The organism is Metabacillus sp. YM-086 (assembly GCF_048059995.1).
Taxonomy (GTDB): domain Bacteria; phylum Bacillota; class Bacilli; order Bacillales; family Bacillaceae; genus Metabacillus; species Metabacillus litoralis_B.
This window is the reverse complement of the sequence record NZ_JBLUOI010000035.1, coordinates 1-52,670: the sequence shown is the minus strand read 5'-3', so window position 1 is coordinate 52,670 and position 52,670 is coordinate 1. Positions and strand designations below refer to the sequence as shown.

The window sequence follows — 52,670 nt, the reverse complement described above, 5'->3', positions numbered from 1 at the left end:
TCAGCAAGCAATCAATATTACTGAGGTAATCGCAAGCTCTTTAAAAACTCTCTCAACTATGACAGGGGAAGAATTAATTCAGCATCGTTATGAAAAATATAAAAGAATAGGTCAAGTATCGTTTGCAAACGATCTACTTGGGGTAAAATAGAAAAACGTGTGGCCGACTGGTCCACGTTTTCTTTTGCGGATGTGAAAGAAAAGACAATTCATTCTATTTTATTTACAGATTATACTTTTTGGCAAAGTAGGACAATAATTTTGCAAAATTACATAATTCATTAAACACAGCAGATAATTTATTGTATAATGAAAAAGGCTCATAAAAAGGTTATTCGACAAAAGTTGACTCTTTGTTGTATTGACATTATAATCATGTTATTTTGGAAGTAATTTAGTATTGCTACTTATCTATAGTGGGGTGAAAGTTTTGAAAAAAATTGGCGTCTTAACCAGTGGTGGAGATTCCCCTGGTATGAATGCTGCTGTTAGAGCAGTTGTACGTAAAGCGATCTATCATGATGTAGAGGTTTATGGAATCTACCATGGATATACAGGTTTAATTGAAGGAAGAATAGAAAAATTAGAACTTGGCTCTGTAGGAGATATTATTCACCGCGGAGGAACGAAATTATATTCTGCTAGATGTCCTGAATTTAAAACAATAGAAGGCCAGAAAAAAGGAATTGAACAGTTAAAGAAACATGGGATTGAAGGCCTAGTTGTTATTGGCGGAGACGGTTCTTACATGGGAGCGAAAAAACTAACTGAACATGGTTTTCCATGTGTAGGTGTTCCTGGAACGATTGATAATGACATTCCTGGTACAGATTTTACTATTGGATTTGATACAGCACTTAATACAGTTATAGATGCAATTGATAAAATTCGTGATACAGCTACATCACACGAACGTACATATGTTATTGAAGTAATGGGAAGACATGCTGGTGATATTGCCCTTTGGTCTGGTTTGGCTGGAGGAGCTGAAACAATCTTAATACCGGAAGCTGACTATGACATGGGCAATGTTGTTGCCCGCTTAAAACGTGGTCATGAGAGAGGGAAGAAACATAGTATTATTGTAGTTGCAGAAGGTGTAGGTAGTGGAGTTGAATTTGCTAAGCAAATTGAAGAAGCTACTTCATTTGAGACTCGTGTTTCTGTACTAGGTCATGTTCAGCGTGGAGGTTCCCCAACTGCATTTGATCGTGTATTAGCAAGCAGACTAGGTGCGTATGCTGTTGAATTATTGTTAGAAGGAAAAGGTGGACGTTGTGTTGGTATTCAAAAAAATGAACTTGTTCACCATGATATTCTTGAAATACTAGATCAACCACATACGATTGATGATAATATGTACCGATTATCTAAAGAATTATCTATATAAATACTAGTTGGTATCGTTACCATATTATTTTACAAAGCTAAAAATAAAACAATAAAACCATACTAAAAATGGGTAAAGGAAGAAACGAATCTAAATAGGATAAGTGAAACCTTTACCCTTCTAAATGGTAGGAGGAAACGAAATGCGCAAAACGAAAATTGTATGTACAATTGGTCCTGCAAGTGAATCAATTGATAAATTATCAGAATTAATGCAGGCTGGAATGAATGTAGCCCGCTTGAATTTTTCACACGGTGATTTTGATGAGCATGGTGCAAGAATTAAAAATATTAGAGAGGCTTCTGCCAATCTAAACAAAACTGTAGCTATTCTTCTAGATACGAAAGGCCCTGAAATCCGCACAAACACAATGGAAAATGGTGCTATTGAGCTTGAGGCAGGAAAAGAAATTATTGTGTCAATGACAGAAGTAGTTGGTACAACAGAAAAGTTCTCTGTTACATATGAAGGACTTATTGATGATGTACATATTGGATCAACAATTTTACTAGATGATGGTCTCATTGAGTTGGAAGTAATCGGCCTTGACCAAACAAAAGGTGAGATCAAAACATTAATTAAAAATACTGGTACATTAAAAAATAAAAAAGGTGTTAACGTACCAGGTGTTAGTGTGAAGCTTCCAGGTATTACAGAAAAAGATGCTAAAGATATTGTTTTTGGTATTGAACAGGATGTTGACTTTATAGCTGCTTCATTCGTTCGTCGTGCTTCAGACGTACTTGAAATTCGCGAGCTGCTTGAAGAGCATAATGCAGGCCATATTCAAATTATCCCTAAAATTGAGAATCAAGAAGGTGTAGATAACATCGATGAGATTCTTGAAGTGTCAGACGGTTTAATGGTTGCTCGTGGAGATTTAGGTGTTGAGATTCCTGCAGAGGAAGTTCCATTAGTTCAAAAAGAATTAATTCGTAAATGTAATGCTCTAGGAAAGCCTGTTATCACAGCTACTCAAATGCTTGATAGTATGCAACGTAATCCAAGACCGACTAGAGCGGAAGCAAGTGACGTAGCCAATGCTATTTTTGACGGTACGGATGCGATTATGCTTTCTGGTGAGACTGCGGCCGGTACTTATCCAGTGGAAGCGGTTAAAACAATGCACAATATTGCTTCAAGAGCAGAGGAAGCTTTAGATTATAAGCAAATTTTATCGAAACGCAGTGCACAGGTTGGCACAACAATCACAGATGCTATTGGCCAATCTACAGCTTATACAGCTTTAAATTTAGGTGTATCAGCAATTGTTACTCCTACTGAAAGTGGACACACTGCAAGAATGATTTCAAAATATCGTCCTAAAGCGCCGATCATTGCTGTAACAGTTTCTGATTCATATTCTCGCAAGTTAGCATTAGTATGGGGTGTTTACCCAAGAAGTGGAAATCATTCCACAACAACGGATGAAATGTTAGATCGTTCTGTATTAGAGGCAATTAATAGCGGACTTGTGACACATGGTGATCTTATTGTGATTACAGCGGGTGTACCTGTTGGTGAAGCAGGCACAACAAACCTTATGAAAGTTCACGTTATTGGAGATGTTATTGCAAAAGGACAAGGCATCGGTCGTAAATCAGCTTTTGGTAAGGTTGTAGTGGCAAGCACTGCAAAGGATGCACAGGAAAAAATGACACAAGGTGCTATTCTTGTTGCACAAGGAACTGACCGTGATATGATGGATGCTCTTGAGAAAGCATCTGCTCTTGTAACAGAAGAAGGTGGCTTAACAAGTCATGCTGCTGTTGTGGGGTTAAGTCTTGGAATTCCTGTTATTGTAGGTGTAGAAAACGCAACAACATTGTTAAAAGATGGTCAAGATATTACAGTAGACGCTGTTCGAGGAGTTATTTACCAAGGACATGCAAGTGTACTATAATTATCATTAAGAGAAGGGGTATTCCCTTCTTTTTTTTGCATTTTTAGAATAGAATAGAGAGGTATAGAGGCTTATCGTTTTATTAGTAGAGTTTAAGAGGTGAATACATGCGATTATTAATGTTTCTTATTATTGTTATACCTGCTCTAGAAATCGGAATTTTAATACTATCAGGCAATGCAATTGGTCCAATTCCAACTGTATTACTTATTATTTTAACGGGTGTTGTAGGAGCTTGGCTTGCTAAGAAACAAGGATTGGAAACGTTAAGAAAAGCTCAGCAAGACATGCAATTTGGACAAATTCCTGGAATGGCCATTATTGACGGGCTTTGTATCTTGATTGGTGGAGTTTTGTTATTAACTCCTGGCTTTATAACAGATACAGTTGGGTTTTTATTGTTATTTCCATTTAGCAGAAATAAGTTTAAACCGATTTTATTAGCAACTATTCGAAAAATGATTGATAAAAATCGGATAACGATCATTAGGTAGAAGTTGACCAAAGAAATTGCGGGGCTGATCTTAGTATCAGCCCCGTTTGTTTTACTATTATCTATTATTCCCTATGATGAATTTCCATAGGTCCTCATATAGACCCGCGCTTTTAAATGTTTTTAATATGACTAATGCAACTGGCCCAGCAATCAGCCCTAAAAAGCCAATTAGTTTATAACCTATAAAAAGTGAAACGAGGGTAGCGAGTGGATCTAGTCCGATATTGGAGGAAAGTACTTTTGGTTCCATTATTTGACGCTGTATTAAGACGATAAGGTATAATACTCCTAGTCCGATAGCAAGCGGTATTCCTCCACTGAACGATAAGTAAATAATCCATGGAATGAACACTAAGCCCGTACCTAAATATGGGAGAATATCAACTAAACCAATTAATAAAGCGATTGTGATCGCGTAATCAACCCGTAAAATCAAAAGTCCTATTAAAACAATGGCGGTGGTAATGGAAATTAAGGTTGCTTGTGCACGAATAAAACCTATCAATGCTTTCTTTAGCTCATCAGTAATTGTCCTGCCACTTGATTTTGCTCTCTGTGGTAGTAAACCTGAAACAGCAGATTTAAATTTATACCAATCTTTACTAATGAAAAAAGTTGCAAGTAAAGAGAAGATGATGACAGTTGCGGCATTTGGGAGCCAACTAATGATGACTGGAATATTTTCTAAAAAGCCTTTGATGAAATTTCCAACACTGGATGCAACTGATTCACCGATATTTTGAATGTTTGAGATAATGGATTGTTGCTGATTTGATTCAAGACTGTTAAAAAGGTATGTTAATTGGTTATATAGTGGCATGATTTTTGTAACAAAGAATGTTTCGATGTAAACAGCTAATAACTCTAAATGTCCAGGGAGAACTCTTGCTAAATAGGTGGTTCCTGTTACAATTTCTGCTACTAAAAGAATGAGAATACCTGCTATTAAACAAATCAGTAAAATAATTGAGATAATCACTGAAAATCCTCTCGGAATCCTGAGAATCCGTTCCAACCCATTTACAAGAGGATTAATAATCATAGCAATTAAGATTGCAATTAAAAATGGATAAGTCAAAGTAGATAGATAATAACATATTGATATTCCTAAAAATGTAACAGCGATAATAAGTAAAAGTCTTAACATGCTATATAAATAATTCATATTCACTTAATGAATTCCTCCCCATTTTTCAATTCCTATGGGCTTTTCCAATCTTTAAATAAGGCTATATAGCATGTTTATTACATATTAAGCTTGTTTATACTATTTGAATTAATCTTTTGAGTTTCGATGTTTTGTCATGGTTTAACCATATTATTACTATTTGGAGGTTTTACTCAGTGTTTAGTCAACCAGTACTCTTTTTATTAATCTTATTAGGAGTTGGATTTTTAGCGAAAAATCAATCATTGTTAATAGCTGTTGGATGCTTGCTAGTCATTAAATTGGTTGGATTAGAATCAAAGTTATTGCCAACTATTGGGGCAAAGGGAATTAACTGGGGAGTTACGGTTATTACAATTGCTGTCTTAGTGCCAATAGCAACAGGAGAAATTGGATTTAAGCAACTAATTGACGCTTTAAAATCTTCTTATGCTTGGATTGCTTTAGGAGCGGGGATAGCTGTCGCGTTAATTGCCAAAAACGGGCTAACGTTGCTAGCTGAAGATCCTCATATTACAACAGCTCTGGTATTTGGCACAATTCTAGCAGTTTCGTTATTCAATGGTGTGGCTGTAGGTCCTTTAATAGGGGCAGGAATAGCTTATCTAGCCATGCAAATTGTAAAACTATTTAGTTCTTAAACATACATTTACTTTAAAAAGCCAATTAATTTAGATGAATTATACACTAATATAACAAATATATGTTATGGTTATATTAGTAAGGCAGTTTTAACGAAAAAATCCCTAAAATAAAATTTTTCTAACAAATTTTTAAGTAATAAAGTGGTTTTCATTCACAAAAGTCTGATAATTGTTTATAATAGGGATATGTTCTAAAATAATGCCTACATGATAAGGCAACCTTATCTCATTTTGATATGAGATAGGTATACGATCTATCATTTAAAAGATTACCTGATAGTGTATATCACGTTCGATTTTAACGGAGTGATGCTTTATCAAAATAATGAAAAATGTAAGCATTTTCTTTTTCTTTGCTTGCATGTGAGCAAGCGCTCAATCATCTAAAAGTTTAAAATAATACTATAAATTCATGATTCGTGATCTACGAAACATAGAGAAATATCTACTTTGACAAAAGCTTCTTTCCTTACATATGGAACAGTTTATGACTGAGTCAAGTAGGATTTCTACTACTTATATTCTTTAAACTTTTAAGATGAAACAAATGGGGAAAAAAGGTAAAGGAGAGGGATTTATATGACAGCAACAAAAGGTCTTGAAGGTATCGTTGCAACTACTTCATCTGTAAGCTCGATTATTGATGATACATTAACATATGCGGGCTATAACATTGATGATTTAGCAGAAAACGCAAGCTTTGAGGAAGTGGTTTATTTATTATGGCACAGAAAACTTCCGAATGCAGAACAATTAAATGAAATTAAAAAACAACTTGCGGAAAATGCAAAAATTCCACAGCAAGTTATTGAACACTTCAAATCATACCCTATCAATAAAGTTCACCCAATGGCTGCTCTACGTACTGCTGTATCTTTACTTGGCTTGTTTGATGAAGAAGCAGATGTGATGGATACAGAGGCTAACTACAGAAAAGCAATCCGTCTACAAGCACAACTTCCGATTGTTGTTACTTCTTTTGCTCGTATTCGTAAAGGTTTAGAGCCAGTTGAGCCTAGAACAGATTTATCAATGGCTGCAAATTTCTTATATACATTATCAGGAAATGAGCCAGATGAAATTGCTGTTGAAGCTTTTAATAAAGCGCTTGTTTTACACGCGGACCATGAATTAAATGCATCTACTTTTACAGCACGTGTATGTGTTGCAACATTATCTGATGTATATTCTGGTGTTACAGCTGCTATTGGTGCTCTAAAAGGTCCTTTACACGGAGGAGCTAATGAAGCAGTAATGAAGATGCTTTCAGAAATTGGTGAAGTAGCAAATGCTGAAAGCTATATTAATGAGAAGTTAGCAAATAAAGAAAAAATAATGGGCTTTGGACATCGTGTGTACCGTCAAGGTGACCCAAGAGCCAAGCACTTAAAGAAAATGTCTGAAAAGCTAACAAAAATTACAGGTGAACCAAAATGGTATGAGATGTCAACAAAAGTTGAAGAATTAGTTACTTCTCAAAAACCACTTCCACCAAATGTTGATTTCTATTCAGCATCTGTTTACCATAGCTTAGGCATTGATCATGATTTATTCACACCAATCTTTGCTGTAAGTCGTGTATCAGGCTGGTTAGCTCATATTCTAGAGCAATATGAAAATAACCGATTAATTCGTCCACGTGCAGAGTATGTTGGACCAGAAAAACAAGCTTATATTCCTTTAGAACAAAGAGGATAATTTTATAGTGATATAGAATAGTGAAGAGACAATTCCACATTGTCCTCCCTCTATGGGAGGATTACTGTGTGGAATCGTTTTCTACGCTTTCAATATTCAGGCTTTTTATAAAACGCCTGAATAATATAAATTTAATTAATTTTATAAAAACAAAAGGAACAACACTTTAAGAGAAGTAAATCTATTGGTAAAATAGATTTGAAAAATCAATTACATAACCCGGGAGGTAATTTTCTTGACACAAGGTGAAAAAATTACAACAACTAATGGAGTATTAAACGTACCAAATAACCCAGTAATCCCATTCATTGAAGGAGATGGAATTGGTCCTGATATCTGGGCGTCTGCATCACGTGTTCTAGAAGCAGCTGTAGAAAAAGCATACAACGGAGAAAAACAAATCGTATGGAAAGAAGTATTAGCTGGTGAAAAGGCTTTTAACCAAACAGGTGAATGGTTACCAGCAGAAACACTTGATGTGATTCGTGAATATCTAATTGCAATCAAAGGACCTCTAACAACACCAATCGGTGGAGGAATTCGTTCTCTAAACGTTGCGCTACGTCAAGAATTAGATTTATTCACTTGCTTACGTCCAGTGCGTTATTTCCAAGGTGTACCTTCTCCTGTTAAACGTCCAGAAGATACAGATATGGTTATCTTCCGTGAAAATACAGAAGATATTTATGCTGGTATTGAATATGCCAATGGATCAGAAGAAGTTAAAAAGCTTATCAGCTTTTTACAAAATGAAATGGGTGTTAATAAAATCCGCTTCCCAGAAACATCTGGTATCGGAATTAAGCCTGTATCACAAGAAGGTACTAGCCGCCTAGTGAGAGCTGCTATTAACTATGCAATTGAACACGGCCGTAAATCAGTAACACTTGTTCACAAAGGTAACATTATGAAATTTACTGAAGGTGCTTTCAAAAACTGGGGTTATGAACTAGCTGAGAAAGAATTCGGTGATAAAGTATTTACATGGGCTGAATACGACCGCATCGTTGAAAACGAAGGTAAAGATGCTGCAAACAAAGCTCAAGCTGATGCTGAAGCAGCAGGAAAAATCATTGTAAAAGATTCTATTGCAGATATCTTCTTACAACAAATTCTAACTCGTCCACGTGAGTTCGATGTTGTTGCGACAATGAACTTAAATGGTGACTATATCTCTGATGCACTTGCTGCACAAGTTGGTGGTATCGGTATTGCTCCAGGAGCAAACATTAACTATGAAACAGGACATGCAATTTTCGAAGCAACTCACGGTACTGCTCCTAAATATGCAGGTCTTGATAAGGTTAATCCATCTTCTGTTCTTCTTTCTGGTGTTCTTATGCTTGAGCACTTAGGATGGACTGAAGCAGCTGAATTAGTAATGAAATCAGTAGAGAAAACAATTGCTTCTAAAGTTGTAACTTATGACTTTGCTCGTTTAATGGAAGGTGCAACTGAAGTTAAATGCTCTGAGTTCGGTGATGAGTTAATCAAAAACATGGGTTAATTTGTAACCTAAAAAGCTCTGTTAAAAAACACAGTAATTAGGGTATCTAGGTACTCTGCAAGAATTGACCATGAAAAGTCGAATATAAATCTAAGAGGGGCTTTGCGCATAAATGTACTTCATTTATGCGCTTTGCCCTCTTTCCTAATTTATACAGAATTTAAGGAGATGTTTACATATGGCTATTAAGCGTAAAAAAGTTTCCGTAATTGGTGGGGGCTTCACTGGAGCCACTACAGCGTTTTTATTAGGGCAAAAAGAACTTGCAGATGTAGTATTAGTTGATATTCCTCAAATGGAAAACCCAACAAAAGGGAAAGCTCTTGATATGCTTGAAGCTAGTCCGGTACAAGGTTTCGACGCAAACATTACCGGAACATCTAATTATGAAGACACAGAAAACTCTGATATTGTCGTTATTACAGCAGGTATTGCTCGGAAGCCAGGTATGAGTCGTGACGATCTTGTTGCAACAAATGCAGGCATTATGAAGGCTGTAACAAAAGAAATTGTTAAGTATTCTCCTGAATGCACGATCATTGTGTTAACCAATCCCGTAGATGCAATGACTTATACAGTTTTTAAAGAGTCAGGTTTTCCTAAGCATCGAGTAATTGGACAATCAGGAGTGTTAGATACAGCTCGTTTCCGTACGTTTGTTGCACAAGAGCTTAACCTTTCTGTGAAGGATGTAACAGGGTTTGTTTTAGGTGGACATGGTGATGATATGGTACCATTAGTACGCTATTCTTATGCGGGTGGTATTCCTCTCGAAACATTAATGTCTAAAGATAAATTAGATGCAATTGTAGAAAGAACACGTAAGGGTGGCGGTGAAATCGTTAATCTGTTAGGGAATGGCAGTGCATACTATGCACCTGCAGCTTCACTGGTGGAAATGGTAGAGGCCATTTTAAAAGATCAACGACGAGTTCTTCCATCTATAGTTTATCTTGAAGGAGAATATGGCTTTGATGGAATTTACCTAGGTGTTCCAACTGTACTAGGTGGAAATGGTCTTGAACAAATTATTGAACTTGAGCTCACCGAAGAAGAAAAAGCAGCACTTGAAAAATCTGCTGATTCTGTTAGAAACGTTATGAAAGTATTATCTTAAGAAAGTGTTTAAAATAAAAAGAAAGTTGAGGATTTCCTCAATTTTCTTTTTTACTAAGAAATAACCTAAATAGTAAAGTTACAGTGTTGTAAATCAGTTTCACTAATTTGGAAAAAGGGGTGCTAAAATGCTTCTTGGCAAAAAGAGAAAGATTGGTAGACATATCGAAGAAATATCGGTTGGAGAAAAATTAACTCTAACAGAAAAAATGGAAGATAAGGATTTACTTCTTTATTTAGGACTAACCAATGATGCCAACCCACTTTATATTCAGCATGATTATGCCTCACAAACTCCATACGAAAAGCCAATTGTACCAACAATCATGCTAACTGGAATCATTACAGCAGCTGTATCGAAATATTTACCAGGTCCAGGAAGCCACATTGTAAACCAAGAAATTTCATTCCTTCAACCGTTATACCATTATGATGTTGTCCAATTTTTGTTTGTAGTTGGAGAAGTCCATACCTCCGAAAACAAAATTGTAGTAGAAATTCATGCTGTGAATAGTGAAGAACAAACAGTTTTAGAAGGAAAAATCACAGTATGCCCTCCTCACAAAATGACTCCAATGGAAGGAAAAGCATTAGAAAACTTCTAACTAAAATGTGCTGATAACTAACTGACTCTACTTAGAGCCAGTTTTTTTGTGAAGAAATATCCTGTTGTGAAGATAAGGTGATTTAAAAACAAAAACATTATTACAAACAATAGTTGCCCTTTTTCCCAACTATTCGCTAGAATAGAACTAACAAACATAGATAAATAACGAATAAAATAGATTGGTTCAATTGAAGGGAAATTTAATCTCTGGAGGCCTATATGAGTAAGAGAGTATTAGTAGTAGATGATGAACAATCAATATCAACCTTGTTAAAGTATAATTTGGAACAAGCAGGCTATACAGTTTCAACAGCTATGGATGGTGAAGAAGGTCTGAATACTTGTTTGAAAGAAGAGCCTGATTTACTTGTGCTTGATTTAATGCTTCCGAAAATGGATGGAATTGAAGTGTGTAAACAGCTTCGACAAAGGAAAATCATGGTGCCAATTCTTATGCTGACCGCAAAAGACGATGAATTCGATAAAGTATTAGGCTTAGAATTAGGTGCAGACGATTATATGACAAAGCCTTTTAGCCCTAGAGAGGTTGTAGCAAGAATAAAGGCTATATTGAGACGCAGTCAGTCACAGCCTGAACCTGAGGTGCAAGAAATTGAGGATGAAAATCAAGTACTGATTGGCGATTTACGAGTGTTACCTGATCACTACGAGGCTTATTATGGAAAAGAACGTTTGGATTTAACTCCTAAAGAATTTGAATTACTAGTGTATTTAGCAAAGCATAAGGGAAGAGTGCTTACAAGAGATCAGTTACTCAGTGCTGTTTGGAATTATGATTTTGCGGGCGATACTAGAATTGTGGATGTTCATATTAGTCACTTACGTGAAAAAATAGAAAGAAATACAAAAAAACCATTATATATTAAAACAATAAGAGGGTTGGGGTATAAGCTTGAGGAGCCAAAGCTGAATGAATAGATTTCGTTCACGCTTTTTGTTTGCCCTTATTACATTAATCATTGCGGTACTGGTTGGCTTAGGGTTACTGCTAGGGCAAATTTTTAATAGCTACTATCTGAACACGTTTAAAGAAGAGTTACAAAGAGAAGCAAATTCAATATTAACGATCATATCACGTGATGATTTATCGAACTCTCAAATCTCAGAATTACTGTCTGATTTAGGGAAAGATTATAAATCACATATTACTATCATAGATGAAGATGACACCATTTTGTTTGATGCAGGTGATTTAACACAAGATCTCGATATGAATTCATTGAAGAATAACGTACTTCCAATCATGAGGGGACAATCTAAGGGCTATTATTATAGTGACCAAGTTAACGGGGTAGCTTATTATGGATTGCCAATAAAGGAAAAAGCTGCTTATGAAGGGATTGTGCTCGTTAGCGCGTCTGTGAGTTCTTTAACTAAGGTAAATCAACAAATGTGGGGTATTCTAGTAGCTAGTCTCGGTATCGCATTTATCATTATATTATTAATTGGAGTAAGAATTACAGCCCAATTTACCAGGCCGATTGAGTCTGCAATTAAAGTATCTATGGAACTTGCAAAGGGAAATTATAAAGCACGTACATATGAAGATCATTTAGACGAAACAGGAATACTAAGTCAGTCAATTAATATACTCGCTCGAAACCTTCAAGATATGACAAGGGCACAGGAAATGCAACAAGATCGTTTGCAAACGTTAATTGAAAATATGGGAAGCGGGCTAATTTTGATTGATGGAAGAGGTTATATTAACTTAGTCAACAGAGCATATAAAGAATTATTTGAGGTTGACTCTGCTAAGTTTCTTTATCAGTTATATTATGACGCTTTCACCCATAAAGAAATTATTGAAATTGTTGAAGAGATTTTTATGACTGAGGTAAAAGTCAGAAAGCAGCTTCATCTTCCCTTGAAGATTGAACGTAAGCATTTTGAAGTGTATGGGGCACCTATTATTGGAACAAATGATGAATGGAAAGGAATTGTCCTTGTATTTCATGACATTACTGAACTTAAAAAACTCGAACAGATGCGTAAGGATTTTGTTGCGAATGTATCACATGAATTAAAAACACCTATCACATCTATTAAAGGATTTAGTGAAACATTACTGGACGGGGCACTTAGTGATAAGCAGACAGCCGAATACTTCCTATCTATTATTCTAAAGGAAAGCGATCGTTTACAATCTTTAATTCAAGATTTGCTTGATTTATCGAAAATTGAACAGCAAGGATTTGAATTATCAATCCAAACATGTGATTTACGGGAGATCTTGGATGATATTACTGTAATGTTAGAAAGTAAATCAAGAGAAAAAGAGGTAGAGCTTTCTGTTTCTTTACCTGAAGGTCTAACTTATATTGAAGGCGACATTTATCGATTAAAGCAAATTTTTATTAATTTAATTAGTAATGCTCTAACATATACTCCACAAGGTGGCTCTGTGCATGTAAAAGTGGATAAATATCCTGATTATGCAATCGTTACTGTTTCAGACACTGGGATCGGTATTAAAACGGAGGAAATTCCACGTATTTTTGAGCGTTTTTATCGTGTTGACAGGGCGAGAAGTAGAAACTCTGGGGGAACAGGCTTAGGATTGGCTATTGTAAAACATTTGGTGGAAGCTCATAAAGGTCAAATTAGTGTGGAAAGTGAAGTTGGAAAAGGTACTACGTTTACAGTTAAGCTGAATAGAAAATTTGATGAAACCTCATAACGGAGTGGCCATAAAACCTTTTGATCTATTAAATTCGACATTATTTACAATTAATTTACACTAGGTTTATTATTACTTAATAAAATGTTGGTAATATACTAAGTGAAAACCCCTTCATCCAAGGAGCCAATCTTTTGGACGTGAGTTTACCAAATAAACTCACGTCCCTTTTTTTGTTGTCATAATAAATCCTCATAAAATTCAACTCTTCATAAATTTATTTTCTAATTAATACTAATAGTGGGAAGCTATTAAAAGGGAAATGTGAAACCTTTTTAATGGTGATTCGTATATAACTTAACAAGAAAAATAAAGCAGTACATACTAAATGTACCGAATAAGAAAGGCAGGGGTTGGATGTTAAGTATAAAACGAGTACTCACGATCTTCGGATTTGCGTTGTTAATTGTGGTCTTAGGAGTTGTTGCTTTTACTTCATGGTATACCGTAGATGAGTCAGAACAAGCCGTGATGATTACTCTTGGAGAGGTAGAAGAAGGAATTAGTGAACCAGGTTTACATTTTAAGATGCCTTGGCCAATCCAATCAGTTGAAGTTCTATCTAAAGAAACCTTCAGTTTACAGTTTGGTTATGAGGAATCTGAGGATGGTGAAGTAAAAGATTTCCCAAAAGAAACAAAAATGATTACGGGTGATGAAAATATCGTTTTAGCAGATATGGTTGTTCAGTGGAAAATTACCGAACCAGGTAAATATTTATTTAATGCGGAAAATCCACAGGAGATGTTAGAAGATGCTACATCAGCAAGCTTGAGAAGTATTATTGGAAGCTCAACAATTGATGATGCTTTAACGTCTGGAAAGGTAGAAATTGAGAAACAAGTCCAGGAATTATTATCGAATCTTGTAGATGGCTATGATATTGGCATTACCATTTTAGCCGTAAAGCTTCAGGATGTAGATCTACCAAATGAAGAGGTTAGAAAAGCTTTTACAGCTGTTACTGATGCCCGTGAAACGATGAATACACGTAAGAATGAAGCAAATAAATACCGGAATAAACGAACAGAAGAAGCACAAGGGGAAAAGGATGCGATTATGTCTTCAGCAGCTGGTGATAAAGCCGCCCGAATGGAAGAGGCGCGTGGAGATGTTGCACAATTCAATGCAATTTATAACGAATATGTTAATAACAAAGAAATTACACAGAAGCGTTTAGTATTAGAAACAATAGATCAAGTTCTCCCAAATGCTGAGATTTATATTATGGAAGATAACGGAAACACAATGAAGTATTTGCCGATTAAAGATCCGGCTTCAAAGCCTGTCGTACCAGCTGAACAGGAAGGAAGTGATACGAATGGACAATGATAATATTGTCAACATGGAGGAGAAGAAACCTGCTTTTTCATTCAAGGGATATTTACGTGGAGGGATTATTCTTCTAATTTTAATTGTCTTACTTGTATTAGTCTTCACTAACCTTTTTATCGTTAAAGAAAATGAATATAAGGTTGTCCGTCAATTCGGTGAAGTTGTGAAGATTATTGAAGAACCAGGATTAAGCTTTAAAATACCGTTTATTCAATCAGTTACAACTCTTCCTAAATATCAAATGACTTATGATGTAGAAGAGGCTGAAATTAATACAAAGGATAAGAAGAGGTTAATCATTGATAACTATACAGTTTGGCGAATAAGTGACCCTAAAAAGATGATCTCCAATGCAAGGTCGATTGTTAATGCTGAAACGAAGATGGCTGAATATGTTTTTTCAACAGTTCGTTCTGAACTAGGTCAATTAAACTATGATGAGATTATTAATGATGAAAAATCTTCAAGAGGAAGTTTAAATGATAAAGTAACGGAGATAGTTAATAATTTATTAGAAAATGGTAACTATGGGATTGTTGTGACAGATGTGAGAATGAAAAGAACAGATTTACCTGCTGAAAATGAGCAGTCAGTATTCACACGAATGATTTCTGAACGGGAATCAACTGCACAGGGGTATCTGTCAAAAGGTGATGCTGAAAAGAATCGTATCATCGCAGATACTGATCGAGAAGTAAAAGAGATGCTAGCAAAGGCACAGGCTGATGCTGATGTTATTCGAAGTGAGGGTGAAAGGGAAGCAGCGAAAATTTATAATACTGCTTATTCTAAAGATCCAGGCTTCTATGAGATGTATCGAACATTACAATCATATAAACAAACAATTGATGAAGAAACCGTCATTATTATTCCGTTCAATTCTCCTTATGCTTCTTTGTTAAAGGGAGTCCAGTAAAACAATAACAAATTATATAGAACCCCTGATTTTCCTTTCTATTTCAAGACATGATAAAATAGAAGGAAATAAGGGGTCTTTTTTGGTTTATTGCTAATTTAGGTACATGTACTAGTAAAAGAGTGCTCCCGGACCTCCTGCAAAAAGCGAGTGTCTGAATTAGAAATCAATAGACCAGTAAAAGAGAGCTTTAGACATAAATGTTGAACAAGAGCTTGTTCAACAATGAATACAGGAGGCTGTAAAAGTTGACGAAAAAAATAGTATTAATTGATGGGAATAGTATTGCCTATCGGGCTTTCTTTGCCCTACCATTATTAAATAACGACAAAGGTGTACATACGAACGCAATCTATGGATTTACCATGATTTTAATGAAAATACTAGAAGATGAGAAGCCATCTCATATGCTTGTGGCTTTCGATGCAGGTAAAACAACATTTAGACATAAAACATTCCAAGAATACAAAGGCGGAAGACAAAAAACTCCTCCTGAGCTATCAGAGCAATTTCCGTTTATTCGAGAACTATTAGATGCTTATCAAATCTCAAGGTATGAACTGGAAAACTATGAAGCAGACGATATTATCGGAACTCTTTCCAAACAGGCTGAACAGGATGGTTATGAAGTTAAGGTTATTTCAGGGGACAAAGATTTAACTCAATTAGTTACAGATAAAATAACAGTTGATATTACCAAAAAAGGGATAACAGATGTAGATTCCTATACGCCTGACTTTGTGATGGAAAAGTATGGATTAACTCCTGAGCAAATTATTGATATGAAAGGTCTTATGGGAGATACGTCTGATAATATTCCTGGTGTACCGGGAGTAGGAGAAAAAACAGCAATAAAACTGTTAAGTGAGTTTAAAACATTAGAGAGTGTATTAGATTCAATTGAGAAAGTAAGCGGGAAAAAATTAAAGGAAAAGCTTGAAGAAAATCGCGAGCAGGCTTTAATGAGTAAAAAGCTTGCAACGATTGACTGTGAAGCACCCTTAGCGATCACATTGGATGAAGTGCAATATGAAGGATTCGATGCTAGTAAAGTAAAGGAAATCTTTAAGGAGCTAGGCTTTAATTCTTTGTTAGAAAAGATGGGTGAAGATGTAGCTGAGGAAGAAGTGTACGAGGATATCAGCTTTGAAAACGTAACAGAGCTTACCTCAGATGTACTGACAGATGAAGCAGCACTGTATGTAGAAATACTAGAGGATAGTTATCACCAGGCAGATATAAGTGGCGTTTCAATTATAAATAAAAATGGTCATTATTATGTATCAGCTGAACTTGCTCTTAACTCTGATTTATTTAAGGAATGGGCTGCAGACGAAACCAAACGTAAAACAGTTTATGATGGTAAAAAAACAACAGTTGGCTTAAGTTGGAAAGGAATCTCTTTAAAAGGGATTGACTTTGATATTTTAATTGCGGCTTATTTATTGAATCCTTCGGCAACATTTGATGACGTGGCTAGTGTAGCTAAAGCACATGGGATATCGATTGTACAAGCTGATGAGGCTGTTTATGGAAAAGGTGCAAAACGTTCTATTCCTGGTGAAGAGACTCTTAGTGAGCACCTTGTTCGTAAAGGATTAGCGATCTTTGATTTAAAAGAAAGGTTAATTGAACAACTTGAACAAAATGATCAGTCATCTCTATTGTATGATTTAGAATTACCTTTATCTCTTATTCTTGCGCAAATGGAAGCAGAGGGAATAGCTGTTGATGTGGACCGTTTAAAAGAGATGGGTGAACATTTAGCAGAACAATTAAACACTCTTGAAAAAAATATCTATGAGCATGCTGGTGAATCATTTAATATTAATTCACCAAAGCAACTTGGTGTTATTTTATTTGAGAAGCTTCAGCTGCCAGTTGTGAAAAAGACGAAGACAGGTTATTCAACTTCAGCGGATGTATTAGAAAAGCTTGAGGATAAGCATGAAATCGTAAAGGATATCTTGCATTATCGTCAGTTAGGTAAATTGCAATCAACCTATATTGAAGGGTTATTAAAAGTTGTTCATAAAGACACACATAAAATTCATACTCGTTTTAACCAGGTGCTAACAACAACAGGAAGACTTAGCTCAATCGATCCTAACTTACAAAACATACCGATTCGATTAGAAGAAGGACGTAAGATTCGTCAAGCTTTTGTACCTTCTCATAAAGATTGGGTCATTTTTGCGGCTGACTATTCACAAATTGAATTAAGGGTATTAGCGCATATCGCAAATGATCAAAATTTAGTTGAAGCCTTCCAGAATGATTTAGACATTCATACGAAAACAGCTATGGATGTGTTTCATGTTAAAGAAGATGAAGTGACTTCAAATATGAGAAGACAAGCAAAGGCTGTTAACTTTGGCATTGTATACGGAATCAGTGATTTTGGGCTTTCTCAAAGTTTGGGGATTACTCGTAAAGAAGCCGGTGAATTTATAAAGCGCTATTTAGAATCCTTTGTTGGAGTACAAGACTATATGGATGATATTGTAGCTGATGCAAGAGAGAAGGGTTATGTTAAAACATTGCTTCATCGAAGAAGGTATATTCCTGAAATCACGAGCAGAAACTTTAATCTTCGTAGTTTTGCTGAACGAACAGCTATGAACACTCCAATTCAAGGAAGTGCAGCCGATATTATCAAAAAAGCGATGATTGATATGGCTGCAAGATTAAAGCAAGAAAAGCTGCAAACAAAGCTGTTATTACAGGTGCATGATGAATTGATTTTTGAAGCACCTAGGGAAGAAGTCCCTATCTTAGAAAAAATTGTTCCAGAAGTAATGGAAAATGCGGTTGAGTTAAAAGTGCCGCTTAAGGTGGACTATTCTTATGGAGATTCTTGGTATGATGCAAAATAACATATAATGTAAGGGGGCTTGATTGGCCCCTTTGTTTTTATACTATAGGAATAACTAATGCTTTCGCCATTAGAACTAGGTGATAAGCTAAGTTCTAATGTAAAAAGGATGTGGATAATTAACAATGCCTGAATTACCAGAGGTTGAAACTGTACGACGAACGTTGCTTCAGTTAGTGAAAGGGAAAACAATAAACGGAGTCAATATCCATTGGCCTAAAATCATAAAAAAGCCAGAAGAGCCTGAACAATTTAGAGATGCAATAATTGGTCAAACAATTCATGATGTTAAGCGCAGAGGCAAATTCTTAAAATTTATACTTGATGATTTTGTTCTTGTTTCTCATTTGCGAATGGAAGGAAGATATGGTTTATATCAACCACATGAGGAATTTGATCATCATACACATGTTATTTTCACGTTTACAGATCAAACGGAGTTAAGATATCGGGATGTTCGAAAGTTCGGGACTATGCATTTATTTAAGAAGGGAGAAGAAGAACGTACACTTCCACTTTCTCAATTAGGTCCAGAGCCATTTTCTGGAAAATTCACGGTGGACTATCTCCGAGGTCGTCTAGCAAAAACTGAACGGAAAATTAAAACGGCTTTGTTAGATCAATCAGTTGTTGTTGGACTTGGGAATATATATGTAGATGAAGCTCTTTTTAGATCAGGTATTAAACCAGATCGTATAGCCAGTAAATTAACAAAAGCGGAATATAAGATTTTACATGAGCAAATCATTAAAACCCTTGAAGAAGCAGTTGCTCAAGGAGGCAGTACTGTTCGCTCTTATGTAAATACACAAGGTGAAATCGGTATGTTTCAGCTTCAATTATACGTTTATGGCAGAACAAATGAGCCCTGTAAAACATGTGGAAAAACATTAACTAAAACAGTTGTGGGCGGACGTGGAACTCATTTTTGTGAGCAATGTCAAAAATAGTATGAAGAGAAAAGGCAAAAAACATAAAAATGTTTTTGCCTTTTTTATTTATAAAGAAACCATATAAATCATAAAGTAATCCATACTTAAAAAAATAAAGCGACCTTCTTTAACATTCTCTAGGCGTTCATCATACACTATCTTAGCAATTAGAAGGAAGGAGCTAGGCAATATGTTTCAATATACATCACTCTTGTTATTAGCGATCGCAGTTAGTTTGGATAGCTTTTCAGTTGGATTTACTTATGGAATGCGAAAAATGAGGATACCAATCAAATCAATATTAATTATTGCGTGTTGTTCTGCTGCCACAATGCTTGGAGCGATGTTTCTTGGTGAGCTATTAACAAAAATCTTTCCAGTTGTCGTAACTGAAAAGCTTGGTGGTATTATTTTAGTGTTTATTGGCGCATGGGTTTTGTACCAATTTTTCCGTCCTGCAAAAGAAGAAACTTCAGATGAAGAAGAAACTGAAAAAATGTTAATTAATTTTGAGATCAAAACATTTGGAATTGTCATCAATATACTTAGAAAACCTATGACGGCAGATATTGATAAATCTGGTACGATTACAGGTGTCGAAGCATTGTTACTTGGGCTGGCATTATCACTGGATGCCTTCGGAGCAGGTATTGGCGCTGCATTATTAGGTTATTCTCCTATTGTAATGAGTTTACTAGTAGCGTGTATGAGCTCGTTATTTGTATCAATTGGGATTAAATCAGGACATATTTTCTCTAAATTTGCGTGGATGGACAAATTTTCTTGCCTACCGGGTATTATTCTCATTATGATAGGGATATGGAAACTTTAGACAATGGAGGCTTATCATAGTGACAGTAGTTATTGGTCTAACGGGTGGAATTGCAAGTGGTAAAAGTACAGTTTCAAATATGTTGCAAAACCTGGGAATCCGCGTTGTAGATGCAGACCAGATTTCTAGGGAAGTGGTTGAGGTTGGAAAGCCAGCTTATCAACAAATACTTTCTTTTTTTGGTGATGAAATACTGCATCAAGATAAAACCATAAATCGAGAAAAGCTTGGTTCCATTATTTTTGGTGACCATTCCAAAAGAGAGCAATTAAACAAAATAGTACATCCCGCAGTTAGAAAAGAAATGCTAAACGGAGTTGAAGAAGAAAAAGCTAAAAATTCAAAGGCAGTAGTGCTTGATATACCATTGCTTTTTGAAAGTAAATTAACTCATATGGTTGATAAAACCATTCTTGTGTATGTGAATGAGGAAACACAGCTTAAACGTCTTATGGAGAGAAATGGATATACAGAGGAAGAAGCCAAAATGAGAATCGAATCACAGCTTCCATTACACAGTAAAAAAGAACTCTCCGATGAAATTATTGATAATAATGGCACAATTGAACAGACAGAAAAGCAGTTACATGAAATTTTAAAGAAATTAATTTAACGAGGAGACTTTTATAGTCTCTTTTTTTATTTCTCTAATCTCAATCAAAAGTCTGTTTTAAGAAAATGATACATTTTATTAACACATCTTTTAATTAAATGTGTTATACTAATTGTATAAAAATAATTAAAAGTATAACATATAAATGAGAGGGGAAACGATGATGAGAGCCAATATTGCAATAAATGGGTTTGGTCGAATTGGGAGAATGGTTTTTAGGTATGCAATGATGGAAGATATGAATATTAAAGCAATCAATGCAAGTTATCCAGCTGATACTCTTGCTCATTTAATAAAATATGACACAACACACGGGAGATTTCAGGGAGAAGTAATTGCACATGAAGATCATTTACTTGTAAATGGTCAAAAGGTGTTATTAATCAATGAACGTGACCCTGAGAAGCTTCCTTGGGATGTTTTAGGGATCGATATTGTAATTGAGGCAACAGGGAAGTTTAATAGCAGGGAAAAGGCAATGCTCCATGTTAAGGCTGGAGCAAAGAAGGTTATCCTAACTGCACCTGGTAAAAATGAAGATATTACGATTGTGATGGGAGTTAACGAAAATCAGTTTGATGCAAATCAACATGAAATTATTTCAAATGCCTCGTGTACAACAAATTGTCTTGCTCCGGTCATTAAGGTGATAGATGAATCTTTCCATATAAAAAATGGTTTAATGACAACCGTACATGCTTATACAAATGACCAGAAAAACATTGATAACCCGCATAAGGATTTGAGAAGGGCTAGAGCTTGTGGGCAATCCATTATCCCGACAACAACAGGTGCAGCAAAGGCACTAGAGCTCGTTCTCCCAAACATGAAAGGCAAGTTACATGGTATGGCTTTACGAGTCCCAACACCAAATGTTTCATTAGTTGACCTTGTAGTTGATGTAGAAAAACCAGTAACTATAGAGGAAGTTAATCGAGCATTCCAATTTGCTTCAAGAGGCTCTTTAAAAGGAATTCTAGACTTCACGACTGAGCCGTTAGTATCAATTGACTTCAATACAAATCCACATTCAGCCATCATTGACGGTTTATCAACAATGGTAATGGAAAATCATAAAATAAAAGTTTTAGCCTGGTATGACAATGAATGGGGTTATTCATGCCGTGTTGCCGATTTAACAAAATTAGTAGCAAATAGTATGACTCATTTATTAGAGGTTTAAAAAAGTTTTTTGGATAATAAAGTTCCCGACGGTTAAAGTAATAAATGTATGACCGCATGTTTGATTAACCCTTTAACTAATTTTTTTCAAAAAGTGTGTTGCAAAACAAATACAAACAAAGTATACTATTTTTCGTGAACTTCTTATCAAAGCCAAGGTGTTACGGCTACTTAAAGGGTTAGGACCTCTCTGGACTAACTTTCCCCCGTGGTAGTTACACATACCATTAAGCGAAGAATTCATGTATAAAAAATAGTTAAAGGGGGATCCATGAATATGGAAACAATGGGTAGACACGTAATCTCTGAATTATGGGGTTGCGATTTTGATAAGTTAAATGACATGGATTACATTGAAAAAACATTTGTAAATGCAGCATTAAAATCAGGCGCGGAAATTAGAGAGGTTGCTTTTCACAAATTTGCTCCTCAAGGAGTAAGTGGTGTGGTTATTATCTCTGAATCACATTTGACAATTCACAGCTTTCCAGAGCATGGTTATGCTAGTATCGATGTTTACACTTGCGGTGACTTAAATCCGAACATTGCTGCAGATCATATTGCAGAATCTTTAGGAGCACAAACTCGTGAAAACATTGAGATCCCTAGAGGTATGGGACCGGTACAAGTAAAGCAAGCTCAAGCAAAAGCTCTTTAAAACGTAAAGAGGTGCGGATTAATTGATCTGCACCTCTTTTTATTATCGACAAATTTCAGTATGATAGTAGTAGAATAAATTTCGATACATAAAGTGAAAATTAATAAGAAAAAAGGGGAATATGACAATGAGTTTTGTGAATAAATTAAAAGATATTTTTAGTACCCATCAAGAAACACGGGAAAATCACCATAATCCAGATTTAAAAAGTCATTATTATAAAACCACAAATAAAAAAGCATTACAATCTGTAAAAGAATTAATTGAACAAACACCAGGAATGACTGTTACATCTGTTTCAGAAGAACGTGGAGAAATGAGCGTAAACGTTGATCGTCCTAGAAAAGCTTTTCTTATTGTAACGGTTATTTCTGTGCGTCCTTTTGAGACAGCAGTTGATTTTACAGCAACCACGACAACTGTCCTCCCGACAGATTTTGGATACAGTAAGAAATTAATTACTGAACTTTACAAAAAGCTCGACCAAAAAGAATCGTTTGTTGGAACTGGGAAAACTAAGAAATAAATGTAAAATAGAGTGATGAAATGTCAACAACTTAAAATTTTGACGTTTGATTGGAGCTGGTCATATGAAATGTCCTTCGTGTCAACATAATGGGACAAGAGTGTTAGACTCACGACCTGTAGATGAAGGAAAATCAATTCGACGCCGACGTGAATGTGAAGAATGTCAATATCGATTTACTACATTTGAAAAGGTTGAGGAATTTCCATTAATTGTCGTGAAAAAGGAAGGGACTAGAGAAGAGTTTAGCCGGGAGAAAATTTTAAGAGGTCTTATTAAAGCGTGTGAAAAAAGACCGGTTCCCCTACAAAAGCTTGAGGACGTAGTTCATGATATTGAGAAGGAACTGAGAAATCAAGGCGTCTCTGAAGTTAACAGTGAATTTGTAGGTGAAATGGTCATGGACAGGCTTGCGAGAATTGATGAAGTTGCTTATGTAAGGTTTGCATCTGTTTATCGCCAGTTTAAAGATATTAATGTGTTTATTGAAGAGTTAACCGATTTAATTAAGAAAGTAAGATAGAATCGAAAGAGCTTTTGAAGAGGTGTTCTCTCAAGCTCTTTTTTCAGTGAAGGAACTTTTTCGCGTTTAATATATTGTAATGAAAGGTTGAAGGGGATGGAACAGCATTGGAAGGAATTGCTTGCTATTGACCGTTATTCAGTAAAGAGCAACTCAATTCTACAAGACATGGATAGAAAAATAATAACATTGCTTTATCAACCATTGATTGGGTCAAAATGTTTCAGTTTATTTATGACTCTTTGGGGAGAGTTGGAGCAGAATCGCATGTGGAGCGAAGAAACAACGCATCATAGTTTAATGACGATTATGCAAAGTAACTTGCGTGACATTTATCAAGAACGTCTTAAATTAGAAGGTCTTGGTCTATTAAAAACGTTTGTAACCGAAGAAGACGGTGTTAAGAAGTATGTATACGAGCTACAAGCACCAGTAAGACCGGCAGAGTTTTTTCAAGACGGGGTATTAAATGTTTATCTTTATAATCGGGTAGGCAAAAATAAATTTTTGCAGTTAAAACATTTTTTCTCAGATGAACAAAAAAGTGAAGGCATGAAGGACATTACCAAGTCTTTTAATGATGTTTTTGACTCTGTTCGTTCCGCTGAAATGGCTGGAAGAATGAATGAAGAAACGATAAATGATTTGTCACTAGAAAAAAATCGAGAGTTTGTTAGTACAGAAAGTAGATCTAAATTAGAGATTTCTGATTCTGCTTTTGATTTTGATTTATTCTTAGCAGGACTTTCTGATGCTCTCATCCCACATAAATCTATAACATCCATAGTGAAGGATGTAATAAAGAAGCTCTCTTACCTGTACGGCATTAATGCTATTGATATGAAAAATGTTGTGATGGCAAGTATTGATCAGGACGAAAACATTGATATTGAATTGCTTAGAAAATCTGCACGTGATTGGTATCAATTTCAGCATGGAGACGAATTACCTGGTTTAGTAGATAAAGTACAGCCACCATTATTACGAGGGAAGCAAGATCAGAAACAATTAACAAAGGAAGAAGAGCTAATCTTTCAACTAGAAAGAATATCGCCAAAACAATTTTTGATGGATGTGTCAGGTGGAGTTACCCCTTCTGTTGGTGATTTGCAAATTATTGAAGAAGTGATGCTTCAACAAAGACTCGAGCCTGGAGTTGTGAATGTATTAATTTATTATGTTATGTTAAAGACGGATATGAAGCTTACGAGGGCTTATGTTCAAAAAATTGCGAGTCATTGGACAAGGAAACAAGTGAAAACTGTAAAAGATGCAATGGACTTAGCTAAACAAGAGCACCGTCAATATCAACAATGGGCAGAAGAAAAGACAACAAAGAAGAAAACGGAGAATAATAAGAAAGCACCAATTCGTAAAGAAATGCTACCAGCATGGTTAAGTGAAGAAACAACGAATGATCATAAAGATCAGCAAGAATTAAAACAGCAAGAAAAAGATGACGATAAAACATCAAGCGTGGATCTTGAACAATTTGAGTTAGAGAAAAAGAAATTATTTGATCGGATAAGAAAATATAAGGATAATAAAAATAACGAGACATAATGAGAGGAGGGGGAATAAATGGAACATTTAAGCAATTCCTTTAAAAAATTAACAAATAGATCAGACTTTAATGATCGCTATAATGATTTGAAAAAAGAAGTATTAAACAATCCCGATGTACAAGCTTTTATAACGAAACATTCGACTGAAATAGAAGAGGGTATGATTAATAGAAGCTTGGTTAAGCTTTATGAATTTGTCAATCAAAGCAAAAATTGCAAAAACTGTCCTTCATTATCACAGTGTAAAAATATTTTAGAAGGCTATCATCCACACTTAGTAATTCAGGGGCGTATTATTGACCTTCAATATACAAAATGCCCAACAAAGGAAGCAACTGATGAACGTAAGAAACACGAGGCTCTTATTAAAAGCATGTATATTCCAAAGGATATCCTCGAGGCTCAATTTGATAAAATTGATGTGGATGTAGAGGAAACAAGCAGATTGAAAGTGATCGGGATGGCTCAAGATTTTGTGGAAGCATATAACAGTGGGCAACGTACAAAAGGTTTATATTTATATGGATCTTTTGGAGTCGGTAAGACCTATATTTTAGGTGCAATTGCAAATGAACTAGCTTCACATAAAGTATCGTCTATGCTTGTTTATGTTCCGGAATTTATGAGAGAGCTAAAAGGATCGTTTCAAAATTCATCATTGGATGAAAAGCTTGATGCTGTTAAGAAAATTCCTGTTCTTATGCTCGATGATTTAGGAGCTGAATCAGTATCAAGCTGGATGAGAGATGAGATATTAGGAACAATCTTACAATATCGTATGCTTGAAAACCTTCCTACTTTTATCTCATCAAACTTTGGTCTTAAAGAACTTCAGCATCACCTTGCATATTCTCAACGTGGAGAAGAAGAACCTGTTAAAGCTGCAAGAATTATGGAACGAATCAAACATATGACAATTCCAGTAGAACTGGTCGGTCGAAATCGCAGAGGCTGAGTGGAGGTAGAAAAGAGATTGAGATACATCAATCTCTTTTCTTTTATATTATCGAACCAATTCTTTACTTCTAAAATGTATGTTCCCCCCATATATATGAATCGAGGTGCTGCAAATAGGGGGGACAAACATGCTCGAGATATTATTTGGGTCTCCGAAAGAGGCAAGAGCAATCTATTCGATCTTTCACTCGATTCACGATAAATTTCATTCAGAACTTCAATTAGTTAATAATCAGTCCATAAAACTCCATCCAAAATCATGGGATATTACAGTAAAACAACTAGTTATACCAGGTTTAATTCAATTTATTATCAACCATAAAGAGCATCTTATTATGTTAAAAATGATAAAAGAAAATTACTATTTTAGTGAGGAAGAGGAACAGCAACAGATTATACATATTGCACAGTCTATTATGGAAGGCCAAAGGGAAGAAATTCCAAGGGTTCAGGAAATATCTTCCAGAGAGCAAATGATTAGTGATGCACTTGAACAATTTCTTCGTCCTGACTTATATTTTTCATTTTCATCTTTTCAAAAATTTCGTCTTCACAAATATATAGATAGTTTAAGAGAATATGTAGAAATTGCGATTGAAGAATATAAAATGGAACAAGAATATCAGAGTTTTGTTCAAAGTTTAAGAGATTACTTGGCAAAAAAAGAAAGTAAACTATCTAAGCTTCAAATTGTATTTGATCAAGAATGTTTGGTTTATGACGAGGACAAACAATTAATGACTGAAAATCAACTAAATAAATTTATTGATAAAGATTTCGTTTATCAACATCCGATGTATATTGATAAGCAATTGTTGGCACCACTTGTATCAATTGCACCGGATTGGCTTTTGCTTTATACAAATAACTCATTTGAAGGTATGGTTCAGACCATTCAAAATATCTTTGAGGAACGGGTGACAATATATCCACTGGAAAATTTTTAAGGTTCTCTACATATGTTTAATTGAAATCCTTTCTTGATTTTAAAGATGAAACATTTTATAATACGAGGTAATTGAAAAATTATCTGTAATGATAAGGACACGAGTTTGTTTTTACGGTTCCCAGAGAGGGAAGGAATTGCTGAAACCTTCCTAATACGATTAACGAACTTACCACCTTTAAACTTCAGTTGTGAAAGGATGCTGTGTGCATCTAATTAATAGCTGACGGTCTCCCGTTATCGAGTTTAAGCCATGTCTATTTGTTATGTATGTTTTTAGATAGATATTGGGAACAAGGGTGGAACCACGGTCCATTGATAAGTTATCTAACTCGTCCCTTTTTAGGGACGGGTTTTATTTATTTTTAAGGCAATTTTAACCGGCCTATTTTAAAGAAATTATAACATTATATGAGGTGAACAAGGATGTCAGACGTTATAAAAATTGCGTTTCCAGACGGAGCTGTAAAGGAGTTTGCAAAAGGTACCACAACAGAAGACATTGCGGCATCCATTAGCCCTGGTTTAAAAAAGAAGTCACTTGCAGGGAAAATTGATGGTCAATTGGTCGACTTACGTACACCAATTGAAGAAGATGGTGCAATTGAAATTGTTACACAAGATAGTGCTGAAGCATTAGAGATTATGAGACACTCGACTGCCCATTTAATGGCTCAGGCTATTAAGCGTTTGTATAAAGATCAGTCAGTAAAGCTGGGAATTGGACCAGTTATTGAAAATGGTTTTTATTATGACATTGATATGGAGCAAGCTATTACTCCTGAGGATCTACCGGCAATTGAAAAGGAAATGAAAAAGATTGTAAATGAGAACCTTGACATTGTACGTGTAGAAGTAAGCCGTGAGGAAGCGAAACGCCGTTATGAAGAAATTCAAGATCCATTAAAGCTTGAGTTACTTGAAGCAATTCCTGAAGGAGAGGCAGTTTCATTTTACGAGCAAGGTGAATTTTTTGACCTATGTCGTGGAATACACCTTCCTTCAACGGGTAAAATTAAAGAATTTAAATTATTAAGTGTTGCAGGAGCTTACTGGCGTGGGGACAGTAATAACAAAATGTTACAACGAATCTATGGAACAGCTTTCTTTAAAAAAGCTGACTTAGATGAACATCTTCGATTATTAGAGGAAGCTAAAGAGCGTGACCACCGTAAATTAGGAAAAGAGCTTGGATTATTTACTTCTTCTCAAAAAGTTGGACAAGGTTTACCGCTATGGTTACCAAAAGGTGCAACAATTCGTCGTATTGTTGAGCGCTACATTGTTGATAAAGAAGAGCGCTTAGGCTACCAGCACGTGTATACACCTGCTTTAGGGAGTGTTGAGCTTTACAAGACATCTGGACACTGGGAGCACTACCAAGAGGACATGTTCCCTAAAATGGAGATGGATAATGAAGATTTAGTTCTTCGCCCAATGAACTGTCCACACCATATGATGATTTATAAAAATGACATTCACAGCTACCGCGAACTACCAATTCGTATTGCTGAGCTTGGATTAATGCATCGTTATGAAATGTCAGGAGCACTAACTGGTTTACAGCGTGTTCGTGGAATGACGTTGAATGATGCTCATATCTTTGTACGACCTGATCAAATTAAAGATGAATTTATTCGTGTTGTACGTTTAGTTGAAGCTGTTTACAAAGACTTTGGAATTGAAAAATATTCATTCCGATTATCTTATCGTGATCCGGAAGATAAAGAAAAGTACTTTGACGATGATAACATGTGGGAAAAAGCACAAGGCATGTTAAAAGATGCAATGGATGAATTAGGTCATGATTATTATGAAGCAGAGGGAGAAGCGGCATTCTATGGTCCGAAGCTTGATGTACAAGTAAGAACAGCTCTAGGCAAAGATGAAACTCTTTCAACTGTTCAATTAGACTTCTTACTTCCTGAGCGTTTTGATTTAACATACGTTGGTGAAGATGGAAAACAACATCGACCTGTTGTTATTCACCGTGGTGTTGTTTCAACAATGGAGCGTTTTGTTGCATTCTTAATTGAAGAATACAAAGGAGCATTCCCAACATGGCTTGCACCTGTTCAGGTTCAAGTCATTCCAGTATCACCAGCCGTTCATCTTGACTATGCTAAGCAAGTTCAAGAGCAACTACAAGAAGCTGGACTTCGTGTAGAGCTAGACGCTCGTGATGAGAAGTTAGGATATAAAATCCGTGAATCTCAAATCCAAAAAATACCGTATATGCTTGTAATTGGAGATAATGAGATTACTGAGAAAGCTGTTAACGTTCGTAAATATGGTGAACAAAAATCAGAAACTGTGCCATTCGAACAATTCTTAGAACAGATTAAGCAAGAAGTAAAAAGATCATAATGTAAAAAAACAGTAGAGGCATATAACTCTACTGTTTTTTCATACATTAACTAATTAAAAAAGGTATTGCATGAATGAAATCGTTCTGTTAGAATAACATATGTTGTTAAAACGTTGTTAAAACATACAATACTTACTTGCAACAAACTAGTAATGGTGTTATAATTTTCAAGGTAATTGAATAGTCTTTTATATATACAAGTAGAAGCACCCGCTTCTCACCTGATTGACACATCCGTTTGTAGTTGGCAGGTTGCGATGATAGATGATAACAATCGTAGTGTGGGTGTTTTGCGTCCACGCTTTTTTATTTTTCCTGAAAAATAAAAGAACCGTGACCTACAAAATCGGATTTAAAAATCACTATTCAGTTTTTAAAAAACCTTGGAGGTGGCTAATTATTAGCAAAGATATGATGGTAAATGACGGAATTCGCGCACGTGAGGTTCGTCTAATCGGTGCCAACGGAGATCAGCTTGGAATTAAATCTCGCCAAGAGGCTTTAGAAATTGCAACAAGAGCTAATCTAGATTTAGTTTTAGTAGCTCCTAATGCGAAGCCTCCTGTATGCCGCATCATGGATTACGGTAAATTTCGTTTTGAACAGCAAAAGAAAGAAAAAGAAGCACGTAAAAATCAAAAGATTATCAATCTTAAAGAGGTTCGCCTGAGCCCAACAATTGATGAGCATGACTTTAACACAAAGCTTCGAAATGCACGTAAATTCCTTGAAAAAGGCGATAAAGTAAAAGCTTCTATCCGCTTCAAAGGCCGTGCAATTACTCATAAAGGAATCGGTCAAAAGGTGCTTGATCGTTTCTCTGCAGAATGTGCTGATTTAAGTACGATTGAATCACATCCAAAAATGGATGGTCGTAGCATGTTCTTAGTTTTAGCACCGAAAAATGAAAAGCAATAATCCCTTAAGGAGGAATACCTTATGCCAAAAATGAAAACTCACCGTGGAGCTGCTAAGCGTTTCAAGAAAACAGGCTCTGGTAAACTTAAACGTTCACATGCTTACACAAGTCACTTATTCGCTAACAAATCTACAAAAGCTAAACGTAAATTACGTAAATCAACTGTAGTAAGCAAAGGCGATTTCAAACGTATTCGTCATTTATTAGACAATCTTAAATAATCGGACCATCGTAATATAGGAGGGAATTTACATGCCAAGAGTAAAAGGCGGTATCGTTTCACGTAAACGTCGTAAAAAAGTATTAAAATTAGCTAAAGGTTATTTCGGTTCTAAACATAGATTATACAAAGTTGCAAACCAACAAGTAATGAAATCATGGATGTATGCTTACCGTGATCGTCGTCAAAAGAAACGTGATTTCCGTAAGTTATGGATCACTCGTATCAATGCAGCTGCTCGTGTAAATGGTCTTTCTTACAGCCGTTTAATGCACGGATTAAAGCTTGCTGGTATCGAAGTTAACCGCAAAATGCTTGCTGACTTAGCTGTTGTTGATGAAAAAGCATTTGCTCAATTAGCAGACGCTGCTAAAGCACAGCTTAACAAATAATTGTACGGGAAAGAGCTGACTCTTAAATGAGTTAGCTCTTTTTTCATAGAATCGGATACTCTGAATAAAGAATAAGTATATGAAAATAAAGGAGAAAAACATGACCTATCTAATTGGTTTTTATTTAATAATAAATCTTATTGGTTTTACGATAATGGGCATGGATAAAAATCGAGCTAAAAAAGGAGAATGGAGAATAAAGGAGTCAACGCTTTGGCTTGTTGCTGCTATTGGAGGGGCGTTAGGTAGCTATTTAGCTATGAGGAATTTCCGACATAAAACAAAGCATTCTTCATTTAAATATGGGCTGCCCATTTTAACCTTGGTACATATCGGTCTTTTTGTTTATTTATCTGTACAATTAGCATAAACTCATAAACCTTCTCGTAAAATGGAAACAAACACTACAAACTCTCTAGAATGGCAAACATGAAAGTGGTGATGAAGATTCAACTCGCAACCTCCACTGTATTAACAGCTATTGAAACAACTGGATTTTTTGCGCCCTTGGTCTTTATATTGTTTCATATTATTAGGCAGTTTCTTCTTGTTCCTGTAGCGGTAGTATGTTTAGCAGGTGGGATCTTATTTGGTACACTTTTTGGATCGGTCTATTCTGTCATTGGACTAACATGTGCTAGTATTACATTTTATTTTTTCTCCAAACTCTTTCCGATTTTTATTAATCGATTTGTTAAGATGAAAGAGAAATGGTTGGGAGCTTATACAAACTTATCAATTATGCAAATTATCATTTTAAGAATTATTCCTTTTGTAAACTTTTCTCTGATTTCTTTGTGTATTTTAGACCGAACAAAAACATTTCGTCGTTATACGAAGGTATCGTTTTTAACACATATACCGTCAACTCTTTGTTTTACTTGTTTAGGTGCTTCCATTCAAACCCTATCACCATTATTAATCGTTGGCATTGTTATGATGTTACTAGCAATGATTTATTTTTTTAGAGAAAAACAGGCCTTTATTAAATGGAGCGATTTTTTTGTGAAGGAAAAAGCATAAAAGCTTGAGAAAAGTCCTCTCAAGCTTTTTTGTATTTGGATCAACTTTCACGTTTCTTAATTAACAGTTCCTTAATAGGGCTTTTCCAATCAACCTTAGAAAATGGATAACGTTTTTTTACTTCTTCCTCAATATAAGTAAAATCATCCAATGTTAGCCCTTGTAAGCTGCTAGTTGATTTGGTCCATATAAAGACTGACACGACCTCAAAAGCGTTAGTTGTTGTTCCTAGATATTTTTCTCCTTCAAATAATGCTCCTTTATAGGTGAGAAGGAAGTTTTTTCTTACATTTTCTTTATCATCTAAAAAATAAAATTGCTTTTGCTCATGAGCTAATTCAAGCTTTCGTTTCGGGTTAAATAAATATTTAAAACCTGAATAAAGCAGAAATAGGATGATAATGATTAAAAGTAATCGTAAAATTATCACAATCATTTGCTAACCCCTCCTCAGGGTAATTTTCCTTATATACGAATAAAGGGAGAAAAGGTTCCAAGTTTCTCTCAATTTGTTATAATTTTTTTGAAGTAATTATTTTATGGGGGATAAGTTCATGAACTTTTCAATATTATTTAACATGCAGCAAGAATTAGACAGCAAAATAGAAGCTCAGCATCAACTACAAAGTGAAAATTTAATTGAGCGAAAGGTTTTAGCATTATTAGTTGAAGTCGGAGAGCTAGCTAATGAAACAAGATGCTTTAAATTTTGGAGTTTAAAGCCACCTGCATCAACTTCCGTTATATTAGAAGAATATGTAGATGGGATCCATTTTATCCTGTCATTGGGATTAGAGATTAAAGCAAATACGTTAATGGACTTAAAAGAGGTACAAGCGGATTCAACAACCATAACTGAACAATTTTTAAAGGTATATGAAACAATACAAGATTTTAAAAAAGATCAATCTCCCTCAACCTATAAAGACATGTTTGAGGAATATTTGCTGCTTGGAAAATTGTTAGGTTTTTCATCAAAACAAGTGGAAGAAGCATATATTTCAAAAAATGAAGTGAATCATCAAAGACAGGAGCAAGGTTACTAAACCGTGTTATTTTCTTTCGACTAAATACTTGTTGTATAATGAATTTGATTGTTAATTGAAGGAGGCAACATAATGACAAAGCTAGATGAAACATTAACAATGCTAAAAGATTTAACAGATGCAAAAGGCATACCTGGAAACGAGCGTGAAGTTCGTGATGTGATGAAAAAATACATAACTCAATATTCAGATGAAGTGACAACAGATCATTTAGGAAGCTTAATTGCTAGAAAGGTTGGACAAGAAAACGGCCCTAAGATTATGATTGCGGGCCACTTAGATGAAGTAGGCTTTATGGTGACTCAGATTGATGACAAAGGCTTTCTTCGTTTCCAAACAGTTGGTGGATGGTGGTCACAGGTAATGCTTGCACAACGTGTGACGATTGTGACAAGTAAAGGTGATGTAACTGGAATTATCGGCTCTAAGCCTCCACATATCCTACCTCCTGAGGCTCGTAAAAAACCGGTCGAGATTAAAGATATGTTTATTGATATTGGTGCAACAAGTCGTGAGGAAGCTTTAGAATTTGGTGTGAAACCAGGTGACCAGGTTGTTCCTTATTTTGAATTTACAGTGATGAAAAACGAGAAGTTTCTTCTTGCGAAAGCTTGGGACAACCGAATTGGCTGTGCGATTGCAATCGATGTATTGAAGAATTTAAAAGGAACGGATCATCCAAACGTAGTATATGGTGTTGGGACTGTTCAAGAAGAGGTTGGTTTACGTGGAGCAAGAACTTCTGCTAACATGATTGAGCCTGATATTGCTTTCGGTGTTGACGTAGGTATTGCTGGAGATACTCCGGGTATATCAGATAAGGAAGCGGCAAGTAAAATGGGTGAAGGTCCACAAATTATTCTTTATGATGCTTCAATGGTATCTCATAAAGGCTTGCGTGATTTAGTAACAGATACAGCCGATGAATTGAGTATTCCATATCAATTTGATGCGATTGCCGGTGGCGGTACTGATTCAGGTGCGATTCATATCTCGGCAAACGGGGTACCTGCGTTATCTATTACAATCGCTACTCGCTACATTCACTCACATGCAGCAATGCTTCATCGTGATGACTATGAAAATGCCGTGAAATTAATTACTGAAGTTGTAAAGAAATTAGATCGTGACACAGTAAACAAAATTACATTTGATTAAAAATAAGAAATGCTGGGGAGATCTCCCCAGCATTTTTTTATTGAACGTTCTTGTTTAGACCTTGCTCTAACATTGTTAACATTTCTTTTTTATCTTCATTATTAGCATTTTGCCAAATCACTTCGAAAAGAACACCTAAGCCTGGTAGCATTTTTTCTTCACCGCTTTGTATAGCATCAACAATCGTGTCTTGTAATTGATCTTGCGAATTTCCTGAAACATTTGAGATAACTGCATGGCGTAGATTTAAATTCAATGTAGCACACTCCTTCTTTTTAGCTTTAATTATTTCTAGCTTCGTTCCTTGATGAGTAAAACTTATGTAAAGTATCAAGGCTTCTCCGCATTTAATTTTAGAATTTGTTAATTAGGTTAGAATTATGTATGATTGGAAAGAGAAAATGGAATTGTTATAAAAGGAGTATGAAAGTGGATCGAATAGAATCAGTCAAAAATCCAAGAGTAAAGCAATGGAAAAAATTACATACAAAAAAAGAACGTGAGGCAACCGGTACATTTCTGATTGAAGGGCTACATCTAGTTGAAGAGGCTTTAAAAACCAAAGAAATGATTAGGTTATTAATTGTTTCGGAAGATATGTCGCTTCCACCTCATTTAAATGTCGATAATTTAAACATAACACTTGTTACAAAGGATGTTATGAAAGCAATAAGTGATACAGAAGCACCACAAGGACTAGCTGCTATATGTGAATTCCAACGAGAGCACTCTCCACAATCATGGAATAAAATTTTATTAATAGACAGTGTTCAAGATCCAGGAAACTTAGGTACAATCATACGTACTGCTGACGCGGCAGGAGTTGATGGGATAATATTAGGTGAAGGAACTGTTGATCATTATAATTCAAAGGTTATCCGTTCAAGTCAAGGTTCACTCTTTCATCTTCCAATTGCAAAAGGTAATTTAGAAGAATGGATCGATGTTTACACGGAAAAGGAAATTCCTACTTATGGTACTTCGTTGCAAAATGGGCAAAGTTATAAAGAAGTTGCTCCGGCAGAGAAATTCTGTCTGATAGTTGGTAATGAAGGTAGTGGAGTAAACGATAAATTATTACAAAAAACATCTAAAAATCTGTATATACCTATATATGGAGGGGCAGAATCGTTGAACGTGGCCATTGCAACAGGAATATTACTTTATCATTTACGTGGCTAGGCAGGTTGCGGTAACAAAAGAGTTTGATTATAATAAGATAGAAATTACATAAGCTTAAAAAACGATGACAGAGACTAGTACTTTACAGTTCGTCTACCCAGGGAGAAAATGCCTCGACTGAAAGCATTTTTTAGATTGAAGTAAATGAATTCATCTCTCGAGTTGACACTAGGACCGTTCAAGGGTTTCGGTAGGTAGTGAAGGTTTTGTTTTTAACTGACCCCCACATCCGACCTCTAAAACGTAAAGGTGTTCCGGTTTTTACCGTTATGGAAATGAAGTGAGTTGTACTTAGATATAGGAGTATGACTAACAAGGGTGGTAACGCGAATTCAACTCGTCCCTTTTATGGGGCGAGTTTTTTATTTTGCAAAAAAAGCTGCTAATACGCTTTTTAAATAAAGGAGGAAACAACATGCAGGAGCAATTAAAACAGCTTCAACAAGAAGCGCTTGAAAAAGTAGAACAAGCGCAGGATTTAAAAGCTTTAAATGACATTCGTGTCGCTTATTTAGGGAAAAAAGGTCCAATTACAGAAGTGTTACGTGGAATGGGTAAGCTTTCAGCTGAAGAACGTCCAGTAATGGGGGCGTTAGCAAATGAAGTAAGAGAAGCAATTGCTACGTCTATTTCTAGTAAGCAGGAGCATTTAGAACAGCTTGCTGTTGAGCAAAAGCTAGCAACAGAGACGATTGATGTGACGTTACCAGGTCGTCCTGTAAGAGTCGGAAATCATCACCCAATCACTGCTGTTATTGAAGAGATTGAAGATCTTTTCCTTGGAATGGGCTATCAAATTGCCGAGGGTCCAGAGGTTGAAACTGATTATTATAACTTTGAAGCTCTAAACCTGCCAAAAGGTCATCCAGCTCGTGATATGCAGGATTCTTTCTATATAACAGAAGAACTTCTTTTACGTACACATACCTCACCGGTTCAAGCAAGAACAATGCAAAAGCATGAGGGCAAGGGACCAGTTAAAATTATTTGTCCAGGTAAAGTGTTTCGACGTGATAACGATGATGCTACACACTCTCATCAATTTACACAAATTGAAGGACTTGTTATTGATGAAAACATTAGTATGAGTGATTTAAAAGGTACACTTGAAGTGTTTGCGAAGAAAATGTTTGGTGAAGAGCGTGAAATACGTCTGCGCCCTAGCTTTTTCCCATTTACAGAGCCATCTGTTGAAGTAGATGTATCTTGTTTCTTATGTGGAGGAAAAGGCTGTAACGTTTGTAAGAAAACAGGATGGATTGAAATGCTAGGAGCTGGAATGGTACATCCGAATGTATTAAAGATGGCTGGCTTTGATCCTGAAAAATATACTGGCTTTGCATTCGGGATCGGTGGAGAACGTATCGCCATGTTAAAGTACGGTATCGATGATATCCGTCATTTCTATACAGATGATGTACGATTCTTAAAACAATTTAAACGAGCGTAAATAGGAGGCTTAAAACATGTATGTTTCATATAAATGGTTAGCAGATTATGTTGATTTATCGGGCATTACACCAGATGAATTAGCAGAAAAAATCACACGCAGTGGTATTGAGGTTGAAGGTGTAGAGGTTTTAAATGAAGGCATGAAGGGTGTTGTTGTTGGTCATGTCGTAGAAAAAGAACAACATCCTGATGCGGATAAACTAAATAAATGTCAAGTGGATTTAGCAAACGGTGAAGTTGTCCAAATCATTTGTGGAGCTAAAAATGTTGATAAAGGACAAAAGGTTGCAGTTGCAACAGTAGGTGCTGTTTTACCTGGTAACTTTAAAATCAAAAAAGCCAAGCTTCGTGGAGAAGCGTCAAACGGAATGATTTGTTCATTACAAGAGCTAGGGATCGAAAGCAAGCTCGTAGCGAAGGAATATTCTGAAGGGATTTTTGTTTTCCCTAATGATGCAGAAGTTGGAAAAGATGCTTTAGAACAATTAAACCTTGATGATGCTGTACTTGAGTTAGGATTAACACCAAATCGTGCTGATGCCCTTAGCATGTTAGGGGTAGCACACGAAGTTGCAGCGATATTAAATCGTGAAGTGAAGTATCCGGAAATTTCTTATGAAAGCTCATCAGAGACAGCTTCAAATTATGTTCAAGTCAATGTAGAAGCAACTGACGATAATCCTTTATATATCGCAAAAGTAATGAAAAATGTCACGATTGCTCCTTCTCCGTTATGGATGCAATCACGTTTAATGGCAGCTGGAATTCGCCCTCATAATAATGTAGTTGATATTACAAACTTCGTACTATTAGAATACGGCCAGCCTCTTCATGCTTTTGACTATGACCGTTTAGGATCTAAGGAAATCTTGGTTCGTCGTGCAAAAGACGGAGAGAAAATTGTTACACTTGATGATCAAGAACGAACACTAACTTCAGAACATTTAGTGATCACAAATGGTACAGAGCCTGTTGCATTAGCTGGAGTAATGGGTGGAGCGAATTCAGAAGTACAATCTGATACAAAAACAATTCTTTTAGAGTCTGCTTTGTTTAATGGCCAACGTATTCGCACAGCTTCAAGAGATCATGGATTAAGAAGTGAAGCAAGTGCACGATATGAAAAAGGAGTTGACCCTAATCGTGTTCCTGCAGCTGCGGAGCGTGCGGCACAATTAATTTCTTTATATGCTGGTGGAGAAGTGCTAGAAGGAGCAGTAGAGGTTAGATCTACAACTTTTGAACCTGCTGTTGTAAAAACAACAGTTGAAAAAGTAAACAGAGTGCTTGGTATGAACATTTCAGCGGAAGAAATGAAGAGTATTTTTGAACGACTTCAATTTGGGGTGGAACTAGATAACTCTACAATCATTGTAACTGTACCTACTCGTCGTGGTGATCTAACAATTGAAGAAGATCTAGTAGAAGAAGTAGCAAGACTTTATGGTTATGATAATATCCCAACAACATTACCTGTTGGTCAAGCGATTCCAGGTAAATTAACTGATTACCAGGAAAAACGTCGCAAAGTTCGCCGTTATCTAGAGGGTACAGGATTATATCAAGCCATTACTTATTCACTAACTAGTGAAGAAAAGGCACCTAAATATGCTCTTGAAGCATCTGAACTAACTAAGCTTGCTCTACCAATGAGTGAGGAAAGAAGCGTATTACGTCTAAGTCTTCTTCCACATCTTTTAGATGCGTTACGATACAATTTGGCTCGACAAATTGATCAAGTGGCACTATATGAAATTGGATCAGTATTCCTTTCACAAGGAAAAGATGTTCAGCCGCTTGAAAAAGAACGTTTATCAGGAGCTGTTACTGGCCTATGGCACTCACACTCATGGCAGGGTGAGAAAAAGCCTGTTGATTTTTATGTTGTAAAAGGAATAATTGATGGTCTTGTTGATTTATTAGGCTTATCAGATGTGATTGAATATAAACAATCTAAACGAGAAGGCATGCATCCAGGACGTACTGCCGAAATATTCCTTGGAGAAAAGCTTGTTGGTTTCGTCGGTCAAGTGCATCCAACTGTTCAAAAGGAACTAGATCTTACAGAAACATATGTGTTTGAACTTTCATTAGTTGATCTTTTAACAGCAGATGTAGAAGAAACTCGTTTTGAAGTCATTCCGCGCTATCCTTCTATCACTAGAGACATTGCACTTGTTGTAAACAAAGATGTTATTGTTGGTGATATTGAAAAGGTAATTAAAGAAGCTGGAGGAAAAATGCTGAGAGATGTGGCTGTTTTTGACCTTTATGAAGGCGATCGTCTTGAAGAAGGGAAAAAATCAGTGGCATTCTCATTACGTTACTTCGATCCTGAACGTACGTTAACAGATGAAGACGTATCAAAGGCGCACGAAAAAGTATTAAAAGCTGTAGAAGAGAAAACTGGAGCAACATTAAGAGGGTAAAATAAAAACGAATCACCGATTTGGTGATTCGTTTTTTGTGCTTCACTTGAATAGGCTTAGTGATTGGGTAGGTTTTTGTTGAAAATTGTCTAAAAGAAGATGAATTCTGAGAATCGAAGATAAACGGTCCGGAATCGAAGATAAATTCTCAGAATCGAGGATAAACGGTCCGGAATCGAAGATAAATTCTGAGAATCGAAGATAAACGGCCCGTAATCGAAGATAAATTCTGAGAATCGAGGATAAACGGTCCGGAATCGAAGATAAATTCTCAGAATCGAAGATAAACCGTCCGGAATCGAAGATAAATTCTGAGAATCGAGGATAAACGGTCCAGATTCGAAGACAAATCTTCAGGAATCGCCGATAAATTACCCGAAATCACAAATAAACCCGCTTATTCGTTTCTGAGAACCTTATTGTTCATCACCTTCTAGCTAGCTTTGCTGCTTTCTCGGTATTTGCAAAATGTTTTTTTGTAATAGTAGCTAAAAATTCTGGACCTTTCTTTTGAATGATTTTTGCAGCGGCAACGTCAACCTGTGCACCTGCACCTTTTGGGATGATAACACCCGCTTTTTCAGATAGCTTTTCGAATTCTTTAATAAAGGAGTATCTCGCAATAATAGATGCAGCTGCAACCGCTAGGTGAACACCTTCCGCCTTTGTTGAAAAATAGATATTTTCTTTATACACTTTTTTCCCTTGAAGATGCTTAAAATACACAGCTGGCTCTGCAAACTGATCAATTAAAAGTCCGTCTGGTTTTTCAGGATCAATCTTACTTAGTAGCTTGTTTATTGCTTGATTATGTAATAAAGCCTTCATTTTGCCCTGTGACATTCCTTGCTGTTGTAGCTCGTTATATTTTTCGTTATGAAGGATTAGCAAGCTATAAGGTATCGTTTTTATGAGGTCCCTTGCAATCTCACAGATTTGAGGATCTTTTAAGTTTTTAGAATCTTTAACACCGAGCTCCTGTAATAACTGCATTTGCTCTTTTCTAACGTATGCTGCTACTACCGTCATTGGTCCAAAAAAGTCTCCAGTTCCAACTTCATCTGAACCGATAATAGAGAGACTCGAAATATTGGAAGGTGGCTGAAAACCAGTTGGCGTTTTGCTTGCTGACGGACCCTTTTTAGCTGAAGGTGTAATCGTCCCCCATTTGGCTGCTTCCACTTCTGCTGAAGCTCCTTGAAAAAGAACCTTACCCGATTTGTACGCAGTTATTGTACATCCATTGGTTTTTGCTGAAAAAACAGCACCTTGGGGAGTTTTCTCTGTTCTATTGTTTTCATAATGTTTTTCCATTTGAGTGATCGTTGTCGAATTTACTTTAATGACTGAGTTGGCCACATGAAACATCCTTTCGTTTATATACTCTTTTAGAAAAGTAATGGCTATCGATATTCTTCCCATATGATAAAGCTTCGTGTTATGATAAGAATTAGGATTTGCAGGAAATGGAGGATTTATCGTTGTCAAATCGCCCTAAGTCTAAAACAACAGTAGATATATATGGTCAACAATTTTCAATTATTGGGACTGAAAGCACAAGCCATATTCGAGCTGTTGCTGCAATGGTTGATGATAAAATGCGAGAGATTAATAGTAAAAACCCTTCTCTTGATATTAATAAATTAGCTGTTTTAACAGCAGTCAATGTTGTTCATGATTATTTAAAATTAAAAGAAGATTATGAAAAACTGGAGAAACAACTAATAGAAAAGGATTGAAGCTAAGAAATGCTAGATTTCGTATTATTTATTATTCTACTATTCGGGATACTAGTCGGCTTAAAACGCGGTTTTATCCTTCAATTTGTTCATTTGACAGGATTTATTATCGCATACATAGTAGCATACCAGTATTTTGATGATCTTGCACCCAAATTGAAACTGTGGGTACCATATCCCGCTACAAGTGATGGGCCAGCTATTCTCTCATTGTTAAATGGAGAGGATCTTGAAGGTGCCTATTATCGTGCTGTAGCATTTGTTATTTTATTTATAGGAACGAAAATTGTCATGCAAATTATCGGGACAATGCTAGATTTTGTTGCGCTGTTACCGATATTAAAGCAATTAAATAGGTGGGCTGGTTCTATACTAGGTTTTTTGGAATCATACCTTGTTTTATTTATCTTACTTTTTATTGCTGCCTTAATTCCTATGGAACAGATACAAACGGCTTTAGATCAATCAGTATTAGCCAACTTAATCGTGAATCATACTCCTTACTTCTCAGATAAAGTTAATGAGCTTTGGATTCAATATATGTCCTAAAGAGACTGACTCAAAAGGGTAATCCCTCCATCACTCAGCAATTATGAGACCAGAGGATCTTGCCCTTGGTTTGAGTCAGTCTCTTTTGATATGTTATGAAATGGGTAAAAATTGTACTTTTTCTTTAATTATTTGTATCATTTTTAGAGAAGTGTTAGATATAGAGGTGAAAAAAATGGATATTCATAAAAAAGATGTTATTCGACTATTAGAAAATATAGCAGTATTAATGGAATTAAAAGGAGAAAATCCTTTTAAAATATCAGCATTTAGAAAAGCAGCAAATGCTTTAGAATCGGACGATCGAAGCTTGGCTCTTATTGATGACTTTACAAAGATAGCAGGAATTGGAAAAGGCACTTCAGCCGTGATTAAAGAATTCGTTGAGACAAAAAGATCAGAGGTTTTGGAGCAATTGCAAAAAGAGGTACCAGAAGGGTTGCTACCATTATTAAAGCTTCCGGGATTAGGTGGCAAAAAAATTGCCAAGCTATATAAAGAACTTAATATAGATAGTGTTGAGTCTTTAAAACAGGCTTGTGAAGAAAATAAAATCCAAGGATTAGCTGGCTTTGGGAAAAAGTCAGAAGAAAAAATAGTAGCGGCTATTGAGGAAATGGGCAATCGTCCTGAACGGTTACCATTGTCTTTCATGTTGCCAATAGCTGATGAAATTGAAGCGTATCTTGAAGAGTGTGAAGGAATTGAAAGTTACTCACGAGCGGGAAGTCTGCGTCGTATGAGAGAAACAATTAAAGATTTGGACTTTATTATTTCTACAAATGAACCTGGTAAGGTAAGAGATCAACTCTTAGCTTTACCGAGATTGTCAGACACTATCGCGAGTGGAGATACGAAAGTTTCAGTTCAATTGCAATATGAATATGAAGTGAGTGTTGATTTTCGTTTAGTTAAGCCTGCAGAATTTGCTACAACCCTTCATCATTTTACGGGCTCAAAGGATCATAATGTAAGAATGAGGCAGCTTGCAAAAGAGCGTGGCGAAAAAATAAGTGAATATGGTGTAGAAAATATAGAAACAAATGAAATCAAAACGTTTCAAACTGAGGAAGAGTTTTATCAGTATTTTAACCTCCCACATTTTTCACCTGAAATTCGAGAAGATGGAACAGAGGTAGATTCGTTTGGTCATCGAACTCAGCTTATCTCATTAGAAGATATAAAGGGAGATCTTCATATGCACTCAACTTGGAGTGATGGTGCATTTACGATTAGGGAAATGGTAGAGGCTTGTCGTAAGAAGGGCTACAAATATATTGCTATTACTGATCATTCTCAATATTTAAAAGTAGCAAATGGTTTAACACCTGAAAGATTAAGAGCACAAAGAAAGGAAATTGATGCTCTGAATGAAGAATATGACGATATAACAATCCTTGCTGGAGTAGAAATGGATATACTTCCTGATGCTACATTAGATTATGATGATGAGCTATTAAAGGAAATGGACATTGTTATCGCTTCTATCCACTCTAGTTTTTCACAATCACAGGATGTTATTATGAAAAGATTAAAAACAGCTCTTGAAAATCATCACGTTGATATTATTGCACATCCAACCGGAAGAATTATTGGTAAACGTAAGGGATATGATGTGGATATTGATCTGCTAATACAGCTTGCAAAAGAAACTGATACCGCGCTTGAATTAAACGCAAATCCTCATCGTTTGGACTTAAACTCAGAGTATGTAAGGAAAGCTCAAGAAGCTGGAGTGAAAATTGTGATTAATACTGATGCGCATAATATGGAAATGCTAGAAGATATGACAATAGGTATATCAACAGCTAAAAAAGGCTGGATTGAGAGTGAAAATGTTATTAACACTTGGGATCTTGACAGACTCAAATCATTTTTAAATAGACATTATAGTGAGTAACACTTTATACATTGTTTTTGTAAAAAGTCATGCCTACTAAAATAGTGGCATGTTTGTTCTAATTAGGAGGTAAACCACATTGCAGCAAAAAGTTTTACATGTGTTAGAGTTTGAAAAAGTAAAAGAACAACTAATAAAACATGCTTCCTCTTCTCTTGGAAAAGAGAAGGCAAAGGCACTTATTCCTTCAAGTGATTACCTGGATGTTGTCACCCTCCAAGAGCAAACAGATGAGGCTGCAAAGGTGCTCAGGCTGAAGGGAAACATACCATTAGGTGGACTTGTTGATGTAAGGTCAACAGTGAAAAGAGCGAAAATTGGCGGTATGTTAAGCTCGGTGGAATTAATAGAGGTTGCAGGAACTTTATATGCAGGACGTCAGATGAAGCGTTTTGTTGAAAAAATGGTAGAGGAAGAAATCGAATTAACACATTTGCCACAACTTGCAGAGCAGATTATTATTCTTCATGACTTAGAGAGAAATATTAACCAATGTATTGATGATAATGGTTATGTACTTGATAGTGCTAGTGTCACTTTAAAAGGAATCCGTCAACAATTAAGAACAAATGAAGCAAGAGTTAGAGATAAATTAGAATCAATGATCCGCTCGTCTTCTGCTTCTAAAATGTTATCAGATGCCATTATTACGATAAGAAATGACCGTTTTGTTTTACCAGTTAAGCAGGAATATCGAGCTTCGTATGGTGGGATTGTTCATGATCAATCCAGCTCTGGTGCGACGTTATTTATCGAGCCTCAAGCTATCGTAGAATTGAATAATGTTCTGCAGCAGGCTAAGGTAAAAGAAAAAGTAGAAATCGATCGAATTTTAACGCTTTTATCACAGGAAGTTGCTGAGCAGGGTGATGACATTTTACAAAATGTCAATTGCTTAGCAGACATGGATTTTATGTTTACAAAGGCTAAATATGCAAAGCAAATCAAAGGAACAAAGCCAGAAGTGAATCAAGATGGTGTTATTCGAATGTTAAAGGCTCGACATCCACTTTTACCTTTAGACGAAGTTGTTGCTAATGATATTGAATTAGGAACTGATTTCACAACAATCGTGATTACAGGACCAAATACAGGTGGTAAAACTGTTGCTTTGAAAACACTTGGATTATGTACACTTATGGCACAGGCTGGGTTACAAATTCCAGCACTAGATGGTTCAGAAGTGACTGTATTTAAAGCAGTATATGCTGATATTGGTGATGAGCAATCAATTGAGCAAAGTTTAAGTACGTTCTCCTCGCATATGGTGAATATTGTTGATATTCTTCAAAAAGCAGATGACCAAAGTCTTGTGTTGTTTGATGAGCTTGGAGCTGGAACGGATCCGCAAGAAGGGGCAGCGTTAGCGATTTCTATACTTGATGAAGTGTATAACAGAGGAGCAAGAGTTGTTGCAACAACTCATTATCCGGAATTGAAAGCATATGGCTACAATCGTCCAGGCGTGATTAATGCGAGTGTTGAGTTTGATATCACAACCTTAAGTCCGACGTATAAGCTTTTAATTGGTGTACCCGGTCGTAGTAACGCTTTTGAAATTTCTAAGCGATTAGGTTTACAAGAACAAATCATTAATATGGCAAGAGCACAAATGAGTGACGAAAGTAATGAAGTTGATACAATGATTGCTTCATTAGAAACAAGCAAAAAAACTGCTGAACATGAACGTGTTGAAGCCGAGAGATTTCGTCAAGAAGCTGAAAAGCTTCATAAAGAGCTTCAAAAACAAATCATTGAATTTAATGAGCAACGTGACGCCTTATATGAAAAAGCAGAACGTAGTGCCGCAGAAAAACTAGAAGAGGCAAACAAAGAAGCTGAACAAATTATTAGAGATTTAAGAAAGATGCGCAAAGAACAGCATGCTCAAGTTAAGGAGCATGAATTGATTGATGCAAAAAAACGACTGGAAGAAGCTCAGCCCCATTTTGTGAAAAGCAAAAAGGTAGAGAAAAAGCAGCCTGTTAAACAAGAGTTCTTGCCTGGTGATGAAGTAAAAGTGATTAGCTTTGACCAAAAGGGCCATCTTGTTGAAAAAGTGAGTGATAATGAATGGCAAGTGCAAATGGGAATTATGAAAATGAAGGTTAAAGAAGCAGATCTTCAATACATCAAACGTCCTAAGCAGGAAGTACAAGCAAAGCCACTAGCTGCTGTAAAAGGGAAAGATTATCACGTCTCGCTTGAATTGGATTTACGTGGAGAACGGTATGAAAATGCCTTATTGAGAGTAGAAAAGTACCTGGATGACGCGGTTTTAGCGGGGTATCCAAGAGTTTCCATTATCCACGGAAAAGGAACAGGCGCGCTGAGAACAGGTGTTAGGGAGCTATTAAAGAATCACCGCAGCGTGAAAAATACACGATTTGGAGAAGCCGGAGAAGGCGGTACAGGAGTTACTATTGTAGAACTCAAATAGTGGGGAGAAGATAATATGAATACATTTTGGGAAAATGAGCTTGTTCAAATTGCTGCCTACTATAGTGTTGTTGTTTTATGTATCATTGTATTTTTGACCATATTTGAACTCGTTACGAAATATAAAAACTGGGAAGAAATTCAAAATGGTAATTTTGCCGTTGCAATGGCTACTGGTGGGAAAATTTTTGGGATTGCTAATATCTTTCGATTTTCTATTAATCAACATGATAGCTTATTGGAAATGATGGGTTCGGGTTTATTTGGCTTCATATTGTTACTTTTAGGTTATTTTATTTATGAATTTATGACGCCAAAATTTAAAATAGATGAAGAGATACAAAAGGATAATCGTGCAGTAGGATTTATTTCGTTAGTCATATCTGTAGGTTTATCATTTGTTATAGGGGCGGCAATATAAGGAGTGTATACTATTGGAGACGTTGGCAAAGGTAATGTTCGGTTTATGCGGTCTATTTATTTTAATTGGGGTTATTTATTTAGTTTTCTTTTAAATGATATTTATAAAAAGTCTGGCTATATGTCAGGCTTTTTTATTTGTTTAATTTAGTCATCATATAGTGAGTATGCCTTTTATAAATATTTTATATTTCTGAAAATAAAAAAATCTGCTATACTTTTTTTAAGTGGAAGCGCAAGTGAATATTTTCAAAAAGATTAGATTTCCTCATTGCTTATATATCCCTCAGGAGGAGGAGAGTAAAATGGAAAGTCAAAAACCTTGGTTATCATTATATCCTACCGAAATTCCTCATCAAATTAATACTGATCAAAAACCACTGCATTATTATTTAGAACAATCTGCACTAGAATTTCCTAATAAAATCGCTATTCATTTTTTAGGAAAGGAGTTAACCTATTCAGACCTATATGATCAATCTTTAAAGCTGGCGAATTATTTCCAATCCTTGGGGTTAGAAAAGGGAGATCGTGTGTCAATAATGCTTCCAAATTGTCCACAAGCAGTGATCTCTTATTATGCTGTATTACTAGCTGGCGGTATTGTTGTCCAGACGAATCCTTTATATATGGAAAGAGAATTAGAATACCAACTAAAAGACAGCGAGTCCACTTTTATCGTAACGCTTGATTTATTATATCCGAGAGTTTCTAAAATGAAAGCGTTAACAAAATTGCGGCATATTATCGTCACAGGCATTAAAGATTATTTGCCATTTCCGAAAAATTTATTGTATCCTTTTGTCCAAAAGAAGCAAAATCAAATCGTTGTAAAAGTAGAACATGAGGGCAGCACGCATTTGTTTAAAAAAATTATGGAATTATCAAAGCCTTCTGTTGAAGTACCAGCATATATTCCTTCAGAAGACGTGGCCCTCCTGCAATATACTGGAGGTACGACAGGTTTTCCTAAGGGTGTTATGCTTTCACATGAAAATGTTGTTTCAAACACAAAGATGTGTGCAGCATGGATGTACAAATGCAAAAGAGGGGAAGAATCTGTATTAGGAATTATTCCTTTCTTTCATGTTTATGGGATGACAACTGTTATGAACTTATCTGTGATGCAGAGCTTTAAAATGATTCTTTTACCAAAGTTTGATGCCACAGATACATTAAAAACAATTGAAAAATTAAAGCCAACATTATTTCCAGGTGCTCCAACAATTTATATTGCACTTTTGAATCATCCTGATATTCATAAGTATAATCTTTCCTCAATCGAATGCTGCATAAGTGGATCCGCTCCGCTTCCTGTGGAAATACAAGAAAAATTTGAACAAATAACAGGTGGGAAATTAGTAGAAGGCTATGGCTTATCGGAAGCATCTCCCGTTACTCATTCAAATTTTATTTGGGGGAAAAGAAAGAAAGGCAGTATTGGTGTTCCATGGCCAAACACAGACGCAGTTGTTCTTTCTTATGAAAATGGGGGGATCGCTGAGCCGAATGAACTTGGAGAGATTGCGATTAGAGGTCCTCAAGTTATGCAAGGATATTGGAATAAAAAGGAAGAAACAGAAGCGACGATTAAAGATGGTTGGCTGCTAACAGGTGATATTGGCTACATGGATGAAGAAGGTTACTTTTATATTGTAGATCGTAAGAAGGATATGATTATTGCTGGTGGGTTTAATATTTACCCACGTGAGATTGAAGAAATTCTATACGAGCATGAAAAAGTCAAAGAGGTAGTGGTTGCGGGAATTCCTGATCCCTATCGTGGAGAGACAGTAAAAGCTTATATAGTTTTAAAGGATCATCAACATGCAACAGCCGAGGAATTTAATGAATATGCGCGTAAACATTTAGCGGCATATAAGGTACCACATATTTATGAATTTAGAGACGATCTTCCTAAAACAGCTGTCGGAAAAATATTAAGACGTGCATTAGTTGAAGAGGAAAAAGAAAAAATGAAAAACGCAAACTAATAGTGAAATAAAGAGAGAGGGTTTTAGGGTTTTATACTTAAGACCCTCTCGATTACATATTGAAAAATGAAAATAAAAAATTGCTAATTGAGGGCTTGACATAAAGCTAAGGAAAACTTAAGATTGAATTATGAATGATTATTCATTCATTAAGAAAAAGGAGTCGAACATTACATTGAGACAGAAGAAACCAAAGTTTATTCAGATCATTGATGCAGCTGTTATTGTAATTGCAGAAAATGGTTATCATCAAGCACAAGTATCCAAGATTGCTAAGCAAGCTGGAGTTGCTGATGGAACTATATACTTATATTTTAAAAATAAAGAAGACATCCTTGTTTCTCTTTTTCAAGAGAAGATGGGCGTTTTTATAGAAAAAATTGAAGAAGAAATAAAAGATAAAACAAATGCAGCAGACAAGTTGTATTCTCTGATTGAAAAACACTTTACACTACTTTCAGAAGATCATCAACTTGCCATTGTGACACAACTTGAGTTAAGACAGTCTAACAAGGACTTACGACTGCGAATAAACGAGGTATTAAAGGGTTACCTCAATGTTGTTGACAAAATTATTCAAGAAGGAAAGGAAAGTGGAGAATTTAGACAAGACTTAGATGTAAGATTAGCAAGACAAATGATTTTTGGAACCATTGATGAAACAGTAACAACATGGGTCATGAATGAACAAAAATACAGTTTAGTTAATCAAACAAAGAAAGTTCACGATTTATTTGTTTACGGTTTTGTGACACCTAAATCTTCGTGAAATTTGTTCCCTTCTCTAAATAAGGGAGGGGACATGATAAATAAGGCATTTTCCTACTATAAAGAAAATACATTTAAGTAGATTTTAGTAAATAGGAGGAAATTAGATGAAGCTGTTAAGGCTAACCAAAGAAAACAATGTTGCTGTTGTGACGATTAATCATGAACCAGCAAATGCACTTTCATCAAATGTTTTGAAAGAGCTTTCAATTTTACTTGATTCAATTGAACAAGATGACCAGGTCCGAGCGGTCGTACTTCGTGGTGAAGGAAGATTTTTCTCTGCTGGAGCAGATATTAAGGAGTTTGTTACTGTTTCATCAGATGGAGAGTTTTCAAAATTAGCAGAAGAGGGACAGAAAATATTTGAAAGAATTGAAAACTTCCCTAAGCCGATTATTGCAGCCATACATGGTGCTGCATTAGGGGGCGGTTTAGAACTTGCAATGTCTTGTCATCTACGAATTGTAACGGAAGATGCTAAGCTTGGATTACCGGAATTACAACTAGGAATTATTCCAGGTTTTGGTGGTACTCAAAGGCTACCAAGATATATCGGTAGGGGCCGTGCATTAGAAATGATGGTAACAAGTGAACCAATCCTAGGGAAGGAAGCAGTAGAACTAGGTCTTGCAAATCATGCCTACCCGCAAGAGAGTATGTTAGAAGAAGCAAAGAAATTAGCTGGCAAGTTTGCTCAAAAAAGCCCAGGCTCAGTTAAAGCAGTCATATCACTTTTAAATGCTTCTAAAATCTCCACCTATGAGGAAGGAATGAAACAGGAAGCTAAGCTTTTTGGGGAACTTTTTAATAGCGCTGATGCAAAAGAGGGGATTACAGCTTTTATTGAAAAGAGAAAGCCGAATTTCACGGGAAAATAAAGTATCTATTAAAATACTTAACTTAACATGGGGGAATGGAAAATGAATATCTTCGTAATTATGAAAAGAACGTTTGATACTGAGGAAAAGATTGCTGTGCAAAATGGAAAAATCAATGAGGATGGAGCAGAGTTTATTATAAATCCTTATGATGAATATGCAATCGAAGAAGCTATTCAATTACGTGATGCAAATGGGGGAGAAGTAACGGTAGTCACAATTGGTGGAGAGGATTCAGAGAAAGAATTAAGAACAGCTTTGGCTATGGGGTGTGATAAAGCTGTTTTAATTAATACTGAAGATGATTTAGAAAATGGTGATCAATATTCAACCTCAAGAATTTTAGCTGAATATCTTAAAGACCAAGAAGTAGATATTATCCTTGGTGGAAATGTAGCTATTGACGGTGGATCTGGACAGGTTGGTCCAAGACTAGCTGAGTTATTAGATATTGCGTATGTAACAACCATTACTAAGCTTGAAATTGATGGAGACAAAGCAACGATTGTTCGAGATGTAGAGGGAGACTCTGAGGTTATTGAAGCATCTCTTCCACTTCTTGTAACAGCTCAACAGGGGTTAAATGAACCTCGTTATCCATCATTACCAGGAATTATGAAAGCAAAGAAAAAGCCATTAGATGAGCTTGAATTAGATGATCTTGATTTAGACGAAGACGATGTTGAAGCTAAAACAAAAACAATTGAAATCTATTTACCACCGAAAAAAGAGGCTGGAAAAGTATTAGAAGGTGAAATAGGGGATCAAGTAAAAGAATTAGTTTCATTACTTAGAAATGAAGCGAAAGTTGTTTAATTGATAGAGAAGGTTCTGTGAAGTATGGGAGAGAAATTTTAAATAGTTGAACAGGGGGAAATGATAATGGCAAGAAAAGTACTTGTATTAGGTGAGGTTCGTGATCAATCACTACGTAATGTATCTTTTGAGGCGATTGCTGCAGGAAAAACAATTGCAGAGGGTGGAGAGGTTGTTGCTGTTTTATTAGGAGATAATGTTTCAGCATTATCAACCGAATTAATTCATTTTGGTGCTGATCGTGTTGTGGCGGTTGAAAATGAAAAATTACAAACATATACACCAGATGGTTACTCTCAAGCTTTATTGTCGGTTATTTCAGAAGAAAATCCTGAAGGCATTGTTTTTGGTCATACGGCACTTGGTAAAGACCTATCACCTAAAATTGCAGCAAGATTAGGCTCGGGGTTAATTTCAGATGCTACAGCTATTGAGGTAACAGGTGGAAATGTGGTATTTACTCGTCCAATTTATTCAGGAAAAGCATTTGAGAAGAAAATAGTAACTGACGGAGTTATCTTTGCCACTATTCGTCCAAACAATATCGCTCCACTAGAGAAAGATGATACAAGAAGCGGAGACACAAATACCCTATCTGTAGATATTAAAGATTTAAGAACAATTGTAAAGGAAGTTGTTCGTAAAGCTTCAGAGGGTGTTGATTTATCAGAAGCAAAAGTTGTTATTGCTGGTGGTCGTGGAGTTAAGAGTGAAGATGGTTTTGAACCTTTAAAAGAATTAGCAAATGTTTTAGGAGGAGCAGTAGGGGCTTCGCGTGGAGCATGTGATGCTGAATATTGTGATTACTCTCTTCAAATCGGTCAAACTGGAAAAGTGGTAACTCCTGATTTATATATTGCATGCGGAATTTCAGGTGCGATTCAACATCTAGCAGGTATGTCAAACTCTAAGGTCATAGTGGCAATTAACAAAGACCCTGAAGCTAACATCTTTAAAGTAGCAGACTATGGAATCGTAGGAGATCTATTTGAAGTTGTTCCACTATTAACAGAAGAATTTAGAAAATTAAAGGTTCACGCATAATATTAGTTTAAACAAAAGCACGTTTCCAAAGCGTGCTTTTTAATTTAAGGTGTTTTGCCAAAGTGTTATATTTATTGATATCATGTTTTAGCTTAATAGTGGAATGTAGCGAAAGACACTCGACTCCTGCGGGAGGTAGAGGAAAGGCTGAGACCCCGCAGGCAAAGCCGAGGAGGCTCAGCTTCCTCCCCGCGGAAAGCGAGTGTCTGTAGCGCAATGAAACGAACTAATTTCACACGGGTTGAGAAATAAAAAAGAAAGAATTAAATGTATTTGCTTCAATACAACTTAATCTATACAAAATATGTCGTTTATTGAAAAAACATGTTATTCTTTCTCAACATAGGGAAAAGTAATACTGAAGCAAATCATTAGCTTACTTAGCACTGTAATGCTATACTTTAAACATATTTACCCTTACAATTTAGGAGGAATTACGAATGGCAATTACAAATGTAACAGATCAAACATTTTCAAACGAAACAAACGAAGGTGTCGTATTAGTAGATTTTTGGGCACCATGGTGCGGACCTTGTAAAATGATTGCTCCAGTTCTTGAAGAGCTTGATTCAGATATGGGAGATAAAGTGAAAATCGTTAAAGTTGATGTTGATGAGAACCAAGAAACAGCTGGCAAATTCGGCGTTATGAGTATCCCAACTTTACTTGTACTAAAAGACGGTGAAGTTGTTGATAAAGCTGTAGGATATCAGCCAAAAGAAGCGCTTGCTGAAGTATTAAACAAGCACGTATAAGAAATTACCTTGATTTTTATCATGCTGTTTATAAAAAGGATTGACCTTGTGTCAATCCTTTTTACAATGAATGCAAGATAGGAAAG

At 35.8% G+C, this 52,670-nt stretch carries 49 protein-coding genes and 2 other annotated features; of the genes, 45 read left to right on the top strand and 4 right to left on the bottom strand.

What is annotated here, in order from left to right; all coding sequences use genetic code 11:
* Positions 1-430: 430 nt before the first annotated feature.
* The 3 genes from pfkA to ACEWK1_RS15550 all read left to right on the top strand — a co-directional run bounded on the left by pfkA (position 431) and on the right by ACEWK1_RS15550 (position 3,787).
* A complete protein-coding gene (pfkA, locus tag ACEWK1_RS15560; RefSeq protein WP_212136899.1) occupies positions 431-1,390 on the top strand; it encodes a 6-phosphofructokinase in 960 nt (319 codons plus the stop codon).
* A 142-nt stretch (positions 1,391-1,532) separates the two neighbouring features.
* Entirely contained in the window at positions 1,533-3,293 is a 1,761-nt protein-coding gene (gene pyk / locus ACEWK1_RS15555) for a pyruvate kinase (RefSeq protein ID WP_098795030.1), read from the top strand.
* Positions 3,294-3,400: 107 nt separating this feature from the next.
* Complete coding sequence (locus ACEWK1_RS15550) at positions 3,401-3,787, top strand: FxsA family protein (RefSeq protein ID WP_098795031.1); 387 nt, start codon at positions 3,401-3,403, stop codon at positions 3,785-3,787.
* Between the two features lie 57 nt (positions 3,788-3,844).
* On the opposite strand, the gene ytvI is transcribed toward ACEWK1_RS15550, so the two are convergent.
* Positions 3,845-4,960: a sporulation integral membrane protein YtvI gene (gene ytvI, locus ACEWK1_RS15545; RefSeq protein ID WP_098795032.1), complete on the bottom strand. Its 1,116-nt coding sequence runs from the start codon at positions 4,958-4,960 to the stop codon at positions 3,845-3,847.
* A 173-nt stretch (positions 4,961-5,133) separates the two neighbouring features.
* Between ytvI and ACEWK1_RS15540 the strand changes: the two genes are divergently transcribed.
* The 26 genes from ACEWK1_RS15540 (at position 5,134) to ACEWK1_RS15415 (ending at position 32,012) form a co-directional block, all read left to right on the top strand.
* A complete protein-coding gene (locus ACEWK1_RS15540) occupies positions 5,134-5,598 on the top strand; it encodes a DUF441 domain-containing protein (RefSeq protein ID WP_098795033.1) in 465 nt (154 codons plus the stop codon).
* 582 nt (positions 5,599-6,180) lie between these two features.
* Positions 6,181-7,299 carry a citrate synthase gene (gene citZ / locus ACEWK1_RS15535; RefSeq protein WP_098795034.1) on the top strand — a complete coding sequence of 373 codons (1,119 nt, stop codon included), beginning with the start codon at positions 6,181-6,183 and terminating at the stop codon, positions 7,297-7,299.
* Between the two features lie 235 nt (positions 7,300-7,534).
* The gene (gene icd, locus ACEWK1_RS15530) at positions 7,535-8,806 is read left to right on the top strand and encodes an NADP-dependent isocitrate dehydrogenase (protein WP_098795035.1); all 1,272 of its coding nucleotides are present in this window, start codon (positions 7,535-7,537) and stop codon (positions 8,804-8,806) included.
* A gap of 178 nt (positions 8,807-8,984) precedes the next feature.
* The gene (mdh, locus tag ACEWK1_RS15525; protein ID WP_212136897.1) at positions 8,985-9,923 is read left to right on the top strand and encodes a malate dehydrogenase; all 939 of its coding nucleotides are present in this window, start codon (positions 8,985-8,987) and stop codon (positions 9,921-9,923) included.
* 127 nt (positions 9,924-10,050) lie between these two features.
* Positions 10,051-10,527: a MaoC/PaaZ C-terminal domain-containing protein gene (locus ACEWK1_RS15520; RefSeq protein WP_212136895.1), complete on the top strand. Its 477-nt coding sequence runs from the start codon at positions 10,051-10,053 to the stop codon at positions 10,525-10,527.
* A 221-nt stretch (positions 10,528-10,748) separates the two neighbouring features.
* Complete coding sequence (locus tag ACEWK1_RS15515) at positions 10,749-11,468, top strand: response regulator transcription factor (RefSeq protein ID WP_212136893.1); 720 nt, start codon at positions 10,749-10,751, stop codon at positions 11,466-11,468.
* Positions 11,461-13,230 carry a two-component system histidine kinase PnpS gene (gene pnpS / locus ACEWK1_RS15510; RefSeq protein WP_121663034.1) on the top strand — a complete coding sequence of 590 codons (1,770 nt, stop codon included), beginning with the start codon at positions 11,461-11,463 and terminating at the stop codon, positions 13,228-13,230. Before ACEWK1_RS15515 ends, pnpS begins: the two co-directional genes overlap by 8 nt.
* Positions 13,231-13,587: 357 nt before the next feature.
* Positions 13,588-14,562, top strand: a complete 975-nt coding sequence (hflK, locus tag ACEWK1_RS15505; RefSeq protein ID WP_098795040.1) for an FtsH protease activity modulator HflK — start codon at positions 13,588-13,590, stop codon at positions 14,560-14,562.
* Positions 14,552-15,481, top strand: coding sequence for a protease modulator HflC (gene hflC / locus ACEWK1_RS15500; RefSeq protein WP_098795041.1), 930 nt, complete (start codon positions 14,552-14,554; stop codon positions 15,479-15,481). The genes hflK and hflC overlap by 11 nt, the downstream gene beginning before the upstream one ends.
* A 248-nt stretch (positions 15,482-15,729) precedes the next feature.
* Positions 15,730-18,357: a DNA polymerase I gene (polA, locus tag ACEWK1_RS15495; protein ID WP_121663033.1), complete on the top strand. Its 2,628-nt coding sequence runs from the start codon at positions 15,730-15,732 to the stop codon at positions 18,355-18,357.
* Between the two features lie 124 nt (positions 18,358-18,481).
* Complete coding sequence (mutM, locus tag ACEWK1_RS15490; protein WP_212136891.1) at positions 18,482-19,306, top strand: DNA-formamidopyrimidine glycosylase; 825 nt, start codon at positions 18,482-18,484, stop codon at positions 19,304-19,306.
* A gap of 172 nt (positions 19,307-19,478) precedes the next feature.
* A complete protein-coding gene (gene ytaF, locus ACEWK1_RS15485; RefSeq protein WP_098795044.1) occupies positions 19,479-20,120 on the top strand; it encodes a sporulation membrane protein YtaF in 642 nt (213 codons plus the stop codon).
* Between the two features lie 19 nt (positions 20,121-20,139).
* Positions 20,140-20,733 (top strand): dephospho-CoA kinase, encoded by a 594-nt coding sequence (gene coaE / locus ACEWK1_RS15480; protein ID WP_121663031.1) that lies wholly within the window; start codon positions 20,140-20,142, stop codon positions 20,731-20,733.
* A 163-nt stretch (positions 20,734-20,896) separates the two neighbouring features.
* On the top strand, positions 20,897-21,916 hold the full coding sequence (locus tag ACEWK1_RS15475; protein ID WP_121663030.1) for a glyceraldehyde-3-phosphate dehydrogenase: 1,020 nt from the start codon (positions 20,897-20,899) through the stop codon (positions 21,914-21,916).
* Positions 21,917-22,192: 276 nt separating this feature from the next.
* The gene (speD, locus tag ACEWK1_RS15470) at positions 22,193-22,573 is read left to right on the top strand and encodes an adenosylmethionine decarboxylase (protein ID WP_098795047.1); all 381 of its coding nucleotides are present in this window, start codon (positions 22,193-22,195) and stop codon (positions 22,571-22,573) included.
* A gap of 127 nt (positions 22,574-22,700) precedes the next feature.
* Positions 22,701-23,099: a cytosolic protein gene (locus ACEWK1_RS15465; RefSeq protein ID WP_098795048.1), complete on the top strand. Its 399-nt coding sequence runs from the start codon at positions 22,701-22,703 to the stop codon at positions 23,097-23,099.
* Positions 23,100-23,163: 64 nt separating this feature from the next.
* The gene (gene nrdR / locus ACEWK1_RS15460; RefSeq protein WP_098795049.1) at positions 23,164-23,622 is read left to right on the top strand and encodes a transcriptional regulator NrdR; all 459 of its coding nucleotides are present in this window, start codon (positions 23,164-23,166) and stop codon (positions 23,620-23,622) included.
* Between the two features lie 96 nt (positions 23,623-23,718).
* Entirely contained in the window at positions 23,719-25,185 is a 1,467-nt protein-coding gene (locus ACEWK1_RS15455) for a replication initiation and membrane attachment family protein (protein ID WP_098795050.1), read from the top strand.
* 18 nt (positions 25,186-25,203) lie between these two features.
* Positions 25,204-26,142, top strand: coding sequence for a primosomal protein DnaI (dnaI, locus tag ACEWK1_RS15450; protein WP_098795051.1), 939 nt, complete (start codon positions 25,204-25,206; stop codon positions 26,140-26,142).
* Between the two features lie 130 nt (positions 26,143-26,272).
* On the top strand, positions 26,273-27,091 hold the full coding sequence (gene ytxC, locus ACEWK1_RS15445) for a putative sporulation protein YtxC (protein WP_098795052.1): 819 nt from the start codon (positions 26,273-26,275) through the stop codon (positions 27,089-27,091).
* A gap of 425 nt (positions 27,092-27,516) precedes the next feature.
* Positions 27,517-29,457, top strand: coding sequence for a threonine--tRNA ligase (thrS, locus tag ACEWK1_RS15440; RefSeq protein ID WP_121663027.1), 1,941 nt, complete (start codon positions 27,517-27,519; stop codon positions 29,455-29,457).
* Positions 29,458-29,650: 193 nt separating this feature from the next.
* Positions 29,651-29,772: a sequence feature (ribosomal protein L20 leader region), on the top strand.
* 82 nt (positions 29,773-29,854) lie between these two features.
* On the top strand, positions 29,855-30,376 hold the full coding sequence (infC, locus tag ACEWK1_RS15435; RefSeq protein ID WP_162987575.1) for a translation initiation factor IF-3: 522 nt from the start codon (positions 29,855-29,857) through the stop codon (positions 30,374-30,376).
* Between the two features lie 21 nt (positions 30,377-30,397).
* A complete protein-coding gene (gene rpmI, locus ACEWK1_RS15430) occupies positions 30,398-30,598 on the top strand; it encodes a 50S ribosomal protein L35 (RefSeq protein ID WP_098795055.1) in 201 nt (66 codons plus the stop codon).
* A 31-nt stretch (positions 30,599-30,629) separates the two neighbouring features.
* Entirely contained in the window at positions 30,630-30,989 is a 360-nt protein-coding gene (gene rplT, locus ACEWK1_RS15425; RefSeq protein ID WP_098795056.1) for a 50S ribosomal protein L20, read from the top strand.
* 100 nt (positions 30,990-31,089) lie between these two features.
* Entirely contained in the window at positions 31,090-31,359 is a 270-nt protein-coding gene (locus ACEWK1_RS15420) for a DUF1294 domain-containing protein (RefSeq protein ID WP_121663026.1), read from the top strand.
* Between the two features lie 59 nt (positions 31,360-31,418).
* Complete coding sequence (locus ACEWK1_RS15415; protein ID WP_176550944.1) at positions 31,419-32,012, top strand: TVP38/TMEM64 family protein; 594 nt, start codon at positions 31,419-31,421, stop codon at positions 32,010-32,012.
* A gap of 40 nt (positions 32,013-32,052) precedes the next feature.
* Here the strand turns inward: ACEWK1_RS15415 and ACEWK1_RS15410 are convergent, their stop codons facing one another.
* A complete protein-coding gene (locus ACEWK1_RS15410) occupies positions 32,053-32,445 on the bottom strand; it encodes a sigma-w pathway protein ysdB (protein WP_162987574.1) in 393 nt (130 codons plus the stop codon).
* 121 nt (positions 32,446-32,566) lie between these two features.
* Here ACEWK1_RS15410 and ACEWK1_RS15405 point away from each other — a divergent pair, with 121 nt between their 5' ends.
* Positions 32,567-33,058: a dUTP diphosphatase gene (locus ACEWK1_RS15405; protein WP_098795060.1), complete on the top strand. Its 492-nt coding sequence runs from the start codon at positions 32,567-32,569 to the stop codon at positions 33,056-33,058.
* 72 nt (positions 33,059-33,130) lie between these two features.
* On the top strand, positions 33,131-34,216 hold the full coding sequence (locus ACEWK1_RS15400) for a M42 family metallopeptidase (RefSeq protein ID WP_098795061.1): 1,086 nt from the start codon (positions 33,131-33,133) through the stop codon (positions 34,214-34,216).
* Between the two features lie 37 nt (positions 34,217-34,253).
* Here ACEWK1_RS15400 and sspI read toward each other — a convergent pair whose 3' ends face one another.
* Positions 34,254-34,472, bottom strand: a complete 219-nt coding sequence (gene sspI / locus ACEWK1_RS15395; protein ID WP_098795864.1) for a small acid-soluble spore protein SspI — start codon at positions 34,470-34,472, stop codon at positions 34,254-34,256.
* A gap of 173 nt (positions 34,473-34,645) precedes the next feature.
* Here sspI and ACEWK1_RS15390 point away from each other — a divergent pair, with 173 nt between their 5' ends.
* From ACEWK1_RS15390 to pheT, 3 genes are all read left to right on the top strand, one after another.
* On the top strand, positions 34,646-35,398 hold the full coding sequence (locus ACEWK1_RS15390; protein ID WP_121663023.1) for a TrmH family RNA methyltransferase: 753 nt from the start codon (positions 34,646-34,648) through the stop codon (positions 35,396-35,398).
* 55 nt (positions 35,399-35,453) lie between these two features.
* Positions 35,454-35,746: a binding site (T-box leader), on the top strand.
* 67 nt (positions 35,747-35,813) lie between these two features.
* Complete coding sequence (gene pheS / locus ACEWK1_RS15385) at positions 35,814-36,848, top strand: phenylalanine--tRNA ligase subunit alpha (RefSeq protein ID WP_098795866.1); 1,035 nt, start codon at positions 35,814-35,816, stop codon at positions 36,846-36,848.
* 16 nt (positions 36,849-36,864) lie between these two features.
* Complete coding sequence (gene pheT, locus ACEWK1_RS15380) at positions 36,865-39,279, top strand: phenylalanine--tRNA ligase subunit beta (protein WP_212136889.1); 2,415 nt, start codon at positions 36,865-36,867, stop codon at positions 39,277-39,279.
* Positions 39,280-39,705: 426 nt separating this feature from the next.
* Here pheT and rnhC read toward each other — a convergent pair whose 3' ends face one another.
* Entirely contained in the window at positions 39,706-40,638 is a 933-nt protein-coding gene (rnhC, locus tag ACEWK1_RS15375) for a ribonuclease HIII (protein ID WP_212136887.1), read from the bottom strand.
* A gap of 122 nt (positions 40,639-40,760) precedes the next feature.
* Here rnhC and zapA point away from each other — a divergent pair, with 122 nt between their 5' ends.
* From zapA to trxA, 11 genes are all read left to right on the top strand, one after another.
* On the top strand, positions 40,761-41,018 hold the full coding sequence (zapA, locus tag ACEWK1_RS15370) for a cell division protein ZapA (RefSeq protein ID WP_098795869.1): 258 nt from the start codon (positions 40,761-40,763) through the stop codon (positions 41,016-41,018).
* Between the two features lie 9 nt (positions 41,019-41,027).
* A complete protein-coding gene (locus ACEWK1_RS15365; RefSeq protein WP_098795870.1) occupies positions 41,028-41,567 on the top strand; it encodes a CvpA family protein in 540 nt (179 codons plus the stop codon).
* A gap of 175 nt (positions 41,568-41,742) precedes the next feature.
* Positions 41,743-43,467: a DNA polymerase/3'-5' exonuclease PolX gene (polX, locus tag ACEWK1_RS15360; RefSeq protein ID WP_212136886.1), complete on the top strand. Its 1,725-nt coding sequence runs from the start codon at positions 41,743-41,745 to the stop codon at positions 43,465-43,467.
* 79 nt (positions 43,468-43,546) lie between these two features.
* Positions 43,547-45,907, top strand: a complete 2,361-nt coding sequence (locus ACEWK1_RS15355) for an endonuclease MutS2 (RefSeq protein ID WP_212136884.1) — start codon at positions 43,547-43,549, stop codon at positions 45,905-45,907.
* A 15-nt stretch (positions 45,908-45,922) separates the two neighbouring features.
* Positions 45,923-46,327, top strand: a complete 405-nt coding sequence (locus tag ACEWK1_RS15350) for a DUF350 domain-containing protein (protein WP_098795873.1) — start codon at positions 45,923-45,925, stop codon at positions 46,325-46,327.
* Between the two features lie 304 nt (positions 46,328-46,631).
* Positions 46,632-48,320: an AMP-binding protein gene (locus ACEWK1_RS15345; protein WP_098795874.1), complete on the top strand. Its 1,689-nt coding sequence runs from the start codon at positions 46,632-46,634 to the stop codon at positions 48,318-48,320.
* 175 nt (positions 48,321-48,495) lie between these two features.
* Positions 48,496-49,089 carry a TetR/AcrR family transcriptional regulator gene (locus tag ACEWK1_RS15340; RefSeq protein WP_098795875.1) on the top strand — a complete coding sequence of 198 codons (594 nt, stop codon included), beginning with the start codon at positions 48,496-48,498 and terminating at the stop codon, positions 49,087-49,089.
* Positions 49,090-49,195: 106 nt separating this feature from the next.
* Positions 49,196-49,969 (top strand): enoyl-CoA hydratase, encoded by a 774-nt coding sequence (locus ACEWK1_RS15335; RefSeq protein WP_212136882.1) that lies wholly within the window; start codon positions 49,196-49,198, stop codon positions 49,967-49,969.
* 42 nt (positions 49,970-50,011) lie between these two features.
* Positions 50,012-50,785, top strand: a complete 774-nt coding sequence (locus ACEWK1_RS15330; protein ID WP_121663017.1) for an electron transfer flavoprotein subunit beta/FixA family protein — start codon at positions 50,012-50,014, stop codon at positions 50,783-50,785.
* 66 nt (positions 50,786-50,851) lie between these two features.
* Complete coding sequence (locus tag ACEWK1_RS15325; RefSeq protein ID WP_098795878.1) at positions 50,852-51,829, top strand: electron transfer flavoprotein subunit alpha/FixB family protein; 978 nt, start codon at positions 50,852-50,854, stop codon at positions 51,827-51,829.
* Positions 51,830-52,269: 440 nt separating this feature from the next.
* Positions 52,270-52,584, top strand: a complete 315-nt coding sequence (gene trxA, locus ACEWK1_RS15320; RefSeq protein WP_098795879.1) for a thioredoxin — start codon at positions 52,270-52,272, stop codon at positions 52,582-52,584.
* Positions 52,585-52,670: the final 86 nt, after the last annotated feature.

Bases quoted from the DNA above. Each gene is read 5' to 3' on its own strand.
- dnaI (WP_098795051.1), top strand. From the start codon at position 25,204: ATGGAACATTTAAGCAATTCCTTTAAAAAATTAACAAATAGATCAGAC.
- ACEWK1_RS15335 (WP_212136882.1), top strand. From the start codon at position 49,196: ATGAAGCTGTTAAGGCTAACCAAAGAAAACAATGTTGCTGTTGTGACG.
- ACEWK1_RS15550 (WP_098795031.1), top strand. From the start codon at position 3,401: ATGCGATTATTAATGTTTCTTATTATTGTTATACCTGCTCTAGAAATC.
- ytaF (WP_098795044.1), top strand. From the start codon at position 19,479: ATGTTTCAATATACATCACTCTTGTTATTAGCGATCGCAGTTAGTTTG.
- hflC (WP_098795041.1), top strand. From the start codon at position 14,552: ATGGACAATGATAATATTGTCAACATGGAGGAGAAGAAACCTGCTTTT.
- ACEWK1_RS15455 (WP_098795050.1), top strand. From the start codon at position 23,719: ATGGAACAGCATTGGAAGGAATTGCTTGCTATTGACCGTTATTCAGTA.
- polX (WP_212136886.1), top strand. From the start codon at position 41,743: ATGGATATTCATAAAAAAGATGTTATTCGACTATTAGAAAATATAGCA.
- pyk (WP_098795030.1), top strand. From the start codon at position 1,533: ATGCGCAAAACGAAAATTGTATGTACAATTGGTCCTGCAAGTGAATCA.
- ACEWK1_RS15415 (WP_176550944.1), top strand. From the start codon at position 31,419: ATGAAAGTGGTGATGAAGATTCAACTCGCAACCTCCACTGTATTAACA.
- hflK (WP_098795040.1), top strand. From the start codon at position 13,588: ATGTTAAGTATAAAACGAGTACTCACGATCTTCGGATTTGCGTTGTTA.
- rpmI (WP_098795055.1), top strand. From the start codon at position 30,398: ATGCCAAAAATGAAAACTCACCGTGGAGCTGCTAAGCGTTTCAAGAAA.
- ACEWK1_RS15405 (WP_098795060.1), top strand. From the start codon at position 32,567: ATGAACTTTTCAATATTATTTAACATGCAGCAAGAATTAGACAGCAAA.
- ytxC (WP_098795052.1), top strand. From the start codon at position 26,273: ATGCTCGAGATATTATTTGGGTCTCCGAAAGAGGCAAGAGCAATCTAT.
- ACEWK1_RS15330 (WP_121663017.1), top strand. From the start codon at position 50,012: ATGAATATCTTCGTAATTATGAAAAGAACGTTTGATACTGAGGAAAAG.
- rplT (WP_098795056.1), top strand. From the start codon at position 30,630: ATGCCAAGAGTAAAAGGCGGTATCGTTTCACGTAAACGTCGTAAAAAA.
- nrdR (WP_098795049.1), top strand. From the start codon at position 23,164: ATGAAATGTCCTTCGTGTCAACATAATGGGACAAGAGTGTTAGACTCA.
- ACEWK1_RS15345 (WP_098795874.1), top strand. From the start codon at position 46,632: ATGGAAAGTCAAAAACCTTGGTTATCATTATATCCTACCGAAATTCCT.
- ACEWK1_RS15465 (WP_098795048.1), top strand. From the start codon at position 22,701: ATGAGTTTTGTGAATAAATTAAAAGATATTTTTAGTACCCATCAAGAA.
- ACEWK1_RS15520 (WP_212136895.1), top strand. From the start codon at position 10,051: ATGCTTCTTGGCAAAAAGAGAAAGATTGGTAGACATATCGAAGAAATA.
- ACEWK1_RS15515 (WP_212136893.1), top strand. From the start codon at position 10,749: ATGAGTAAGAGAGTATTAGTAGTAGATGATGAACAATCAATATCAACC.
- pnpS (WP_121663034.1), top strand. From the start codon at position 11,461: ATGAATAGATTTCGTTCACGCTTTTTGTTTGCCCTTATTACATTAATC.
- pheT (WP_212136889.1), top strand. From the start codon at position 36,865: ATGTATGTTTCATATAAATGGTTAGCAGATTATGTTGATTTATCGGGC.
- ACEWK1_RS15325 (WP_098795878.1), top strand. From the start codon at position 50,852: ATGGCAAGAAAAGTACTTGTATTAGGTGAGGTTCGTGATCAATCACTA.
- ACEWK1_RS15400 (WP_098795061.1), top strand. From the start codon at position 33,131: ATGACAAAGCTAGATGAAACATTAACAATGCTAAAAGATTTAACAGAT.
- ACEWK1_RS15350 (WP_098795873.1), top strand. From the start codon at position 45,923: ATGAATACATTTTGGGAAAATGAGCTTGTTCAAATTGCTGCCTACTAT.
- thrS (WP_121663027.1), top strand. From the start codon at position 27,517: ATGTCAGACGTTATAAAAATTGCGTTTCCAGACGGAGCTGTAAAGGAG.
- pheS (WP_098795866.1), top strand. From the start codon at position 35,814: ATGCAGGAGCAATTAAAACAGCTTCAACAAGAAGCGCTTGAAAAAGTA.
- ACEWK1_RS15475 (WP_121663030.1), top strand. From the start codon at position 20,897: ATGAGAGCCAATATTGCAATAAATGGGTTTGGTCGAATTGGGAGAATG.
- citZ (WP_098795034.1), top strand. From the start codon at position 6,181: ATGACAGCAACAAAAGGTCTTGAAGGTATCGTTGCAACTACTTCATCT.
- mdh (WP_212136897.1), top strand. From the start codon at position 8,985: ATGGCTATTAAGCGTAAAAAAGTTTCCGTAATTGGTGGGGGCTTCACT.
- trxA (WP_098795879.1), top strand. From the start codon at position 52,270: ATGGCAATTACAAATGTAACAGATCAAACATTTTCAAACGAAACAAAC.
- mutM (WP_212136891.1), top strand. From the start codon at position 18,482: ATGCCTGAATTACCAGAGGTTGAAACTGTACGACGAACGTTGCTTCAG.
- speD (WP_098795047.1), top strand. From the start codon at position 22,193: ATGGAAACAATGGGTAGACACGTAATCTCTGAATTATGGGGTTGCGAT.
- ACEWK1_RS15420 (WP_121663026.1), top strand. From the start codon at position 31,090: ATGACCTATCTAATTGGTTTTTATTTAATAATAAATCTTATTGGTTTT.
- ACEWK1_RS15365 (WP_098795870.1), top strand. From the start codon at position 41,028: ATGCTAGATTTCGTATTATTTATTATTCTACTATTCGGGATACTAGTC.